The sequence below is a fragment of the Streptomyces sp. CNS606 genome, assembly GCF_000426325.1.
Genome location: NZ_AUFD01000019.1, coordinates 1 through 57,671, shown reverse-complemented (window position 1 = coordinate 57,671; position 57,671 = coordinate 1). Strand labels below are relative to the sequence as shown.

At 72.0% G+C, this 57,671-nt stretch carries 44 protein-coding genes (1 of these 44 running past the window's edge); 15 read left to right on the top strand and 29 right to left on the bottom strand.

The window, feature by feature from the left end; genetic code table 11:
• From K304_RS33375 to acnA, 10 genes are all read right to left on the bottom strand, one after another.
• On the bottom strand, window positions 1–1,225 hold the 5' portion of the coding sequence (locus K304_RS33375) for a hypothetical protein (RefSeq protein WP_027764394.1). The gene continues 5 nt to the left of window position 1, outside the view; 1,225 of the gene's 1,230 nt are visible here — the first part of the coding sequence; its start codon is at window positions 1,223–1,225; its stop codon lies off the left edge, out of view.
• Between the two features lie 321 nt (window positions 1,226–1,546).
• A complete protein-coding gene (gene dxs, locus K304_RS0114865) occupies window positions 1,547–3,463 on the bottom strand; it encodes a 1-deoxy-D-xylulose-5-phosphate synthase (RefSeq protein ID WP_027764393.1) in 1,917 nt (638 codons plus the stop codon).
• Window positions 3,464–3,652: 189 nt separating this feature from the next.
• Window positions 3,653–4,948, bottom strand: coding sequence for an ABC transporter permease subunit (locus K304_RS0114860; protein WP_027764392.1), 1,296 nt, complete (start codon window positions 4,946–4,948; stop codon window positions 3,653–3,655).
• Window positions 4,945–5,724, bottom strand: a complete 780-nt coding sequence (locus K304_RS0114855; RefSeq protein ID WP_037790504.1) for an ATP-binding cassette domain-containing protein — start codon at window positions 5,722–5,724, stop codon at window positions 4,945–4,947. The genes K304_RS0114860 and K304_RS0114855 overlap by 4 nt, the downstream gene beginning before the upstream one ends.
• Window positions 5,725–5,939: 215 nt before the next feature.
• Window positions 5,940–7,034: a sugar ABC transporter substrate-binding protein gene (locus K304_RS0114850; protein WP_027764390.1), complete on the bottom strand. Its 1,095-nt coding sequence runs from the start codon at window positions 7,032–7,034 to the stop codon at window positions 5,940–5,942.
• Window positions 7,035–7,198: 164 nt separating this feature from the next.
• Window positions 7,199–8,407 (bottom strand): ROK family transcriptional regulator, encoded by a 1,209-nt coding sequence (locus tag K304_RS0114845; protein ID WP_027764389.1) that lies wholly within the window; start codon window positions 8,405–8,407, stop codon window positions 7,199–7,201.
• A gap of 249 nt (window positions 8,408–8,656) precedes the next feature.
• Window positions 8,657–9,586, bottom strand: coding sequence for a carbohydrate ABC transporter permease (locus K304_RS0114840; protein WP_027764388.1), 930 nt, complete (start codon window positions 9,584–9,586; stop codon window positions 8,657–8,659).
• Window positions 9,587–9,592: 6 nt separating this feature from the next.
• Window positions 9,593–10,516, bottom strand: a complete 924-nt coding sequence (locus K304_RS0114835) for a carbohydrate ABC transporter permease (RefSeq protein ID WP_027764387.1) — start codon at window positions 10,514–10,516, stop codon at window positions 9,593–9,595.
• Between the two features lie 84 nt (window positions 10,517–10,600).
• Window positions 10,601–12,025 carry an N-acetylglucosamine/diacetylchitobiose ABC transporter substrate-binding protein gene (gene ngcE, locus K304_RS0114830; RefSeq protein WP_027764386.1) on the bottom strand — a complete coding sequence of 475 codons (1,425 nt, stop codon included), beginning with the start codon at window positions 12,023–12,025 and terminating at the stop codon, window positions 10,601–10,603.
• A gap of 295 nt (window positions 12,026–12,320) precedes the next feature.
• Window positions 12,321–15,041, bottom strand: coding sequence for an aconitate hydratase AcnA (acnA, locus tag K304_RS0114825; RefSeq protein ID WP_027764385.1), 2,721 nt, complete (start codon window positions 15,039–15,041; stop codon window positions 12,321–12,323).
• Window positions 15,042–15,302: 261 nt separating this feature from the next.
• Between acnA and K304_RS0114820 the strand changes: the two genes are divergently transcribed.
• Together K304_RS0114820 and K304_RS29130 are read left to right on the top strand one after the other, a co-directional pair.
• Entirely contained in the window at window positions 15,303–16,832 is a 1,530-nt protein-coding gene (locus K304_RS0114820; RefSeq protein ID WP_027764384.1) for a UDP-N-acetylglucosamine 1-carboxyvinyltransferase, read from the top strand.
• A gap of 168 nt (window positions 16,833–17,000) precedes the next feature.
• On the top strand, window positions 17,001–17,510 hold the full coding sequence (locus tag K304_RS29130; protein ID WP_051308471.1) for a hypothetical protein: 510 nt from the start codon (window positions 17,001–17,003) through the stop codon (window positions 17,508–17,510).
• A 222-nt stretch (window positions 17,511–17,732) separates the two neighbouring features.
• Here the strand turns inward: K304_RS29130 and K304_RS0114810 are convergent, their stop codons facing one another.
• The 5 genes from K304_RS0114810 to rpmG form a co-directional block, all read right to left on the bottom strand.
• A complete protein-coding gene (locus K304_RS0114810) occupies window positions 17,733–18,572 on the bottom strand; it encodes an alpha-lytic protease prodomain-containing protein (protein ID WP_051308470.1) in 840 nt (279 codons plus the stop codon).
• A gap of 537 nt (window positions 18,573–19,109) precedes the next feature.
• Window positions 19,110–19,346, bottom strand: a complete 237-nt coding sequence (gene rpsR, locus K304_RS0114805) for a 30S ribosomal protein S18 (protein WP_027764382.1) — start codon at window positions 19,344–19,346, stop codon at window positions 19,110–19,112.
• A 32-nt stretch (window positions 19,347–19,378) separates the two neighbouring features.
• Entirely contained in the window at window positions 19,379–20,554 is a 1,176-nt protein-coding gene (locus tag K304_RS0114800) for a GTP-binding protein (protein ID WP_037790500.1), read from the bottom strand.
• Entirely contained in the window at window positions 20,536–20,793 is a 258-nt protein-coding gene (locus K304_RS0114795; RefSeq protein WP_027764380.1) for a type B 50S ribosomal protein L31, read from the bottom strand. Before K304_RS0114795 ends, K304_RS0114800 begins: the two co-directional genes overlap by 19 nt.
• Before the next feature lie 38 nt (window positions 20,794–20,831).
• Complete coding sequence (gene rpmG / locus K304_RS0114790) at window positions 20,832–20,996, bottom strand: 50S ribosomal protein L33 (RefSeq protein ID WP_027764379.1); 165 nt, start codon at window positions 20,994–20,996, stop codon at window positions 20,832–20,834.
• Between the two features lie 70 nt (window positions 20,997–21,066).
• On the opposite strand from rpmG, the gene rpmB reads away from it, so the two are divergent.
• From rpmB to K304_RS29125, 4 genes are all read left to right on the top strand, one after another.
• A complete protein-coding gene (gene rpmB, locus K304_RS0114785) occupies window positions 21,067–21,303 on the top strand; it encodes a 50S ribosomal protein L28 (RefSeq protein ID WP_027764378.1) in 237 nt (78 codons plus the stop codon).
• Entirely contained in the window at window positions 21,303–21,608 is a 306-nt protein-coding gene (gene rpsN, locus K304_RS0114780) for a 30S ribosomal protein S14 (protein WP_027764377.1), read from the top strand. The genes rpmB and rpsN overlap by 1 nt, the downstream gene beginning before the upstream one ends.
• A 300-nt stretch (window positions 21,609–21,908) precedes the next feature.
• On the top strand, window positions 21,909–22,712 hold the full coding sequence (locus tag K304_RS0114775) for a TauD/TfdA family dioxygenase (protein WP_486591673.1): 804 nt from the start codon (window positions 21,909–21,911) through the stop codon (window positions 22,710–22,712).
• Window positions 22,713–23,291: 579 nt separating this feature from the next.
• Window positions 23,292–24,170, top strand: coding sequence for a cation diffusion facilitator family transporter (locus K304_RS29125; protein ID WP_486591672.1), 879 nt, complete (start codon window positions 23,292–23,294; stop codon window positions 24,168–24,170).
• A gap of 121 nt (window positions 24,171–24,291) precedes the next feature.
• Here K304_RS29125 and K304_RS29120 read toward each other — a convergent pair whose 3' ends face one another.
• The 14 genes from K304_RS29120 to K304_RS29105 form a co-directional block, all read right to left on the bottom strand.
• Window positions 24,292–25,485 carry an MFS transporter gene (locus tag K304_RS29120; RefSeq protein ID WP_037790498.1) on the bottom strand — a complete coding sequence of 398 codons (1,194 nt, stop codon included), beginning with the start codon at window positions 25,483–25,485 and terminating at the stop codon, window positions 24,292–24,294.
• A gap of 149 nt (window positions 25,486–25,634) precedes the next feature.
• Window positions 25,635–26,456 (bottom strand): Rossmann-like domain-containing protein, encoded by an 822-nt coding sequence (locus tag K304_RS0114760; protein WP_027764375.1) that lies wholly within the window; start codon window positions 26,454–26,456, stop codon window positions 25,635–25,637.
• Between the two features lie 178 nt (window positions 26,457–26,634).
• The gene (locus tag K304_RS0114755) at window positions 26,635–27,669 is read right to left on the bottom strand and encodes a pyridoxal-phosphate dependent enzyme (RefSeq protein ID WP_027764374.1); all 1,035 of its coding nucleotides are present in this window, start codon (window positions 27,667–27,669) and stop codon (window positions 26,635–26,637) included.
• Between the two features lie 16 nt (window positions 27,670–27,685).
• A complete protein-coding gene (locus K304_RS0114750) occupies window positions 27,686–28,453 on the bottom strand; it encodes a methyltransferase (protein WP_051308469.1) in 768 nt (255 codons plus the stop codon).
• 45 nt (window positions 28,454–28,498) lie between these two features.
• On the bottom strand, window positions 28,499–30,070 hold the full coding sequence (locus tag K304_RS29115; protein WP_037790495.1) for an ATP-binding cassette domain-containing protein: 1,572 nt from the start codon (window positions 30,068–30,070) through the stop codon (window positions 28,499–28,501).
• Entirely contained in the window at window positions 30,067–30,885 is an 819-nt protein-coding gene (locus K304_RS0114740; protein WP_027764372.1) for an ABC transporter permease subunit, read from the bottom strand. The genes K304_RS29115 and K304_RS0114740 overlap by 4 nt, the downstream gene beginning before the upstream one ends.
• On the bottom strand, window positions 30,882–31,829 hold the full coding sequence (locus K304_RS0114735) for an ABC transporter permease (protein WP_027764371.1): 948 nt from the start codon (window positions 31,827–31,829) through the stop codon (window positions 30,882–30,884). Before K304_RS0114735 ends, K304_RS0114740 begins: the two co-directional genes overlap by 4 nt.
• A 2-nt stretch (window positions 31,830–31,831) precedes the next feature.
• The gene (locus K304_RS0114730) at window positions 31,832–33,388 is read right to left on the bottom strand and encodes an ABC transporter substrate-binding protein (protein WP_027764370.1); all 1,557 of its coding nucleotides are present in this window, start codon (window positions 33,386–33,388) and stop codon (window positions 31,832–31,834) included.
• A gap of 432 nt (window positions 33,389–33,820) precedes the next feature.
• Window positions 33,821–34,663, bottom strand: a complete 843-nt coding sequence (locus tag K304_RS29110) for a DUF234 domain-containing protein (protein WP_486591671.1) — start codon at window positions 34,661–34,663, stop codon at window positions 33,821–33,823.
• Window positions 34,648–34,782, bottom strand: a complete 135-nt coding sequence (locus K304_RS34060) for a hypothetical protein (protein WP_486591670.1) — start codon at window positions 34,780–34,782, stop codon at window positions 34,648–34,650. Before K304_RS34060 ends, K304_RS29110 begins: the two co-directional genes overlap by 16 nt.
• Window positions 34,783–35,347: 565 nt before the next feature.
• On the bottom strand, window positions 35,348–35,899 hold the full coding sequence (locus K304_RS0114715) for a nitrobindin family protein (RefSeq protein WP_027764368.1): 552 nt from the start codon (window positions 35,897–35,899) through the stop codon (window positions 35,348–35,350).
• 141 nt (window positions 35,900–36,040) lie between these two features.
• On the bottom strand, window positions 36,041–38,950 hold the full coding sequence (locus tag K304_RS0114710) for a helix-turn-helix transcriptional regulator (protein WP_027764367.1): 2,910 nt from the start codon (window positions 38,948–38,950) through the stop codon (window positions 36,041–36,043).
• A gap of 138 nt (window positions 38,951–39,088) precedes the next feature.
• Window positions 39,089–39,301 carry a hypothetical protein gene (locus K304_RS0114705; protein WP_027764366.1) on the bottom strand — a complete coding sequence of 71 codons (213 nt, stop codon included), beginning with the start codon at window positions 39,299–39,301 and terminating at the stop codon, window positions 39,089–39,091.
• A 28-nt stretch (window positions 39,302–39,329) separates the two neighbouring features.
• Window positions 39,330–42,656 carry a type 2 lanthipeptide synthetase LanM family protein gene (locus K304_RS29105; protein WP_158687349.1) on the bottom strand — a complete coding sequence of 1,109 codons (3,327 nt, stop codon included), beginning with the start codon at window positions 42,654–42,656 and terminating at the stop codon, window positions 39,330–39,332.
• A gap of 318 nt (window positions 42,657–42,974) precedes the next feature.
• Between K304_RS29105 and K304_RS0114695 the strand changes: the two genes are divergently transcribed.
• The 9 genes from K304_RS0114695 to K304_RS0114655 form a co-directional block, all read left to right on the top strand.
• Window positions 42,975–44,225 (top strand): helix-turn-helix domain-containing protein, encoded by a 1,251-nt coding sequence (locus tag K304_RS0114695; RefSeq protein WP_051308467.1) that lies wholly within the window; start codon window positions 42,975–42,977, stop codon window positions 44,223–44,225.
• A 252-nt stretch (window positions 44,226–44,477) separates the two neighbouring features.
• Window positions 44,478–44,954, top strand: a complete 477-nt coding sequence (locus tag K304_RS0114690; protein ID WP_027764364.1) for a cobalamin-dependent protein — start codon at window positions 44,478–44,480, stop codon at window positions 44,952–44,954.
• Window positions 44,951–46,366 carry a methylaspartate mutase gene (locus K304_RS29100; RefSeq protein ID WP_078529122.1) on the top strand — a complete coding sequence of 472 codons (1,416 nt, stop codon included), beginning with the start codon at window positions 44,951–44,953 and terminating at the stop codon, window positions 46,364–46,366. The genes K304_RS0114690 and K304_RS29100 overlap by 4 nt, the downstream gene beginning before the upstream one ends.
• Complete coding sequence (locus K304_RS0114680; protein ID WP_486591669.1) at window positions 46,350–47,411, top strand: asparagine synthetase A; 1,062 nt, start codon at window positions 46,350–46,352, stop codon at window positions 47,409–47,411. Before K304_RS29100 ends, K304_RS0114680 begins: the two co-directional genes overlap by 17 nt.
• Window positions 47,408–48,745: a glutamate synthase-related protein gene (locus K304_RS0114675; protein ID WP_027764362.1), complete on the top strand. Its 1,338-nt coding sequence runs from the start codon at window positions 47,408–47,410 to the stop codon at window positions 48,743–48,745. The genes K304_RS0114680 and K304_RS0114675 overlap by 4 nt, the downstream gene beginning before the upstream one ends.
• On the top strand, window positions 48,742–50,046 hold the full coding sequence (locus tag K304_RS29095; RefSeq protein ID WP_486591668.1) for an MFS transporter: 1,305 nt from the start codon (window positions 48,742–48,744) through the stop codon (window positions 50,044–50,046). The genes K304_RS0114675 and K304_RS29095 overlap by 4 nt, the downstream gene beginning before the upstream one ends.
• Entirely contained in the window at window positions 50,039–51,511 is a 1,473-nt protein-coding gene (locus tag K304_RS29090; RefSeq protein ID WP_078529120.1) for an amidase family protein, read from the top strand. Before K304_RS29095 ends, K304_RS29090 begins: the two co-directional genes overlap by 8 nt.
• Before the next feature lie 141 nt (window positions 51,512–51,652).
• Window positions 51,653–51,868, top strand: a complete 216-nt coding sequence (locus tag K304_RS0114660; RefSeq protein ID WP_027764361.1) for an MbtH family protein — start codon at window positions 51,653–51,655, stop codon at window positions 51,866–51,868.
• A 107-nt stretch (window positions 51,869–51,975) separates the two neighbouring features.
• A partial coding sequence (locus K304_RS0114655) for a non-ribosomal peptide synthetase (protein ID WP_027764360.1) occupies window positions 51,976–57,671 on the top strand: 5,696 nt, incomplete at its 3' end.

Below are 57,671 nucleotides of genomic sequence, written 5' to 3'. Positions count from 1 at the left end.
GCTGTCCCGCCGCTTCGCCGGCGCACTCCCGCAGGAAGGCGAGCTTGGAGTAGAAGGTCCGCTCCCCCGGGGTGCCGTTCGCCTTCAGGTGGTCCTCGACCCGGCCGGTGAGGTCGGCGATGTCGGCGTCGATGGACGCGGGGTCGAGACCCTCGTGCAGCCGGGAGTGCAGGTACTCGATCTCGAGCTGCCGGAGCACCCGGGGGCCGTCGCCCCCGCTCTCGCCCTCCACCGTCACCTCGTCGATCTCCACTCCGTACGCGTGGCCGGTGCGGGTGGACTCCACATTGACGTCGAACCGGGTCCTCCGGAAATCGGGGAGCCGCCGTACGAGGAGTTCCGGGTATTCCCGGGAGAGGAATTCCTCGAAGGTGGATTCCGTCACCGCCACGCCCCGCTGGAACGTCTCCTCGCGCCGGAGTGCTTCTCGTTCGAAGCGTTTGCGCTTCAGGTTCCACCGGCCGTCCCGGCCCCGGAGAAAGGCGAGATAGCCGCGTTCCCCGGCGGGCTCCAGGACCTCGTAGGTGTGCTGCTCGAAATGCCAGCGGGTGAGTTCGTAGCCGGGCTCCGGAATGAAGTCGCCGAGGAGGCCGCGGTCGGCCCGCGCCCACAGTTCCTTCGTGAGCCGCCATGAGGACGCGCCGGGCCCCAGCGTGATCTTCTGTTCGATCTCGGTGCCGCTCTCGAAGGTGGTGAGCCCGCGCCCCTCGGAGAGGAGGGGGACGGCGTACTCCGACGCCGCCTCCCGGGCGCGCTCGGCCATGGCGACGAGGTCGGCGACCGGGGCGTCCGCCTCGTGCGGGAAGCGCGCCGTCCGCACGAGCAGGATGCCGACCTTGCGCAGCCGGGCGCAGGACAGCACCTCGGTGAAGGGCTGTGCCGCCTGCCGGTGCGTCCGCAGCAGCAGGACGGGGGCCAGGGTGTCCGTGCGCACGTCCGGCGGCAGCACCTCGTCGAGGTGGGCGCCGAAGCCTTCGTCCACGGCGATGCCCGCCCACGTTGCGGCGGGCGCGCCGGACCCGGCGGGCGGGTCGGGCAGGGTGCGGGTCTCCGGCCGCAGGAGGTGGAGGCCGCGCGGCGCCGTGTCGGCCGGTGTGAGGTATTCCGTCGCACGGCCCGCGTCGCCCGGCTCGTCCGCCAGGCGGACCGCGAGCAGCGCCGCACCCGGCGCCGGCCGGACCGGGTACTGCAGCGCGATGTCACCGAGGAGGAGATGCCGGGTCACACGGTGCCGGAATTCCCGACCGGACGTAGGTGACTCCGCCATGCAAGCTCCCAGGGTCGTGTCGAACGGCTCACGACGACCGGTAGGGGAGGCGGAATTCCGCACGGGAACCGGCACGCCACTACCTGTGCGGGAATTGCCGGGAGGGCAACCAGGGCCGGATGGCCTCGAACCGTCGGGCAACGTGAATACAGCGATCGAGTGGCAGCGATCGTTTCAGTGGCATGTCGGGCTGTCAAGGGCCCTTTCCGCGAACCGAGTTGCGGAAAGGGCCCTTGTCGCGAAGTTACCGTTTCGTGTGGACGGAAACCAGGGTGGTCACTAGTGCTGTGGCCGGACCACGGCCGCCTCGTCGTGGAGGCGGCCGTCGAGGCGTGCGACGAGGCCGGTGACCTGACGCGCGATGTCGGGCGCGGTGAGGCCGATGTCGGCCATCACCTGGCCCCGCGAGCCGTGGTCGAGAAACTTCTCCGGAATGCCGAAGTCGCGCAGCGGGACGTCCACCGACGCGTCCCGCAGCGCCTGCGCGATCGCGGAGCCGACGCCGCCGGCACGGCTGTTGTCCTCGACGGTGACCACCACCCGGTGGGCGGCGGCCAGTTCCGGCAGCGCCTTGTCGACGGGCTTGACCCAGCGCGGGTCGACCACCGTGGCGGAGATGCCCTGCCGGTCCAGGTGGTCGGCGATCTCCAGGCACATGGGGGCGAGCGCGCCGACGGAGATCAGCAGCACGTCGGCGGTCTCGGTGTCCGGCCTCCGCAGGACGTCCATGCCGCCGGCGGTGTCGACGGCGGGGACGGCCGGTCCCACGGCGCCCTTGGAGTAGCGGACGACGGTCGGCGCGTCGTCGACGTCCACCGCCTCCCGCAGCTGTGCGCGCAGCTGCTCCGCGTCGCGCGGCGCGGCGAGCCGCAGGCCGGGCACGCACTGGAGCACCGACATGTCCCACATGCCGTTGTGCGACGCGCCGTCCGTGCCGGTGACCCCGGCCCGGTCCAGGACGAAGGTGACGCCGCACTTGTGCAGGGCGACGTCCATCAGCACCTGGTCGAAGGCCCGGTTGAGGAAGGTGGCGTACACCGCGAAGACGGGGTGCAGTCCGCCGGTGGCCAGTCCGGCCGCGGACACCGCGCCGTGCTGCTCGGCGATGCCGACGTCGAAGACCCGTTCGGGGAACTCCTGTGCGAAGTCGTGCAGGCCGACCGGGCGCATCATCGCGGCGGTGATGGCGACGACGTCCTCGCGTTCGCGGCCGAGCTTCACCATCTCCTCGCCGAAGACGGAGGTCCAGTCGGCGCCGGAGGACTTCACCGGCAGGCCGGTGTCGGGATGGATGACGCCCACGGCGTGGAACTGGTCGGCCTCGTCCTGGCGCGCGGGCTGGTAGCCGCGGCCCTTCTCCGTCAGCACGTGCACGATGACCGGCCCGCCGAAGCGCTTGGCGCGCTGCAGCGCCGACTCGACGGCCTCGATGTCGTGCCCGTCGATGGGGCCGACGTACTTCAGGCCCAGGTCCTCGAACATGCCCTGCGGCGCGACGAGGTCCTTGAGCCCCTTCTTCGCGCCGTGCAGCGTCTCGTACAGGGGCTTGCCCACCACCGGGGTGCGGTTGAGGACGTCCTTGCCGCGGGCGAGGAAGCGCTCGTAGCCGTCGGTGGTGCGCAGCGTGGCGAGGTGGTTGGCGAGGCCGCCGATGGTCGGCGCGTAGGAGCGCTCGTTGTCGTTGACGACGATGACCAGCGGGCGGTCCTTGGCGTCGGCGATGTTGTTGAGCGCCTCCCAGGCCATGCCGCCGGTCAGCGCGCCGTCGCCGATGACGGCGGCGACGTGGTCGCCGGTGCGGCGGATCTCGTTGGCCTTGGCGAGGCCGTCGGCCCAGCCGAGGACGGTGGAGGCGTGGCTGTTCTCGATGACGTCGTGCGCGGACTCGGCGCGCGAGGGGTAGCCGGAGAGGCCGCCCTGGGCGCGCAGCTTGGAGAAGTCCTGCCGCCCGGTGAGCAGCTTGTGCACGTAGGACTGGTGTCCGGTGTCGAAGAGGATCTTGTCGCGCGGGGAGTCGTACACCCGGTGCAGCGCGATGGTGAGTTCCACGACGCCGAGGTTGGGGCCGAGGTGACCGCCGGTGCGGGAGACCGAATCGACGAGGAACGTCCGGATCTCCTCGGCCAGCTGCTCCAGCTGCTGCGGGCTGAGCCGGTCCAGATCGCGCGGTCCGGTGATGCGGGTCAGCAGTGCCACCCGTGCCTCCTTGCTTCGAGCTGCTGTCGAGCCGTGCCGATCCGTCGAGTCTAATGTCCCGTTCGCCTGGACGTTCGCCCGCCCGGCCCCGACCGGCCGGTTTCGCGTCACCCGTGCGGACCTGTGACACGCCCGTGCCCGGCCCCTTACGGAGCCGGGCACGGGTGTGCCTGGGGTCGGGACGGCAGGTCAGGTGCGTCCTGCGGTCTTCTGCGTGCGGCGGGAGACGGAGTCGATCACGACGGCGGCCAGCAGCACCGCGCCGGTGATCATGTACTGGATCTCGCTGGCCATGCCGAGCAGGTTCAGCCCCTGCTGGATGGACATGATCACCAGGGCGCCGAGCAGCGCGGAGAGGATCTTGCCGCGGCCGCCGAAGAGGCTGGTGCCGCCGATGACGGCGGCGGCGATCACGTTCATGAGGGTGTTGCCGGCGCCGAGGTTCTTGGTGGCGCCGCCCTGCTGGCTGGCGATGAAGAGACCGCCGAAGGCCGCGAGCATGCCGGCGATGCCGAACACCGTGATGCGGATCTTCTCCACGTTGATGCCCGCCCGCCGGGCGGCCTCCGCGTTGCCGCCGACGGCGAAGATCTGCCGGCCGTAGGTGGTGCGGCGGGAGACGAAGTCCGCGACGAAGAGGACGATCAGGAAGATCAGCAGCGCCAGCGGCAGGCCGCGCGCCCCGGCCGGCTCGTTGAGCTGGTAGGCCGCGCCGAAGGCGATGACGGCGATGACGCCCGCGCGCAGCGCGATCTCGCTGACCGGCCGGTGCGGCAGGCCGGCGGTACGGCGGCGCCGGGTGTCGCGCAGCAGCGCGAAGAGGTAGCCGCCGACGGCGACGAGGGCCAGCGCGTAGGCGGCGGCCTTGTCGCTGAAGTAGTAGCCGGTGATGTCCTGGACGAGGCTGTTCGAGGGCGTGTTGATGCTGCCCTCGTTGCCCATCATCCAGATCTGCAGGCCGCTCCAGCCGAGGAAGCCGGCGAGGGTGACGACGAACGCGGGGACGCCGACCTTGGCGAAGAAGAACCCGTGCAGCAGGCCGATGAGACCACCGGTGGCCAGCGCGATCAGCACGGACAGCAGGTCGTTCAGCTGGTGGGTGACGCTGAGCACCGCCCACATCGCGGCGCCGACGCCGGCCACCGAGCCGACCGACAGGTCGATCTCGCCGAGCAGCAGCACGAACACGATGCCGATGGCCATGATGCCCAGGCCCGCGGTGTAGACGCTGATGTCGCTCAGGCTGCGCGCCGAGAGGAAGGTGGGGTCGAGCGACTGGAAGATGACAGCGATGACGATCAGGCCGATGACGACCGGGATGGAACCGAGTTCACCGCCGCGCACCCGGCGCTTGAAGTCGCTCAGGTAGCCCGCGAAGCCCTGCTGGCGGACCAGCAGCCGCGGGTCGACGGCCTGTTCGGTGGCGGGCTCCGGGGTGCCGTCGGCCTTCTCCTTGGTGACCGTGGACTTGGCGGTGTCGCTCACTTCGCTGCCTCCGTCGTACGTGCCTGGCGACGGGTCACCGCGTTGTCGGTGGCACCGGTGATCGCGGCGATGATCTCTTCGTGGGAGGTGTCCCGGACGGAGAAGACACCGTTGTTGCGGCCGAGCCGGAGTACCGCGACGCGGTCGGCCACGGCCTGGACGTCGGCCATGTTGTGGCTGATGAGGATGACGCCGAGGCCGCGTTCGCGCAGCCGCTCGACGAGGTCGAGCACCTGGGCGGTCTGCTCGACGCCGAGGGCGGCCGTCGGCTCGTCGAGGATGACCACCTGCGGCTCGCCGATCAGCGCGCGGGCGATGGCGACGACCTGCCGCTGACCGCCGGACAGCGAGGCCACCGGGATGCGGACGCTGGGGATGCGGATGGACAGCGTCTTGAGCAGCTCCATGGCGCGCTGCTCCATGGCGACCTCGTCGAGCACGGTGGCGGTGCGGACCTCGCTGCCGAGGAAGAGGTTGGCGACGACGTCGAGGTTGTCGCAGAGCGCAAGGTCCTGGTAGACGGTGGCGATGCCGAGGTCCTGCGCGTCGTGCGGGCGGTGGATCTGGACCGGGCGGCCCTTCCACTCGATGTGGCCGTCGTCGATGGCGTGCACGCCGGCGATGGTCTTGACGAGGGTGGACTTGCCGGCGCCGTTGTCGCCGACGAGGGCGACGACCTCGCCCGGGGATATCTCGAGGTGTACGTCGGTGAGCGCCTGGACGGCACCGAACCGTTTCGACACACCGCGCAGGGCCAGCACGGGTTCGTTCGGCACTGGGTCGACTCCGATCTGTCTGGGAGCGCTTCCGGCGGTGCACGCGTCCCGCCGCCGCGGACGGGCCGGCAGGGGCGGTCGGCGGGGCGGGGAGGCGTACGGGGGCAGGTCGGGGCTCCCGTGAAGGCGGTACGGCGCGGTGCGCCCTGGAGGCGGGCGCACCGCGGGGGCCCGCTCCTCCGGCCCCGGCGGGGGGCGAGGAGCGGGCCGCGGGATCACATCAGGCCGACGGCCTTGCAGGCCTTCTCGACCTGCTTGGTGCAGATCTCCTCGGCCGTGTACACGCCGTCCGCGACGAGGGTGTCCTTGATGTTGTCCTTGGTGACGATCTTCGCGCCGTAGAGCTTGCTGGGGATGCCCTTCTTGCTCTTGCTGTCCACCGTCTCGGGCGCGAACTTCTCGATGCTCTCGCCCTCGAGCAGGGCGACGGCCATCTGAGCGGTCGTCTCGGCCTCGGGCTTGATCGCCTTGTAGATGGTGAAGGCCTGCTCGCCCTTCACGATGCGCTGCAGACCGGCGAGTTCGGCGTCCTGGCCGCCGACGGGGACGTCGGATATTCCGGCCTTGTTCAGGGCGGTGATGATGCCGCCGGCCATGCCGTCGTTGGCGGAGTAGACGGCGTCGAAGCCGTCCTTGCCCAGCGAGGTGATCGCGGCGGACATCTTCTTGTTGGCCTCGTCCGGCGACCAGTCCGGGATGTCCTGCTCGTAGACGATCTTGCCGACCTGCTCGTCGAGGACGGAGTGGGCGCCCTTCTTGAACAGCGCGGCGTTCGGGTCGGTGGGCGAACCGTTGATCATCACGGTGCGGGCGTCCGCGGCGTCGTCGCCCAGCGCCTCCACCATGCCCTCGCCCTGGAGCTTGCCGATGGCCTCGTTGTCGTAGGACACGTAGCCGGAGACGTCGCCCTCGGCCAGGCGGTCGTAGGCGACGACCTCGATGCCCTGCTCGGCGGCCCGGTCGACCCAGGACTTGGTGGCGGTGGCGTCGACGGCATCCAGGATGATGACGTCCGCGCCCTGCGTGACCAGCGCGTCGAACTGCTTCTTCTGCTGCTGGGTGTCCTGCGAGGCGTTGTTGTACTTGACCTCGCAGTCGGAGCACAGCTCCTTGATCTTGTCCGTGATCAGCGGCCGGTCGAAGGCCTCGTACCGCGTCGTCTTGTTCTCCGGCAGCAGCAGACCGATCAGCTTCTTGCCGTCGTCCCCACCGTCACCGCTGTCGCCGCCGGCCTGCCCGCAGGCGGCCAGCGAGACGGACATCGCGATGGCGGCGGTACCGACGAGCACGCGGCGCGTCCTTGCCTTCATCCTTCACAACCTCCCTGACGAGGCCGCATCGGTGCGGCCGAGGTGGCGTGAAGTCAACTCTCCGTGCATCCCGTCGTCAAGAAGTAAATCCTTAACGAGACGGCAACGATGCCATGCGTTACGAGCGTGAACGCAGCGCGCTCACCGCGACATCGGGCGACATCTCACACGGAGACGGACGCGGCGGCAGGCACGGAAGGGACAGAGGAGCCCAGAAGGGAGGAATCGCCCATCTCGCTCAACACCAGGGCGAGCGCCCCCAGTACCTCCGCACGGCCGCCCAACGTGCCCGGGGCCAGCGTGAGCTGGCGGGCGGCGCTGGGAATGGCGTAGCGCGCCACCGAGTCGCGCACCGGGTCCAGCAGGAGGTCGCCGGCCTCCGCGAGGTCGCCGCCCAGCACGATGCGGCTCGGGTTGAGCAGGTTGCACAGGCTCGCGACACCGGAGCCGATGTTCCGGCCGATGTCGGCGACCACCCTGCGGCAGCCCGGGTCGCCGTCCCGGGCGAGCCGCACCACGGCCGGCATGGTGATGTCCGCGCCGTGGCTGGAGTGCAGCAGCGGCAGCACGTGGCGGGCGGCGGTGAAGGTCTCCAGGCAGCCGCGGTTGCCGCAGCGGCAGACCGGACCGGACTCGTCCAGCGTGATGTGGCCGATCTCGCCCGCCGTGCCGCCGGGGCCGCGGTAGATCTGGTTGTTGATCACCAGGCCCGCGCCGACACCGCTGGCGATCTTGATGTAGGCGAGGTCGGTGGCGCCGCGGCCGCTCCCCCAGACCTTCTCCCCCAGCGCGCCGAGGTTGGCGTCGTTGTCGACGTGCACCGGCACGCCCAGGCGCTCGGCCAGCTCCTCGCGCGGATGGGTGCCGGCCCAGCCGGGCAGGATGGCGGTCGAGCCGAGCGCGCCGGTCTCCACGTCGATCGGGCCGGGCACGCCGAGCCCGACGCCGACGACCTTCTCCAGCCGGATGCCGGTGGCTCCCAGCAGCCGGTGCACCAGCGCCTCGGCCCGGTCGAAGCCCTCCTGCGCGGAGGCGTCCACATCGATGGGCTCGGCCTCCTCGGCCAGCACCTGGTGGGCGAGGTTGCCGACGGCCACCCGCAGGTGGGAATGGCCGAAGTCGACGCCCACCACGGTGCCCGCGTCCCCGGAGAGGGAGACGCTGCGGGCCCGCCGCCCTCCGGCCGAGGTCGGGGTGACGTCCACCGTCCCGCCGTCCTTCAGCTCGCGGACGATGTTGGAGACCGTCGCCGCGGACAGGCCGGTGGTGCGGGCGATCTCCGCCTGAGTGAGGGACCCGGCCATCCGGACGGCGCGAACCACCCGTTCCAGGTTCGCCCGGTGCAGTGAGGACTGCGACCCCGGAGTCTCCACGTGACGCTCCACTCCCGCCTCGGCGGGCGGCGCGACCACCGCCCGTAGCCGCACCGACGTGTCCCTGGAGCGGCCTGCTTCCAACATCTGAACTCCAAGCAGAGCGCTGAGGGTTCTCTCCCGTCAAGACCTTGAGTGAGGTCGACGCTCAGATGTGAGCGATCCTACGGGCGTGAGCAGGCACGCCGACCGGCGGGTACGGCCCGTGGGCGGGCCGTACCCGCCGGTCGGCGGAGTGTGACGAGGGCGCTACTTCAGGGCCCCCGCGGTGAGGCCGGAGACCACCTGGCGCTGGAAGACGATGTACGCCGCCAGCACCGGCAGCATCGCCATGACCAGGCCCGCGAAGAGAGCGGACCAGTCGCCCTTGTAGCCCTGGCTCACGGCGAGCTGCACCAGTCCCTGGGAGAGCACCTGTTTGTCCGGGTCGGTGTTGAGCACCGTCGGCAGCATGTACTGGTTCCACTGCCCGAGAAAGTTGAAGATGCCGACGCTGACCAGGCCGGGCTTGGCCATCGGCAGCATGACCTGGAAGAACGTCCGCGCGTGGGACGCGCCGTCGATCATCGCGGCCTCGGCGACCGAGCTGGGCAGCGTGCGGAAGAAGGCGGTGAGGAAGAAGACCGTGAACGGCAGCGAGTAGGCGATGTAGGACAGGATCAGGCCGTGCCGGGTGTTGAGCAGGCCCATGTTGTTCATGACGTAGAACAGCGGCACCAGCGCGAGGATGATCGGGAAGCTCATCCCGCCGATGAAGAGGAAGTACAGGAAGCGCTGTCCGGGGAACTCGAAGCGCGCCAGCACGTACGCCGTCATGGAACCGAGCAGCATGGTGCCGACGAGCGAGCAGCCGACCACGACGACCGTGTTGCCGAAGTAGTCGCTCATGTTCGCCTGGTTCCAGGCGCGCGACCAGTTCTCGAAGTGCAGCTCGGTGGGCAGCGCCCAGGGCGAGGTGAAGATCTCCCGGTCGGTCTTGAACGAGGTCATCACCGCCCAGAGCAGCGGCATGGCCACCATGAAGCCCCACAGCACGAGCACGCCGTGCGAGAAGACGTTGAGGGTGGTGCCCTCCTTCTTCGGCTGCTCGGGAGCGGGGCGGGAGGCGTCGTCCTTGGTGACGGCCGGGCGCGTCGGGTCCGGGCCGGCGCTGGGCAGGGGCTTGTCGGTCGTCTTCATCGGTTCTCAGTACTCCAGTCGCTCGCGCCGGCCGAGCTTCAGCACGATGGCCGCGAAGGTCAGGGTGACGATCAGCAGCGCGACGCCGATGGTGGTCGCGTACGCGGCCTGGGCGTCGGAGAAGGCCGTGGTGTAGACCTCCAACGGCAGCACGGTCGTGGCGTTGGCCGGGCCGCCGGGCCCGACGGTCATGATCTGCACGACGGCGAACGCCTCCGGGCCGAGTGCCAGGATGCCCATGTAGATCCAGCCGGACTGCACGGTGTCCCACAGCAGCGGCAGGGTGATGCGGAAGAACGTGGTGAAGCGGCTGGCGCCGTCCAGCAGCGCGGCCTCGTAGATGTCGTTCGGGATGGAGGACATTCCCGCGGAGAAGAGCACGACGAAGAAGCCCACCGTGCACCAGAACAGCACGAACATCACGCACCACAGCGCGAGGTCCGGGTCGCCGAGCCAGTTCGGCTTCCATGACCCCAGTCCGACACCCTCCAGGCCCGCGTTGAGCGCGCCGTTGCGGGGGTTGTAGACGAACTGGAAGAGCAGCGCGACGATCGCGATCGACAGCACCTGCGGGAAGAAGTAGACGATCTTGTAGGTGGACGAGCCGCGCACGCCGCTGACGGCCGCGCCCTTCCGCTTCCGCCCGCCGACGTTGATCATGAAGGCGAGGAACAGGGCGAAGCCGATCGTGATCACCGGCAGCAGCGCCAGGAACAGCAGGCTGTGGCCCAGCGCGTCCCAGAAGTCGCTGTCACCCAGCATCTTCTGGTAGTTGGCCAACCCGACGAAGGAGAATTCCGGACTCAGCCCGGTCCAGTCCGTGAAGGAGTAGTAGATGGACTGGATGAACGGCCAGACGACGAACATCAGGTAGATCGCCAGGGGTACCGCCAGGAACCCCGCGATGAACCGGTACTTGCCGTGCTGCATGCCTTCTCGGCTCCGATCGGGTAGTGCGGGGGAGGCGGCTGCGCGGCGTCACCGCGGCCGGGGGCCGCGGTGACGCCGCGGGGGTCAGCGCGTGTAGTGCTTGACCGAGTCGTCCTCGCGGGCCTCGTCGGTGAACTGCTGCGCCTTCTTCATGCACTCGGCCGGGGTCATGCGGCCGGCCATCATCTCACCGAGGCAGCCGGTGCCGATCTTGTCCTTGTGCAGCGAGACGTACCAGTTCGGGATGCGCGGGTTGACGATGTTGTCGCCGGCCGCCTCCAGCACGCCGATCGCCGAGTTCAGGCCCGGGGGCAGGTCCAGGCCGTCGGTGCCGCCGTCCAGGGCGGTGAGCGAGGAGACCTGCTTGACGAAGTTCTGGGTGGCCTTCTTGCCCAGCAGGACGCGCATCTGCTCCATGCCGCCGGTCGGGTTCTTCGCCTTGGCCGGCACGATGAACGGCTCGCCGCCGGACGCCCAGGTGGTCTCGAAGGGCATCTTGTCGCCGCTGTCCAGGCTGGACGGCGGAGCGACGCGCATCTCGAAGTCGTCCGGGGTGGTCTTGGCCGTCTCGTTCTCGACCCAGGAGCCGTTCGGGATGAACAGGGCCTCGCCCTCGTTCCAGGCGGTCTGCGACTGGATGTGGGTCAGGCCCGGGGTGCCCTGGAGGATGTAGCCCTTCTTGTGGAGCTCGTAGTACGCCTCCAGCGCCGCCTTGACCGCGGGCTGCTTCCAGGCGTCCGGCTCCAGGTTGTCGATCTTCTTCAGTACCTCGTCGCCGCCGATCTTGGCCATGAACGGGTACAGGGAGAACGGCAGGTAGTAGGGGTACTTGCCGGGGTAGGTCCAGCCGGCGACGCCCTTCTTCTTCGCCTTGGCGCAGACCTTGAGCATGTCGTCCCAGGTCTTGGGGTACTCCTCGCCGATCTTGTCGAGGTTGGTCTGCGAGTACCACACGCCGTACACGGTGTAGGCGTAGTTCAGGACGTAGCACTGCTCCCCGTCGTACTGGCCCATCTCGACGATGCCCGGCCGGAGGGTGTCGCGGACCTTCACGGACGCGTCGTCGATCGAGGGCGCGTCGAGCAGGGGGCTGAGGTCGGCGAGCTGCTTCTGGCCCACCAGGACGCCCATGTCCATCTGCTCGGCACCGGAGTTGTCGATGAGGTCCGGCGGGGTGCCGCCGTTGAAGCGCGGCTGCAGCACGGACTGGATCTTCTGCGTGCTCTTGACGCTGACCTTGGCCTCGGGGAACCGCTGCTCGTAGATCTTCGCCGCGTCCTTGGCGTACTGGGTGCCGAAGCCGCCGTCGAAGATGTAGACCTCGAGCGCCGCGGTGCCGTTGACGGCGAGCGGGTTGTCCTTGCTCTTCTCGCCCTTGTCGACCTGGTTGCTCTCGCCGCCTCCGCTGGCGCAGGAGGTGAGCGCACCCACCGCGGGGACGGCGATCAGACCCGCGGCCGCGGCGCGCTTGATGAGGTCACGGCGGTGGACGTCGAAAGTGGATCCCATTGCTGCCCCTTTGCTGGGTGATCCGCCCTGTGGCTGTAAGACGGCGTCCGCTCTGCGCACGGCCGCTCGGGTGCCGACAGGTATAGTCCACTTCTCGCCAGCGGGGCAAGATCGTACGCGCTTGTTCGTGCCAGTCTTTCCCGAGTTGAGACCTCGCGCGGCGCGCCACGCCGCAGGGCACGCACGACGGCGCCGCACCCCGCCCGTGGGAGGGGTGCGGCGCCGCGTTCACGAGGTGAAAACGTCCGGCCGCGCCGGCGTCACCGCGTGCGGGTGACGTGGGTCACCCGGCCGGTCACTTGGCGATCAGCGACCGCAGCACGTACTGCATGATGCCGCCGTTGCGGTAGTAGTCCGCTTCGCCCGGGGTGTCGATACGGACCGTGGTGTCGAACTCGACGCCGGTGTCCGTGGTGACCTTGACGGTCTCGGGGATGCCGCCGTCGTTGAGCGCGGTGACACCCGCGAAGGAGAAGGTCTCCTCGCCGGACAGCCCCAGTGACTGGGCCGAGGCGCCCTCCGGGAACTGGAGCGGCAGCACGCCCATGCCGATGAGGTTCGAGCGGTGGATGCGCTCGTAGGACTCGGCGATGACGGCCTTCACGCCGAGCAGGGCGGTGCCCTTCGCGGCCCAGTCGCGGGACGAGCCGGAGCCGTACTCCTTGCCGGCCAGGACGACCAGCGGGGTGCCCTGCTTCTGGTAGTTCTGCGAGGCGTCGTAGATCGTGCTGACCGGGTAGCCGTCCTGGGTGAAGTCCCGGGTGAAGCCGCCCTCGGTGTCGGGCGCGATCTGGTTGCGCAGCCGGATGTTGGCGAACGTGCCGCGGATCATGACCTCGTGGTTGCCGCGGCGGGAGCCGTAGCTGTTGAAGTCGCGCCGCTGGACGCCGTGCTCGGTGAGGTAGGTGCCGGCCGGGGAGTCGGCCTTGATCGCACCGGCCGGGGAGATGTGGTCGGTGGTGACCGAGTCGCCCACCTTGACCAGCACGCGGGCGCCGGAGATGTCCTCGACCGGGTCCGGCTGCTCGCCCATGCCCTCGAAGTACGGGGGCTTGCGGACGTAGGTGGACTCCGCGTCCCACTCGAAGGTGTTGCCGGTGGGCACGGGCAGCGCCTGCCACTGGGCGTCGCCGGCGAACACGTCGGAGTAGGACTTGGTGAACATCTCCTGGCCGATGGCCCCGGCCACGACCTCCTCGACCTCCTGCTCGGAGGGCCAGATGTCCTTGAGGAAGACCGGGTTCCCGTCCGAGTCGGTGCCCAGCGCCTCGGTGGTGATGTCCACCTTCATGGAGCCGGCGATGGCGTACGCCACGACCAGGGGCGGGGACGCCAGGTAGTTCATCTTGACGTCGGGGTTGATGCGGCCCTCGAAGTTCCGGTTGCCCGAGAGGACGGAGACCACGGCGAGGTCGTTGTCGTTGACCGCCTGGGAGACCTCCTCCGGCAGCGGGCCGGAGTTGCCGATGCAGGTGGTGCAGCCGTAGCCGACCAGGTGGAAGCCGAGCTTGTCCAGGTACGGGGTGAGGCCGGCCCGGTCGTAGTAGTCCATGACGACCTGCGAGCCGGGCGCGAGAGTGGTCTTGACCCACGGCTTGCGGGTCAGGCCCTTCTCCACGGCCTTCTTCGCGACGAGCGCGGCGCCGACCATCACGTAGGGGTTGGAGGTGTTGGTGCAGGAGGTGATCGCGGCCACCGCGACGGCGCCGTGGTCGATCTCGTACACCTGGCCGTCCGGGCCGGTGACCTGGCTGGGCTTGCTGGGGGCGCCGTTGGAGACGGCGGGGGCGTCGGAGGCCGGGAAGGACTCCTTGCCGGCCTCGTCCAGGTCGGCGTCGGAGACGAAGTTGCGCACGTCCTGGCCGAACTGGTGGGCGGCGTCGGCGAGCGCGATCCGGTCCTGCGGGCGCTTCGGGCCGGCGATGGACGGCACGACCGTGGCGAGGTCGAGCTCCAGGTACTCGGAGTACTCCGGCTCGTCGGCCGCGTCGTGCCAGAGGCCCTGCTCCTTGGCGTACGCCTCGACCAGGGCGAGCTGCTGCTCGTCGCGGCCGGTGAGCTTGAGGTAGTTGATGGTCTCGCCGTCGATCGGGAAGATCGCCGCGGTGGAGCCGAACTCCGGCGACATGTTGCCGATGGTGGCGCGGTTGGCGAGCGGCACCGAGCCGACGCCGTCGCCGTAGAACTCGACGAACTTGCCGACGACACCGTGCTTGCGCAGCATCTCGGTGATGGTGAGCACCAGGTCGGTGGCGGTGGTGCCGGTGGGCAGCTCGCCGGTGAGCTTGAAGCCGACCACGCGCGGGATCAGCATGGAGACCGGCTGGCCGAGCATCGCGGCCTCGGCCTCGATACCGCCGACGCCCCAGCCCAGCACGCCGAGGCCGTTGACCATGGTGGTGTGCGAGTCGGTGCCGACCAGAGTGTCGGGGTAGGCCTGCCCGTTCCGGACCATGACGGTGCGGGCCAGGTGCTCGATGTTGACCTGGTGGACGATGCCGGTGCCGGGCGGGACGACCTTGAACTCGTCGAACGCGGTCTGGCCCCAGCGCAGGAACTGGTAGCGCTCGCGGTTGCGGCCGTACTCCAGCTCGACGTTCTGGGAGAAGGCGTTGGGCGTGCCGAACTTGTCGGCGATCACCGAGTGGTCGATGACCAGCTCGGCGGGCGCGAGGGGGTTGATGCGGTCCGCGTCGCCACCCAGCTCCTTCACGGCCTCGCGCATCGTCGCGAGGTCCACGACGCAGGGCACGCCGGTGAAGTCCTGCATGATCACGCGAGCCGGCGTGAACTGGATCTCCTGACTCGGCTGCGCCTTCGCGTCCCAGCCGCCCAGCGCCCGGATGTGGTCGGCGGTGATGTTGGCGCCGTCCTCGGTACGGAGCAGGTTCTCCAGCAGCACCTTCAGGCTGTACGGGAGGCGGGCGGAGCCCTCGACCTTGTCCAGCTTGAAGATCTCGTACGACTCGTCGCCCACCTGCAGGGTGCTGCGGGCGTCGAAGCTGTTCGCCGACACGACAGTCTCCTTTTGCCTGTGCTTAGGCTAGCCTTGCCTAAGTGGCGCGGCTCCCCGTCACGGTCGCCGGGGTGCGCCTTCCGCCAGATATCTCGATGTCGAGATAACTCTAGTACACGACCGCGGCACGGTCACGCCCCGGCCTGCCGACCGTACCGCTCCCCTGCCCGCGTGCCCGGATTCCGCCTCGTTCACCCGTTCGGACCTGAATCGGCGCGCCAGCGTTCGTCGTTATCTCACATCTGAGATACGGTCCTTGCCATGACGGACGACTACCTCGCACGCATCGGTCAGCTGATCCGCGACGCTCGCCAGCACCGCGGCTGGACACAGTCGCAACTCGCGGAGGCACTGGGCACCAGCCAGAGCGCGGTCAATCGCATCGAACGCGGCAACCAGAACATCAGCCTTGAGATGATCGCCCGCATCTCGGAGGCCCTGGACAGCGAAATCGTCTCCCTCGGCTACTCCGGCCCGATGCACCTGCGCGTCGTCGGCGGGCGCCGCCTCTCCGGCTCCATCGACGTCAAGACGAGCAAGAACGCGTGCGTCGCCCTGCTCTGCGCCTCGCTCCTCAACTCCGGCCGCACCGTGCTGCGTCGGGTCGCCCGCATCGAGGAGGTCTTCCGCCTCCTCGAGGTGCTGGGCTCCGTCGGCGTGCGCACCCGCTGGCTCAACGACGCCGGCGACCTCGAGATCGTGCCGCCCGCCGAACTCGACCTGGACGCGATGGACGCGGACGCCGCCCGCCGCACCCGCAGCATCATCATGTTCCTCGGCCCGCTGCTGCACCGCACCGACGCGTTCCGCCTCCCCTACGCCGGCGGCTGCGACCTCGGCACCCGCACCGTCCAGCCGCACATGATCGCGCTGCGCCGCTTCGGCCTGGACGTCACCGCGACCGAGGGCGTCTACCACGCCGAGGTCGACCGCTCCGTCACCCCCGACCGCCCCATCGTGCTGACCGAACGCGGCGACACGGTCACCGAGAACGCGCTGCTGGCCGCCGCCCGCTACAACGGCGTCACCGTCATCCGCAACGCCTCCTCCAACTACATGGTCCAGGACCTCTGCTTCTTCCTGGAGCAGCTCGGCGTCCGCGTCGAGGGCATCGGCTCCACCACTCTCACCGTGCACGGCGTCGCCCAGATCGACCGCGACGTGGACTACTCCCCCTCCGAGGACCCGGTGGAGGCCATGAGCCTCATCGCCGCCGCCGTCGTCACCGAGTCCGAACTGACGGTGCGCCGGGTGCCGGTGGAGTTCCTGGAGATCGAGCTGGCCGTCCTGGAGGAGATGGGCCTGGACGTCGACCGCAGCGCGGAGTACGCGGCGGACAACGGCCGCACGCGGCTCACCGACCTGACGGTCCGTCCCTCCAAACTGGAGGCGCCGATCGACAAGATCCACCCCATGCCGTTCCCCGGCCTCAACATCGACAACGTCCCCTTCTTCGCGGCCATCGCCGCCTCCGCCCAGGGGCAGAGCCTCATCCACGACTGGGTCTACGACAACCGCGCCATCTACCTCACCGACCTCAACCGCCTCGGCGGACGCCTGCAGTTGCTCGACCCGCACCGGGTCCTGATCGAGGGCCCCACCCGCTGGCGCGCCGCCGAGATGATGTGCCCGCCCGCCCTCCGCCCCGCCGTCGTCGTCCTCCTCGCCATGCTCGCCGCCGAGGGCACGTCCGTGCTGCGCAACGTCTACGTCATCAACCGCGGCTACGAGGACCTCGCCGAACGCCTCAACGAGGTCGGCGCCCAGATCGAGACCTTCCGCGACATCTGAACCGCCGATGCCGCCGCATCCGGCCCGACCGGCGGCTCAGCGGGCCGGGCGGGAGTGCGGCATCAGTCCTCTGTCCGTCCGCCCCGCCGATCCGACGGGGCGCTGCGGCTGACGCACCGTCCGGGACCGGCGGCCGAGCGACGTGTGCATGCCCATAGGCTGGCGGGCATGACACACGACGACGACCACGAACCCGTCTTCGTACGCAGCCGGTGGGGGACGAACCACTACACCTACAACACGAAGAACCCGGTGGGAGTGGTGCTGATCGTGGCCTCTCTCCTCGCTGTCGCGGGTTTCGTGCTCGCCATGCAGAACAAGGCCTCGCTCAGCGAGGACGAACTGCGTGACGCCGTCCACACCGCCGCGGAAGCCCTGGAGCAGGAACCGCACACCAGGGCGTCGTTCGGCGGCTACTCCGGTGCGGTCGAGGACGCCCTCGACGACGCGGTGGCCAGTTCCGACAGCACCGTCGGCCCCAGGGTCGAAGCAGTCGGCGACTCCGACGACTACGAGGTCACGGGCAGCTCCCCCGAGACCGACACGGACGCCGCGTACTGCATGCACATCACGCCGTCCGTGTCGCCGGAGGGCGGCATCGGGATTCCGACGGAAGGCGGCGGCGCGGTACTCGAGGAGCACGACCTGTCGGTGAGCGTCAGCGAGGGACGCTGCTGAGCGTTCCCGTTCCGGCCGGACGGGGCGACTGACGGCGATGACCGGCCGGATGCCGGCCGACCGGGCCCTGCCCGCTCCGGGACACACACGCAGGCCGGTATGTGCGAAACGGGTCGGTGAACGGTCGTGCAGGCCCCGCCCGGTGCACGTCATGCCGCCGGACGCACGGGGGCGGGCCGCCCCGAAGGGGCGGCCCGCCGTGGTGGTGCTGTGGGGTGCGCGTCAGATGATGCTGACGCCGTAGGCGCTGAGCGCCTCGGTGACCGGCTGGAAGAAGGTGGTGCCGCCGGAGGAGCAGTTGCCGCTGCCGCCGGAGGTCAGGCCCAGGGCGGTGCTGCCGGAGAACAGGGCGCCGCCGCTGTCGCCGGGCTCGGCGCAGACGTTGGTCTGGATCATGCCGTACACGACGTCGCCGCCGCCGTAGTTGACGGTCGCGTTGAGGCCGGTGACGGAGCCGCCGTGCAGGCCGGTGGTGGAGCCGCTGCGCTGGACGGACTGGCCGACCGAGGCGTTGCCGGCGCCGGTGATCTCCTGGTAGCCGCCGTTGTACAGGTAGACGCGGCCGTCCGCGGCACCCGGGTTGGAGTGCTGGATGAGGCCGTAGTCGTTGTTCGGGAAGCTGGACCCGACGGTGCTGCCGATCGACCAGGAGCTGCCGATGTTGGTGCAGTGTCCGGCGGTCAGGGCGTACTTGGTGCCCGCACTGTCCTGGACGTTGAAGCCGAGGGAGCAGCGGCTGCCGCCGGTGGTGATGGCCTCGCCGCCGGCGATGTACTTGGTGAACTCGCCCTTGGTGCGGTTGATCTCGAGGGCGGAGTCGGTCTTGACGGTCTGCTTGATCTTGGCGATCTCCGCCTTGCTCACGGTGCTGTCGACGGTGACGACGACCTTGCCGGACTTCGCGTCGGTGTACCAGGCGGTACCCGCGATGTCGGACTTCTGGACGGCGCTGTCGACTGCCTTGAGCTGGGCCACCGTGGCCTTGGGCGCGTCCGCCTCGGCCGCAACGGCGGTGGGGGTGACGAGCGCGCCGACCGCCAGGAGTCCGGTGGCCACTGCCATGGTGCGCGCGCGCCCTGCGAATCTGATGCTCACGGAATTCCTCCGGTGGTGCTGTGGGGGAACGGCCGGTGGGGACGGCCGTTGCCCAGCGCTTACATTGACATGTTTGCGCCAGACGCGGACCAGCATTCCGGACTGCTCGCCGCGACAGCAAGGTGTGTTTCAGGTCACGGCTGCGGACGGCCTCGCTCCCGGACATACGGGGTGAAACCGACCGCATGGACCGGCCGGCGGATCGAGCAGAGCCGCCACCGGGGCGACGGCACGCACGACTTCGGCATGACGTGCGACCACCACCTGCGGACGACCCGTGCGACGGCTGAGCAGGCCGTTCGCCGCGGGACGCAGGCACCGACGCCCGAGACGACGCGGTCCAGCCCCCGCGAACCGGCCACTGCACGCGTCCACAACCGGCCGAATGGCGGAAAAGAAGCGTTTGGAATCAGCCACCGCACCCTCCCTGCGCCGAAGACGCGGCACGCCCCACACGGAGCGCACGGCCCGCACGCTGACACACCGTCCGTGAAGCGGGTCGGCCTACCTGCCGGCGTAGGGCAGCAGTGCCATCTCCCGTGCGTTCTTGATGGCGGTCGCGATCCGGCGCTGCTGCCGGCGGCTGACCCGCGTGACGCGGCGGCTGCGGATCTTGCCACGATCGGAGATGAACTTCCGCAGCAGGTCGGTGTCCTTGTAGTCGACGTACGTGATGCCCGCGGCGTCGAGCGGGTTGGGGCGCGGCTTGAGCGGTTTGCGGGTCTTGCGGCTGTGTGCCATGGCGGTCTCCGGTGTGGTGCGAGGGTCGAACGTCATGTCGGGGAGTCGAGGAGGGAGGCGAACGCGGCGGGGAACTCTGCCCACGCTGCACGCCCCGCGGCGTACTCGGAATCGGTCAGAAGGCATGAGGCAAGGAGTCGGCGCACGCCGTCGCGGTCCAGGTCGGGTGAGGTGAAGACCAGGTGCTGACCGCGGTCCCCGTGTTCGGGGTGCCAGTCCAGTGCCGCGGCTGCACGGCGCATGGGCGGGATCATCTCCCATGCGGCGTCGGGCAGTGAGGCGAGCCAGGGCCCGGCGTTCTCCACGCAGAGGGCGCCTCCGGCGGCGTCCCAGGCGAGGAGCGTGTCCGGGCGATCGGCGAGCCAGAACCGGCCGCGGCTGCGCGCGGCGGCGCAGGTGAGTTCCTCGAGCGCGGCATGGAGCCGCTCGGGGTGGAAGGGGCGATCGCCGCGCCAGACGAGGGTGGCGACGCCCGCCTCGTCGGACTCCTGTGGGAGCAGCGCACAAGCGGGGTGCTGCGCGGCGGCCGCCGCTTCGACGTCGAATCCCGTGAAGGCGAGGGTCGTGACGTCTTCTCGCTGGACGCGCACACGGCGGGCAGTGGGATGGAGTTGGGCGAGGAGGGCGTAGTCCTCCGCGTCGGCGTGCTCGCTCTCGACGAGGGCGTGGACGGGCGGGTACTCCAGCTGTCGGGCCCAGGTGTCGGCGATGGTGCGCTGATCGCTGGCCGCGACGGCGAGTCCGGCTTCGGCCAGGTCGTCGCCGTTGGCGAGACAGGGGAGCACGAGGGCCGGGTCGACAGCGGTGATCACGTTGGTGACTTCGAGGAACTCGCCCCCGTATGTGCTGATGACCTCGGTCATCGCCTTCGGCTCCACGGAGTCCCAGAGTTCGACGACGGCGAGGCGGTGCAGACCGCTCGACGCGAGGCGCTCCAGTTCGGGCACGAGGTCCTCGCGCAGCGCGCAGCAGGCACAGTCGTTGACGAGTGGTGCCGTGCCGGAGGAGATCTCGCCTGCGGCGTCGCGGACGGTGCGCCGTACGGCGCCGTCGGCTGCGGCCCGCGCCAGGTCGTGGTGGAGGGCGATGCTGTGGGGGACGTCGTGCAGCAGCTTGTGCACGACGTGCTGCCGGGCATCACTGTGCAGGCCGGCGACGAGGACGACGGCCAGCCGGGAGGCGACGGAGTTCACTGCGGGGCCTCGCATCGTCCGTAGCGACGTTCGAAGCGCTCCACACGACCGGCCGTGTCCACGACGCGGGCGTTGCCCGTGCAGTAGGGGTGACCGGCGGAGGAGATCTCGACGTCGATGACGGGACAGGTGGTGCCGTCCTCCCATTCGATCGTCTTCTCACTGGTCACCGTGGAACGGGTGAGGAAGGCGAAGTCGGCGGCCTTGTCACGGAAGACGACGGGGGCGTAGCGGGGGTGGATGACGGGCTTCATGGCGGTGTCCTGGGGGTCTCGGGGTCCGGGGCGGCGGCTCAGCGCTGTTCGCGGAACTCGACGTGCTTGCGGGCGACGGGGTCGTACTTGCGCAGGGTCAGGCGGTCCGGGGTGTTCCGCCGGTTCTTTCTCGTGACGTAGGTGAAGCCGGTGCCTGCGGTGGACCGCAGCCTGACGACCGGACGTAGCTCGTTGCGTGCCATACCCCGTACTATATGGCAACGGTTTCCATTTTCATCAAGCGGGGATTCCGCAGAGAGGCGAGGTTCACACATGTCTGCCCACTGCCAACTGACCGGCACCCGGCCGCGCTTCGGCAAGTCGGTCTCGCACTCCCACCGCCGCACCTCCCGGCGCTTCGACCCGAACGTGCAGCACAAGCGCTACTGGCTGCCCAGCGAGAGCCGCCACGTGCGCCTGAGGCTGAGTGCCCGGGGCGTCAAGACGGTCGACGTCATCGGGGTCGAGGCGGCGGTGGCGAGGATCCGCGCACGAGGAGGGAAGGTCTGATGGCCAAGTCGAGCAAGATCGCCAAGAACGAGAAGCGGAAGGCCGTCGTCGCCCGGTACGCGGCTCGGCGTGCAGAGCTGAAGGAGATCATCCGGCGGCCCGCCTCCACCACGGCAGAACGCCAGGCCGCCCAGGAGGAACTGCGGCGCCAGCCGAGGGATGCGAGTGCGACCCGCGTCCGCAACCGGGACAACGTCGACGGACGTCCCCGAGGCCACCTCCGCAAGTTCGGCCTCTCCCGGGTGCGCATGCGCCGGCACGCCCACGCGGGCCACCTGCCAGGGGTGACCAAGTCCTCCTGGTGAAGCGGCGCGTGGTGGGCCGGGCCGTTTCCGGGCCCACCACGGCCGCACGCTCGCCGGGCACAGCCACGCGCGCCCGTGCCCGTGACGGGCGACGACAGGGTCCGTTCCGCCGAGACGGCGCGGGCCCACAGGGGCAATGTCACGCCGCCTACACCGAGAAGGCCCGTGTGGCATGAGGGTGACCCGACTGGTGGCGAGCCCTCCACTTGTTGCAAGCTGTGTGCAAGAGCTTCTGCGCACCGACAGGGAGGCCCTGGCCCACCCGCCGCCGCGCAGGGCGCCGCCCGCCTCGAGCCGGCCGTGCCCTCCGCGGGATCGACGCAGCAGTGCACACCCCTCACTCCGCAGCAAGGAGCGCCGCCCATGGACCTCCCCGCTCGAGTCGGGCCCGAGGACATCCACCACGCGTCCGCGGCACTGGACCGGCGCGGTGCTGTCGTCCTCGCCGGGTACGGCAGCAGCGGCGACGCCCTCACCGTGGCAGCCGCCCAGGTTCTCGGCAGCCGCCTGAGCCGGCTCTTCCCTCAGCGCGTGCGAGCCTCGTACGACGGCGGCCCCGTCCACCTGCACGCGGACAGCCTCGACCTGACCGTCGACATCGGCGGCGTCCGGCACCGGCGCCGTCATCCCGACGAGGACTACGTCCTGATCCAGTGTCTGAAGGCGGCGCCCGCGGGAGGAGACTCCTTCGCCCTCGACGCCTACCGCTTCGCCGACGCATGCCGTACCGCGGACCCGGAGTTGTGGCGGTTCCTCACGACCCAGGACGTCGACCTCTACGGGGCGTGGCCCCACCTGCGCGGCCTCCCGGCGAGCCCTCGCGTCGCCCGGCACATCGAGTACACCCGCACCGGGCGCCGCATCGTCCGTCGCACCGACGGCGCCGTGCCCCTCCACCGGGACCCGGACCTCGAGCACGTCCGCACCATGCTCGACCGGTTCGCGAAGGTCGTGCACGAAGAGGAGCCCCCGCTGCCCCGCTTCCGGCTCGGCGAAGGAGACATCCTCGTCCTGGACAACTACCGCGTCTGGCACGGCCGCGACGCCCACACGGGCGAACGCGCCGTCCGCATCCTCACCGTGTGCAGCAGCGACGCCCGCTGAGGGGGACTCCGAAGGCGCGCCTCCACCGCCGTCCTCCACGGGGCGCGGACCCGGCACCGGACCACGAGGTCGGTGTTCGTCCCCGTGACCGTCGTGGAGGGCGTGGCGGTGACCGTCGTGGACGCAGCCGACGTGGTCGACGTGGTCACCGTGCGGCACCGCGACGTGCCCGCTCCGGGACCGGCGGGAACCGACGGCGGGAGGTCCTCACCTCCCTGCCAGGCGGGTGGCACACCAGCGGTCGCGACGCCCTGCCCCGCGGCGTTCCTTGACCTCGCCGAAGGCGATGTACAGGGTGTCCACGGTGCGCGGCCACGCACCGGCCGAGGCGTCTCCGCGGAAGCGTCGGCCGGGACCCGCCGGCATCCGGGGCGGACGCCCGGTCCAAGGGCGGTGCGCGGGTCGGCACCGAGCCCAACACGGCCTACCAGAAAGGGAGTCGGGCTGGTTGGATAACCCGCGGTTGAAGCCGGGCGAGGTGCGGATCCGCGCGGTTCTGCGCGTTTCGGTCCGTCGAGCGAGGGAGCGACAGTGGGTGCACACGATCACGGACACGGTGGTCACGGGCATGATCACGGCGTGTCGGCGGAGACCGACAGACGCTGGCTGACCCTGGCCCTGGCTCTGCTGGTCGCGTTCATGCTGGTCGAAGCGGTCGCCGCAGTCATGGCCGGCTCGTTGGCGCTGCTGTCGGACGCGGCACACATGCTCACCGACGCGGTCTCCATCGTCCTGGCGCTGGTGGCGCTCCGTCTCTCGTCCCGGCCCCCGAAGGGCGGGTACACCTACGGGCTCAAACGGGTGGAGATCCTCTCCGCACAGGCGAACGGTCTGACGCTGCTCCTCCTGGCCTGCTGGCTCGCGCACGAGGCGGTGCACCGGCTCTTCTCCCCGCCCGACGTGGAGGGCGGGGTGGTCGTGTGGACGGCGCTGGCGGGAATCGTCGTCAACATCGCGTGCGCGTGGTGCATCTCCCGTGCCAACCGGTCCTCGCTCAACGTCGAGGGCGCCTACCAGCACGTCCTCAACGACCTCTTCGCCTTCATCGGCACCGCGGTCGCGGGCGTGATCGTGGTGACGACCGGATTCGTCCGCGCGGACCCCCTCGCCACACTCCTGGTCGTCGCCCTGATGGTGAAGGCCGGCTGGGGCCTGGTGCGTGACGCGACCCGCGTCTTCCTCCAGGCGGCGCCCGACCACCTCGACCCCGACACCATCCGGCGACGGATGGCCCGGCTGCCGGGGGTCGAAGAGGTGGGGAACCTGCACGTCTGGCTGATCACCTCGGGTGAACCCACCCTGTCGGCCCACGTCGTGGTGAGAGGCGACTGCCACGCCGTGAGCCGGGATCTGCGGCGGATACTGGCGAAGGAGTTCGCGCTGTCGCACGTGACACTGCAGACCGAGCACGCGAACGGACGTCTCCCCGCGTCGCCCGCCGCGGCCCTGGAGAGGTAGCGCCCGGCCCGGCACGCAGAGCCCGCGCGAACCCGCCCCGCCAGGACGAAGCCACCGGCGGCTGCGGGAGCCCCCGCAGCAGGTCTTCCCGTGAGGAGCCCGCAGCCGCCCGGCGGTGCGGTCACTTCCCCGCGGTCGCCGCGGAGCGGCCGGCGAGACGCGCGAAGACGAGTGCCACGAGGGTCAGTCCGCCGAGTGCCGCGGCCGTCCCGGGATATCCGCCTGCGGCGAGGCCGATGCCGCCGGCTCCGGCGCCGAGGAACACCCCGAAGCTCATGCCGGCGGCGTTGATGCTCAGGGCTGTCCCGCGCAGGTTCCCGCATCGCCGTACGAGGGAGGTGGTGACGCAGGCGGCGACGGTGGCGTGGCCCACGCCGATCACGGCGGTCAGCGGGAGAGCCACGTAGAGGGATCGGCTCAGGAAGACGCCGACCAGGGCGACCAGGGCGACGACCAGGGCGATCGTCATGAGGCGGTCGGTGGAGGCGGTGTGCCGGTCGGCGCTCAGGAGCCTGCCCGCGAGAAGGTTGCCGACGAAGAACGAGGCTCCGCTGAGCGTCCAGACCAGAGCGAAGGTGCTGGGGGTGAGTCCGAAACGCTCGTCGTAGAACGCCGCCAGGTAGGCGAGATACCCCATGAACGCGGCGGTGCGCAGCATGGCCACGCACAGCAGCGGGATCACCCCGGGGAGCCCGGCCAGCAGCCTGAACGACGCCAGGTAGCCGGGCCGGTCCTGCCGCGTCTCCTCGTCGCCGTGCGGGCCGCCGGGCGCGCGGCGGCCGAGACGGAGGAGGAAGTAGAGGGCGAGCGCGGAGCAGAGGGCCGTGACGGCCCACAGGTCTCCCTGCCACCCCCACACCAGGGCCGGCAGCGCCACCAGCGGTGCCGCGAGGAGCGCGGTGAAGGACTGCGTGGCGGTGATGAGGGTCGCGGCCCGGCCCGCGGCGGCGTCACTGGAGAAGCGGTCCGCGGCGGCGGCCGTGAGCGCCGGGTTGAGAACGGCGGTACCGCCCCCGACGAGCAGGCAGAAGGCCGCCATCAGCAGGAACTCGCCGCCGGCGCCGAGCGCTGCGGACACGGCCAGGATCGCCAGTCCCGCGGCCGCCGCCCGTTCCTTGCGCACACGGTCGATGAAGGGGGCGAGGGCGGTGCCCACCGCGAGCGCGGCGAGGCCGCCGAGGCCGCGCAGTTGTCCCAGCGCCGCGACCGAGCCCTCGGAGACTTCGGCGATGGGGACGAGGAAGGTGCTGTAGATGGTGAAGGGGACGAGCCCCACGGCCGAGGCCAGCATGAAGGGCCACAGCTCCCGGGCCATCCGCCAGTCGTTCGGGACGGCGTCCTTCCCCGGTTCCGTCCCTGGCGCCGATGCCGGTGCCGGTGCCGGAGCCGTCTGCGGTGCGTGGGTGCCCGCCGGGCCCTCCGCGCGGGGTGGCGCACTCTTCCCGAACCGCTCGGCACCGCTGCTCACGGCGTCACCGCCCGGTACCGGTACAGCGCGGTCTCGTCGGCGCTGAACTGGGAGAAGGGGAACGGTTCGGCCGAGAGTGCGGTCACGCCCGCGCCCAGGAACGCCCGCGCGACGGCACCGCCGCTCTGTGCGTAGACGGTGAGGGGTGTTCCGTGCTTGCGGCAGTGGTCGAGGATGTCGTCGAAGCTGCCGTTGACGAGGGTCATACCGGTGGCGATCACCGCGTCCGCCTCGGCGAGCACCTGGTGCATGTCGTCGGTGACGGGATCGCCCCAGTTGGTGGTGCGCAGGTTGAAGTCGCAGGGCAGGGGGACGCCGCCCCGGTCGCGTATCGCCGCGACCAGCGGGTTGACGACGCCGATCAGGGCCACCTTCGCGCCTTCGGGGATGTCGAGAAGGCCGGCGACTGCGGCGTCCCTGGCCCGGGCTCGTGTGTCGGGTGTCCCGGCCGGGAGCGTGACGGTCTCCGCGCCGGGATGCGCGGAGTGCGGCTGGAGGCGGGCCAGATAGGCGTCGAGAGCCGCGACGCCGACGGCGGGCTTCTCGTGCCGGATGAGCTCGTCGAGGGTGTGGCCGGAGGCGTCCGCGCAGAAGTCGGGGTCGAGGTCGCCTGCTTCGAAGGAGCATGCGCCGAAGACGTTCCCGGACCGCAGCAGGAGGTAGTGGTTGCGGTAGGTGACCCGGCTGCCCGCGAGGCGGGTGGTGTGGTGGAGCCAGAACGCGCTGGTCACCGTGAAGTCTGCGGGGGGCTGCCCGTACACGCCGTCGAGGACCGCTTGGCGGAGTGAGGCTGTGGACCGGGGTGGTGGGGCGGGCATGCGGACTCTCTTCTGTCGGGGGGTCGGCGGTCGGGGAAGGCCGGTCGGGGGTTTCGAGGGGTACGGCGTCCCGGTCGGAGGATCGCTCGGCTGAGGAAGCCTCAACCGTCCTTCGTGACGCGGGTGTGCGGAGCGGCCTCGGGCCCGCGCGTGGGGACCCGGGGTGCGGCGCGGAGGCTCATGCCGCTCCGGGGACGAGGACGGACGCGTCGCGCGCGCGTGGGCTCGCGCCGGGCGGCCAGTCCATCACCGACCAGGGATGGCGCAGGTCGTCGTGGGTGGTGACCTCGTGCGGGACCATCGAGCCCAGTCCGAGGGCCTTGCAGTGGTGGGCGTAGGCGGTGTCGACGTAGCGGTGCCCGGTGTCGGCTGCGAGGAAGACGTACGTGGGTGCGTCGTCGCGCGCACGCTCCCAGAGGGTCGCGAGGTACGCCGCTCCGGCCGACAGGCCGGCGAAGATCCCGCTGACGCGGAGGAGTTCGACGGCGCCGGACATGGCGTAGTCGAAGTTCACCCAGTGGATGCGGTCGTAGAGGTGGTGGCGGACGTTGTCGAAGGGGATGGAGCTGCCGATGCCCGCGATGATGATGTCGGGGTCGGAGACGTGCTCGCTGCCGAAGGTGACGCTGCCGAAGGGCTGCACGCCGGTGAGGGTGACCTCACGTCCCGCCTCGCGCAGGTACGTGGAGATCGCTCCTGTGGAGGCTCCGGTGCCGACGCCTCCGACGAGGGTGAGGGGGCCCTCGGGTACGGCGTCCCCGATGAGCGCGGCCACGTCGCGATACCCCAGGTAGTGGATGTCGTCGTGGTACTGCCGCATCCAGTGGTAGTCGGGGTTCTTCTTCAGCAGTTCGCCGATCCGTTCGACGCGGAGGTTCTGGTCCAGCCGCAGGTTCTTGGACGGACGGACCTGTTCGAGAGTGGCGCCGAGCACCTCCAGCTGGACACGGAGCGTGCGGTCGACGGTGGTGGAGCCGACGATGTGGCATCGCAGGCCGTACCGGTGGCAGGCGAGGGCCAGGGCGTGTGCGTAGATGCCGCTGGAGCTGTCGACGAGCGTGTCGCCGGGGGCGACCTGCCCCGTCTCCAGCAGGTGGCGGACGGCGCCGAGCGCCGAGTAGAGCTTCATCGTCTCGAAACGGACGCAGACCGCTCCGGGAGGAATCCTGACCAGGTCGGGTTCCTTGAGTGCTTCGGCTATGTGCTCGTACATGGTGGGTTTCTCCCGCTCAGGCCTGGTGTCCGCGGCGCATCCTGAACAGGTACGCCTGGCAGTTGTCGCCCTCCCAGGTCTGCCGGTGGACGACCTCCGGGGTGAAACCCGCGTCGATCGCGTGAGCGACGATGTTCTTCAGCTCGGAGGTGTTGGAGACGATCAGGTACACCTCGCCGCCGGGCGCGAGGAGATCACGGTCCTCGATCTGGTCGAAGAAGCGCCTCACGATCTCGATGCCCACGCACACGTTGCGGATGACCGTCGGGTCGTCACTGGTCCGGGTGCTGACCGCCGGCGGGTTGAAGGTGATGACGTCGAGACGGGCGGAGTCCGGGAACTCCTCGAACAGATGGGAGACGAGTGGCCGGAGAGTGGTGTCCGGCCGGTGGGGAACGAGACGCTCGTAGCAGGCGCGGGTCGCGGCCACACTGTCCGGGTGGATGTCCGCAGCCCAGATCTCACGGGCATCCATGACTCCGGCGATCACGGCTTCCACGCCGAGACCGACGCCGATCGCCGCGTAGGAACGTCCCGCGAGCGCGATGGTGCCGTCCAGCATGCGGTCGTGGATGATCCGGCTGGTGTCACCGGGCCTGAAGACCCCCGGCGGCAGCTCGAACGACCAGCCGTTGTAGGTGTACGCGCGCTGCGTGTGGATGTCGGACGAGGAGCTGTTGAGGGCCAGGATCTCGTCGCGGGGCAGGGTGTCGGGCAGTTCGTCGAGCAGGGCGCGGACGGCGTCCTGGGAGGGGGGAACGTCCGCTGTGGTCCGGTCGGTCATGTGTCCTCCGTGATCGGGACTGGGGTGAGGGGGGGAAAGGTGCGGTCACGCGCCGTGCGCGGGCGCGGCCACCGCGGGGTCCAGCCGGGTTCTGCTCAGGTCCGACGCGCCGACGAGTTCTCCGGCCTGACGGGTTCGGGGCGCATGGAGGACCTCCTCGGGGGTTCCGTCCTCGACGATGCGTCCGCCGTCGAGGACGACGAGGTGGTGAGCGACGGCGGCGAGCAGTTCCAGGTCGTGGCTCACCCAGAGCAGAGCCGTGCCGTGCCCGCCGCGCAGCCGGGCGAGTTCGTCCAGGACCGCTCGGGTCGCGTCGGGGTCGAGGGCGGTGGTGATCTCGTCGCAGACGAGCACGTCCGGCCGGGCCAGCACGGCACGGGCGAGGGCCGCGCGCTGCAGTTCGCCTCCGGACAGGCCGCCGGGGCGCCGCTCGACGGTGCCGGAGGCGAGCCCGAGACGGGTGAGCAGGTCACGGGCCTCCGCCCGGGCACGGTCCGGCTCCACCTCGCGCAGCCGTACGGCGGTGCGGGCGACCTGTTCCACCACCGGGCGGCGCTCGTCGAACGACGTGCGCACCTCCTGCCACACGTACTGCACGCGCCGCTTCTGCTCCCCGGAGCGGCGGCGCAGTACGGGAAGCGGGGTCCCGTCCAGCAGCACCGCACCGCGGTGGCGCTCGTGGAGGCCGGCGATGCAGCGGGCGAGCGTCGTCTTGCCGCTTCCGGAGACCCCGGCGACGCCGAGGCACGCGCCGGCGGGCAGTTCGAACCCGATGCCGTCCAGCACTCGCCCTCGGCCGCGGCCGTGGAGATGCGCGGTCAGATCGCGTACCTCCAGCACCGGGGGCCGTCCGAAGTCGTCGTGAGGGGTGTGGCGTTCGGCGGTCACGGGCCGTCGAGGGGGAAGTGCCTCCTCCGGTTCCCCCGCCGCGGTCACCCGTCCGCGGTGCAGGACGACGACGTGGTCGGCGAGCGCACGGACCAGATCGTGGTCGTGGCTGAGCAACAGCACTGCCAGGCCGGCACCGGCCAGGCCCGCCAGTTCCTCCGCCAGCCGCATGCGGGTGACCGTGTCGAGGCCGGTGCTCGGTTCGTCGAGGACCAGTGCTCGGGGGCGGCACACGAGGGTCTGCGCGAGCGCCACGCGCTGGCGCTGTCCGCCGGAGAACTGGTGGGGGAAGCGTCGCCGCGTGTCCCGGCCGGTGGGCAGCTGCGCCGCCTGGAGCGCGTTGGTCACCGGTCCCGTGCCGGGCCCGTGGTGCAGCCGCGCCAGTTCGGCCAGCACGGTCCCGGTGCGCCGCGCCGGGTTCAGGGCGCTGCCCGGGTGCTGGGGCATGTAGGCGACGACGCGGCCCGGTATCCCGGCGGCCTCACGGGTCACCCCGTCGCCGTCCACGACGGTGACGGAGCCGGCCGTGACCCTGCCGGTGAGGCTCACCCCCGGGCCGGCCTCGCCCAGCAGGGCCAGGGCCGCCGTGGTCTTGCCGCTGCCGGAGGGTCCGACGAGGGCGGTGACCCGTCCCGGGTGCAGGTCGAAGTCGACCGCGTCGAGGAGCAGGGTCTTCCCCACCCGGGCTGTCAGCCCGCGTGCGGAGACCACGGGCGCCTGCGGGGTCATCGAGCGGCCTCCTGTCGGATACGGCGGGAACGCGCCAGCCTGTGGTCGGCGAGCAGGTTGATGCCCACGGTGAACATGACGAGCAGAACGGCGGGTGCCGCCACGGCCCACGGCTGGAGCAGCAGGCCCTCACGGCTCCGGGCGATGCTCACCGCCCAGTCGGGCGCCGTCGGGCTCAGCCCGAGGCCCAGGAAGTTCGCGGACCCGACCAGGAACACGGCGAAGGTGATGCGGGTGCCGACGTCGGCGGCGACCGGGGCCAGCACCGAACGTGCCACCCAGTCGAGCTGGATCCGCGCCCGGGACTCGCCCTGCAGCCGCAGCGCCTCGGCGACGGGGCTGCAGGCGGCGTCCAGAGCGGCTGCCCGCACCAGTCGCGCGACCTGCGGCACGTTGACGGCGGCCACCGCGACGGTGATGGCGACGGGCGACCCCCGCCATCCCACGGCGACGACGCTGATCACCAGCAGGGTGGGCAGCGGGAGCAGCACGTCCAGCGGACGGATGAGGAGTTCGTCCAGCCAGCGGCTGCGGGCCGACGCCGCCAGCAGGCCGACGAAGCCACCGAGAAGGTAGGCGAGTGCCACGGCACCGAGCGCCATGCCCAGCGCACTGCGGCCACCGTGCAGGAGCAGGGCCAGCACGTCGCGGCCCAGACCGTCCGTGCCGAGCGGGTGCGCGCCGCCGCTGCCGGCATAGGGCAGAGCCGCCCCCGGCGCCGGGACGTCGGCGAACAGCGGGCCGGCCAGCGCGAGTCCCACCGGCAGAACGAGCAGCAGGCCGCCGAGGGACGCCGTCACGCGCTTCGTCTTCACCGGAGCACCTCCGTCCGGGGAACGAGCCGGTGGCAGACCAGGTCCGCTGCGAGGCTGAAGAGGAGCGCGGCGACGGCGAGTACGAGGGCCAGCCCCTGCACCGTCGGCACGTCCCGGGCCTCCACCGCGCCGACCAGGGCGGTGGCCACGCCGGGGATGGCGAAGACGGCCTCGACGATCAGCACGCCGCCCACCAGGTTGTCGCCCACCCGGGCGAGCTCCTGGATGCCGGGGACGGCCGCGTTGGGCAGCACGTGCCGCAGCAGCAGCGTCCGGCGCGGCACGCCCAGGCGGCGCGCCTGGGCCACGTAGCCGGCATGCAGCACCGTCACCATCCCGGCCCGCACCTGCCGGGAGAGCAGGCAGATCATCCGGGCGGCGACCACGGTGACCGGCAGGACCAGCAGCGCCGGCTGCACCAGGAGTTCGGCGGCACCCACCCCGACCCAGGTCGCCGGCAGCCAGCCGAGCCGCAGGGACAGTCCGGCCACCAGCAGCAGGGCGAGGACGAAGTCGGGAACCGAGTTCAGCGTGAGCGTCAGGGAGGTGACGGCACGATCCAGGCGCCCTCCCTCGCGCAGCCCCGAGAGCACCCCGAGCAGCACCGCGAGCGGCACGACCACGGCGAGGGTCACCGCGGCGAGCACCAGGGTGACCGCCGCCGACTCGGCCAGGACGTCCAGGACGGGCCCTCCGCTGACCAGGGAGGTGCCGAGGTCGCCGGTGAGCACGCCGTGCGCCCAGTCCCCGAACCGTTCCAGGGGCGGCCGGTCGAGCTGGAGCTGCTCGCGCAGCGCCTGCACCTGTTCCGGTGTGGCGTCCTCGTTGTTGCGGACGTCCGCGGCGTCGCCGGGAAGCAGGGAGGTCAGCGCGAAGACGAGGACGGCGAGCAGAGCGAGTTGGACGACTCCCAGAGCGAGCCGCTGCAAGGCGTACCCGCGCATCGTCAGGCCAGCCACACCTTGTCGAAGCGGCCCGAGTCCATCGTGTTGGGCGGGGCCTCCTTGACGCCGCCGACCCGGGAGGTGACGGCGTTCAGCCAGTCCGGGTGGCCCCAGACCAGCAGCCCGCCCTCGTCGCGAACGGTGCGCTGGAGCTCGCCGTACAGCCGGGTGCGGGTCGCCTCGTCGGTGGTCGACTGCGCTTCGGCGAAGGTCTTGTCGAAGTCACGGCGGCGCCACGCGGAGGCGTTGAACGGCGACTCCGTCAGCAGCCGGTCGTTGAGGTAGTTGGGGATCGTCATGGCTCCCGAGCGGTGGCTGCCCATCACGCCCTTGGTCAGCTGGTCCTTGAAGTAGGTCTCCGGAGAACCCTGGTCGATCCTGATCCGCACCCCCGCTTCGGCGGCCTGCTCGGCGAACAGCGTGGCCGCCTCGACGAAACCGGCGGCGACGGAGGAGGTGAAGATCGAGAACGTCTTGTTCAGCACCCCGGCCTTCTTCAGCAGCGAGCGGGCCTCGGCGACGTCGCGCCGGCGCTGCGGGACGTCGCCGGGGTAGTACTGGTAGCCCTTGCCGAACATGTCGTTGCCGACCCTCCCCCGGCCCGCCAGCACCACGTCGACCAGCTTCTGCCGGTCGGCCAGGAGCTTGAAGGCGAGCGTGACGTCCGGGTCGTCGAAGGGCTCCTGGTCGCACTTCATGACGATCGCCTGCGCGGTGCTCGCCTTGGCCGTCACGATGCGCACCGAGCCGTCCGCCTCCGCCGTGCGGGCGAAGGTCGGCGTCATCTCGTAGCCGTACTCCGCCTCACCGGCGCGCAGGGCGTTGCCGCGGGCCTCGGCCTCCGCGGAGAGGATGCGCAGTTCGTCGACGTAGGCGCCGCCGTCCCAGTGGTCGTCGAACCGTTCGGCGGTGAACGACCGCCCGGGCCGGAAGGACGTGAGCCGGAAGGCGCCGGTCCCGGCAGGCTTGGAGGGGTCGTCGTAGCGGGAGCTGACGATCGCGGTGCCGAGTGTGCCCAGCAGGGAGGGGAAATCGGCGGACGGCCGGGTGAGCCGGAGTTCGACGGTGTTCTTGCCCATGCTGCGGCTCTTCTTGAGGTCGACGACGGACAACAGCGACTGCGCGAAGTGGGTCGTGGCCTTCGGGTCGAGAATGCGAGCCAGGCTGAACAGCACGTCGTCGGGTACGAGCTTCTTCCCGTCGTGGAACGTCGCGTCCCGCAGGGTGAACCGCCACACGGTCGCCTCGGCGTCGGACTCCCACTTCGTGGCGAGCCGCGGAACCGGTGCCATGGAGGCGTCCAGCTCGACGAGCCGGTCGAACAGGGCCTTGGTGCGGGCCATGTCGATGGCCAGCGCCTCGGCGTGCGGGTCGATGGTCTCCCGCTCTCCTCCCCCGGTGAACAGCGCGCGGAACTGCCCGCCGCGCTGCGGCCGGCCCTTCGCCCCGTCGCTCCCGCGCCCCGTCCCGGCGCCGCAGCCGGTGAGCGCCAGGGCTCCTGCCGTGCTCGCGGTGCCTGCCAGGGCGAGGAAGTTCCTGCGGCTGCGGGGTGTGGACATGCTGCTCCCTCAGTGCGACGACATGGCCCCGGTCCGCGGCAGGCGGTGTCGCGGACCGGGAACGAGAACGGTAGCACTGTAATGAAAACGATTATCGACGTCTACAGGGGGGCACCTCTCGAGGCACGCCGGGGGTTCGCGTCGCCACCGGAACCCGTCACGCGCCGACACCCCCGGACCTGCCCCCGCCCGGCCTCTCCACCGACGCCGCTCACCTCCGGGGCCCTCACCTCGCAGGCTGGAACAGTGAGTTGACGTCGTTGATCGGGGCCGCTCCCCGGACTCGATCGACGGGAGACTTCGTCACCGCGCCGGGGTGAAGCCCGCTTCCGGCGGACCGGCAGAACCGCCGGGCACGGGCCACCCCGCCTGAGCTCCGCGCCGGTACCGGCTGCTGAGCGATCAGCGAGAGCTGGGCGTGCGTCGGTAGCCCTATCCGGGCCGCCGGGCGCGGAGGAGATCCTCCGGCCCCCAGCACGCCGCCAGCGGAACGTCGTCCGCCACACCGGAGCGTGAGACGGCGACCAGCGCGGTCTCGGGAGTGGCGCCGGGAACCGCCGGCACGTGACGGACGAGGGCGTCGTTCTCGTGCCTGCCGAACGGCTGGCGATCGAGCCACTTGATCGACCCGACGAAGTGCACCCGTCGCGCCACCGGCTCACGGTCCGCGCCGACGAGGTCCACCTCGGGATTGTTCCGCCTGTTCCACCGGCCTCCGACCGCCTCGGTTTCGGGCCACTCACCGCTCGGCAGGAGGCGCAGCAGCGACTCCCGGACGAGGGGTTCGACGGCACGACCGCGCCAGGTGGTCCACGAGCGTTCGACCCTCTCGAGCGCCACATCGCCGCGGCCACGCTCGACCAGCGGAATCGCGCGCTGGAGAAAGGCCAGCCAGAACCGCAGGTACGGGTCGGCGATCCGGTACCGCTTGTTCTTGGTGTCCGCCTTCTCCGACAAGGGCAGGTCCGCGGCGATGATGCCCTTGGCCTGCAGCATGGCCAGGAGCGGGGACAGCGTGCCCGACGGCAGCGCCCCGGCACCCCCCGCTTCGGCTGCGATCGCACTGAAGGTGCGTTCACCGCTGCCGACCGCTTCCAGCACGGATCGGGAGCGGGACGCCTCGGGGAACTCGCCCAGCAACGACAGCTCTCCGGCGGCCGGCAACGGCGACAGCGGAGAGGCGAACGACGTCCGCAGGAACTCGGTACGCGTCGTCCCCGGAGTCCACGACTGCACGATCCCGGGAAAGCCGCCGGTGATCAACGTGGCGTCCACTGCACCGGCGGCGCCGAGCCGGTCATGGCCTGCACGTCGGCGAGGTTCAGGGGCTGGACGACCATCTTCGTTCCCTTGCCGAAGAACGGACGACGGTAGGACTGCAACGCCTCCATCACCGACCGGTCGCTATCACCGCACGCCCACGTGTCCCGGAGGACCCGCCCTCCACCGTCCGATACTGCTCGGCCAGCGATTCGAGGTCCCTGACTCGGCCGCGGAACTCCGTGAAACCTCCGCGCAATCCAAGGCAGATGCGTCCTTACGTAGATGCGATCCTACTTTGCAGAGGGTTATGTCGTCATAACCGAGCGTCGCGGTGGCGCGACCCCGCCCCGCTGCCGCCCGTCAGCCGGTGTGGCTGGGCACGACGCATTCGGGCGGCTGGGGACGACTCTCGGGCCAGGCGAGGCCGACGAAGGCCAGTTCCTGGTCGCCGGGGGCGAGTTCGACGACCGCGACGGGCTTGTTGTTGTGGGGGTTGCCGGCGTTGGTGAGGCAGGTCCGTCCGGATGGCCGGGGGCGGCGTACCGGACGGTCACCAGCGGCTCGTCCGACTCGTCGCCGCGCAGGGTCCGCCAGTCCCCCTCGTCCATGCAGCGGGCGAGCGTGGCGGCGCCGGAACCGCTGACGACCGTGTAGTGGCGGTCGCCGCACGGCGCCTCGGCCAGCGGCCCGATCCGGTCAAGGAGCCGGGGTGCGGTGGAGACGGGCCGACAGGTGGTGCTGCATCGGCTGTCCCACGGCCTGCAGGTCGTGGTGGAAGTCGAGGGTGTCCGCGTCGGTGAGGGTGTAGCGGCGGCGGCTGGCGTCGACCTGCTTCGCGGTGGGGGTGAGGGCCACCTGCCCGCTGACCAGGTCGGCCGAGCCGGAGCCGACCCGGCCGGTCAGGAGCTCGGCGACGCCGGTGGGCTGCGTGATCAGCGCTTCCACGTGCCCGTCGGGCTGCAGCCGCCACCAGCCGGTCTCGCGTGCGGAGGGGCGCAGCGGGGTGCCGTCCGCGTCGACGAGCCAGGCACGCGCCTCGTAGTGCAGGAAGGGGCGGCCGTCGTGACTGAAGGTGACCTGCTGCCGGTAGGCGAAGTCGCCGTCGAGCGTTGGGTATGCGCCGTGTCCGCCGCCGGCCCAGGTGCCCAGCAGGCCGGTCACCGGTTCGAGCAGTGCGTGCGGCGCGGGCTCCTCGTCCGGGCTCCACGCGTCGCGGAAGGGTGACTGTCCCGGTACGGGGTCGGCCATGGGCTGTCTCCTGGTTCGGCACCGGCTCCCGAGCCGGGGTCGGAGCCCCGGCCGGGTTCGTACGGGGGCCGACGGTACGCGACGGAGCCGGGCCGCCGCTCCGCGGCACCCCGCGCTCCCCGGCGGCACCGGCGGCGCCGGTCAGGTCTCGGCGGCCACGGCGCAGAGCTGCTCGCGGTCGCGCACCTCCATCTTGGCGATGAGCTGGGCGACATGCTTCTCCACCGTGCGCGGCGAGATGTACAGGCGGGCCGCGATGCCCTTGTTGCTGAGGCGCTCCGCCAGCAGCTGGAACACCTCGTACTCCCGCACGGTCACGCCGCGGGCCCGCAGCGCGGCGGGGATGCGGTCGGTGCCGCTCCGGCGCTGCCGGACCGACACACCGCTGCGGCGCAGCAGGGCCCGGCACGCTCCGGCCACGGCGGGCACGTCCCTGCCGTGGAAGCACTCCTCCGCCTCCCGCAGCCAGGTGACGGGATCGCCCCAGCCGTCGTCGAGGGCCGCCTCCGCCACCAGCCGGAGTCCCAGGTGCCGGGCGACGGGGAAACCCTCGGCGTGCCGTGCCCCTTCGGCGACGGCCTCGGCGGCCTCCTCGCCGCGGCCGTCGCGGCCGAGCAGCACCGCGTGGGCGAGGTCCACGAACTGCCGGTTCCAGCGCATGCGTCCGGCGGAGGTGGCGGACGCCTCGACGTAGCGGTCCCAGTCCGCGTCGCCGGACAGGACGTCCAGCAGGATGCGGAGGCCGTGGCGGCCGCCGAGGTGGAAGCGGGTGGGGCCGTCCTCCTCCCTGCTGCGTACCCGGTCGAGGTCGCGGAGCGCGCGTTCCCGGTCCTCCTCCAGCAGCGCGCAGAAGACGCGGGCGAGGCCGAGCTGCAGGGGCTCCTCGTGGGAGCCCGCGCCCTCCCAGCGGGCGAACTCCTCCTCCGCGCGCTCCATTCCGGCGCGGTCCCCGCGGTGGGCGGCGGCGACCGAGCGGGCCATCAGGAGGTAGCGCGCGACGGGTGCCAGGCGCAGTCGTGTCGCGGTCTCCAGGCAGGCGTCGGCGTGCGCGGCGGCCTGGTCGAGCCGGCCGCGCAGGGTGTCGTGGAGCACGGTGATCGCGTCGATGGTCAGGGTGATCACGACGGCACCCACCCGGGCCGCCTCGGCCCGGGCAGTCTGCAGCACGGAGGTCTCACCGTCCGCGAGCCACTGGCTGCCGCCCAGGTGGACCATGGCGTAGAGCCGGGGGATGGTGAGGCCGTGCTCCTCGGCGGTGCTGCGGGCGCGTTCGAAGCAGTCGGCCGCTTCCGACAGGTCGCGTTCCCGGGCGAGCACCCCGAGGATCTCCCACGCCTGACAGGCGACGTGCGGCAGCGGGGCCTCGGGGAGCGAGGCGGACGCCACCGCGGCGCGCGCCAGCTTCTCGGCGTGCTGGGTGCGGTCCGCTCCGGGGGCGTCCAGTGCCAGGTGAGCGGCCACCACGTCGACGGACGCGGTGTGTTCGCTGCCCGGCGTGGCGGACAGCAGCCTCCGGGCTTCCGCCACCTGCGCCTCGCCGTCCGCGCCGCGGCCGGCGAGGTGGGCTATGCGGGCGAGCCTGGTGTGCAGGTCGGCGAGCCGGGACGCGGCCACCCCGGTGCCCACGGTGTCGTGCAGGGTTTCCGCGAGGCGGAGGGCACGGTCCAGTTCGCCCGCTTCGGCGAGTGCGGGCAGGAGGACCTGCAGCGTGTCCGCGCGGGCCGTGGTGTCCCGGCCGTCGGCGAGCAGTTCGTCGGCCCCTTCGAGCAGGCTGATCGCCGACTGCACCGCACCGCGGTCCAACGCTCTGCGGCCTGCTTCGGTGAAGAGCCGGGCGGCGACGTCCGTCTCCCCCGCGTCACGGCGCAGCGCCGCCACCAGGGCGCACCATTCGCCGTCCAGCGCGGGATTGAGCGACTCCGCGGCGTCGGCGGCGCGGCGGCTGAGGGAGGCGCGTTCGAAGGAGGTGAGCTGGGCGAGGAGCGCCTCCGCGGTGAGGGGGTGGCGGAAGGCGTACCAGTCGGGCGCGGGGTCGTCGGGGACGACGAGTTGGGCGGCGACGCCGGCGTGCAGGTGGCTGAGCAGGCTCCGGTCGTCGATCTCCGTGGTGCGCTGCAGGACGGAGAGGGGGAAGCGGCGCCCGAGCACGGCGGCGGCGGACAGCAGTTCGCGGCCCTGCGGCCCGAGGCGGTCGGTACGCCGGGCTATCCCCTGCACCAGAGTGCTGGGCACGGCGGTCCGCTGGGGCCCGATGGCGCGCCAGCCGTCGGCGCCCTGCACCAGGGAGCCGCTGTTGACGAGTCCGTGTAACAGCTCCTCGACCAGGAACGGGTTTCCCGCGCTGTCCTGCCAGAGTCTCTCGACGACTGCACGTGGCACCTGGTCCGGTTCCGTCTCCAGACTCGACGCGACCATGCTCACGACCTGGTCCTCCGTCAGCGGACGGAGGGCGAGGAGTTCCCCGGAACGCCGCTGTGCCGCAGAGCGCGCCAGGTCGAGGGCGGGACAGGGCTCGGCGCGGGTGGTGACCAGGAGCGCCACGGGGAGTTGGGACAGGTTGTCGATGAGGTACTCGACGACGACGAGGGTCTCGGTGTCGGCGTCGTGCAGGTCCTCGAGGACGAGCATGCAGCCGCCGTCGCGGCCGACGACGGCGAGGAGCCGCAGTACGGCCTCCGCCAGGACGACCAGCGACTCGTCGCCGTGTTCCCCGGTGCTCCAGTCGGGCACCAGCCGGCCCAGCACGGGCCGGTAGGGCCCGAGTCCGGACTCCTCGACCGGGGGCCCGGTGCGGAAGAGCGACATCAGCGCCTCCGTCAGGGGCCGGAAGGGCAGCATCGGCCCGATGGTGCTGCCGCGGCCCGTCATGACGCGCATCCCGGCGCCGACCGCGCGCCCGGTCGCCTCCGCCGCCAGGCGGGACTTGCCGATGCCGCCCTCGCCGACGAGGAAGACCGAGCGGCCGCGGCCGGCACTCCCGGAATGCACCAGCGACTGCAACCGGGCGAGTTCTTCCTCGCGGCCGACCGTCTGGGGAACCTGAGGCTGCATGAGGCGGAATGTACCCGCCATGTGCACGACTCGGTCACATCTGGGAGATGACCAATCGTTCTCCCGGCGGCACGACGGCGGTGGGCCCGGCCGCCCGGGAGGGCTGCCGGGCGGCCGGCGGTGGCCCGCTGCGTCGCGTCAGGAGGGCACGACGGGCACGCTGACGCTGGTGTGCACCTCGTTCAGGACCGGCACCAGGCCCGTGCCCAGGTTGAGTCCGGCGAGGACCTGGGCACGGGCGGAGCGGCCGGCGCGTCCCGTCGGTCTGATCTCGCCGGCCGGTCCTGCGACGAGCGCCGCTCCGTCGCCCTCGCGGGGGGACACGGCCTGGCGTGCGGTGTGCTGACGCATGGGTGGTTCCTTTCGGTGGGTGGGATGGTCACATCACGGTCGGGGTGGGGAAGGGTGTGTGGGAGGTGCGTTCCGGGGCCTCGCAGGCTCCATCGGCCCGGCCGCCACGGGAGTTCGTGCCGCTCCGGGCGGTGCCGTCGTGCCCCGCGAAGCCGGCGGCTCCCGGTTCGGGCCGGGGCGTGGCGTCGAGGAGCAGCACCGACGGCACGTGCCGGTCCGCGCCGAGACGGAGCAGCGCGTAGCCGATTCCGGCGAGCCCGCTCAGCAGCCCGGGAGTGCGGGTGCCCTCGGGCGTGCCGCACCGCGGGCCGCCCTGGTCGAGAGCGCCGAGCACCAGGCCCGAGCGGTGGGCGAGCAGGTCTCCGGCAGCGGTGTTCCCGGAGGTCCGCAGCAGGTGCAGGGCCTCCAGGACGCCGAGTTCGCCGTGGCACAGGCTCAGATCGGAGCGGACCGGGGTGGCGGCCAGCTGAGCGAGCCAGGGGTCGACGTCGGCGGACGACTCCGCGCCCGCCGGGCCGAGTTCGAGGGCCGGGAGCAGCGCGCCGGCCATCCCGGAGCACCAGCTGTCGTCATCGCCGGCTCGGCGGGCCCGCTGGAGCGCCGTCCGGTGCACCGCGCGGGCCACCTCGGCGTACCGCGTGCGGCGGCCGTCCCGGGCCGCATAGCGGGCCAGTGCCCAGCCGACGCCGGCGAGGCCGTCGGCGAAGCCGTGGGGCGAACCGCCGCCGGACGACGGCGGGACGGCGGGCGCGGCGAGGTGCGCCTCGGCCGCCGGCAGGAGGCGTGCGGCGAAGTCGTCGGCCAGCGAGGCGGCGTGCGGGAGACCGGTCTCGCGGTGTACGGCGAGGGCGGCGACCAGTGCTCCGGCGGTGCCGTCGCCGAGACCCGTCGGCCCAGCGTCCTCCTCGGCCGCCGCCGCTCCCGCGGCCGCCCAGGCGGTGAGGGCGTCTGCGAGACCGTCGCCGGCGGTCCCGCCGAGCAGCGTGCCGAGCCGGGCGAGGACGTAGCACAGGCCGCCGAGCCCGTGGAAGCCGCCGATGCCCACCGCGCGGGCCAGCCGGGAGTCGTGGGCCAGGGCGCGGGTGAGGAGCGGCAGGGGACGCGCCGCGTCCGCGGCGAGTTCGGTGTAGCGCGCGACGCCGGTGAGCGCCCCCAGCTGGGCCAGGAACAGGGCCGGGCCGGCGTATCCGTGGGCGAGGCCCGCCCCCATCGGCAGCACTGACCAGTGCGCGCCGTCGACCGGTTCCATGCCGAGCCAGTTGGCGCGATCGTCCCGGTGGACGGCGCGGCCGACGATCTCGTCGGCGATTCCGCAGGCCGCCGCCATCAGCCGCCGCTCCCCGACTGCCGCCGCGGGCGGCGCCGACGGCGAGGGGTTCCCGCTGCGGTGGGCCTGGGGGCCGCTCCGGTGGACGGCCAGCGCCGAGGAGATCAGCCACTCCTGCTGGTGTCGCCCGACTTCGGACAGGTCACGGATCTTCTCGTGGGCGGACTGCAGCCCCGACCGGGCCAGGAGGCCCGTCAGCCGGGTGCCTTCGGACGTCCAGGCGTGCCGGTGCTCCGGGCGGTGCCGGAAGAGCGGCACGTCGCCCTGCCACAGGTCCGCGATCTCGGCCTCCACGAGCCGCTTGCGCAGGTCGTCGCCCTCCGACTCCAGGTGGAGGGCGGCCAGGACGGCGTCCCGGTCCAGCGCGTCCCGGAGCAGTTCGGGGTGGGTGGACTCCTCCAGCAGCGTGCCGTACAGGCGCGTCGGGCGCGCGATCAGCCGCAGCTGCGCCTCCCCGCAGGCGCTCAACGGACCACCGGGGGCGAGGAGTTCGTCCCGGTGCGCGGTGAGCGCGTCGTATCCGGCGCGGAAGCCGGACAGCAGCGCGGCTTCGTAGGCGCCCGGGTCGGCGTCCGCCCCGGCGCGTGCGGGGAGGTTGTCCGCCCCCGCGTAGGGCTGCGGACGGCGCACCAGGCGCATGAGGTCGGTGCAGGGATCGGCCCAGGTCACGCAGTCCGTGGGGTAGGTCCCGCCGCCCGATCCGCCGAGCGCCGACACGTCCAGCGCCCCGTTCTCGCCGAACATCGGCTGCGGGAGGACGCAGGTGCGGTGCACGGAGGCCGCGAAGACGACGGCCGCCGGGTCGGAGCCGGCCGTGGTGGCGGGCGGCACGGAGGGATGCAGCAGCGTCTCCACGTCCACGAGCACCGGCTGGTCCGCGCAGGCGATGAGGTTCTCGCAGTGCATGTCCACCCCCTCCACCGCGTGCAGGAGGGCGAGGAGGGCGCCCTGCCGCCGGTAGAAGCGGTCCACGTCGGCGTCCTCGTCGCACGGTCGCCGCTCCACGTGCTCGACCCATCCGTAGCCCGGCCGGTCCAGCGTCGTCAGGGTCCGCAGCGCCAGGCCGGGCACCTTGCCGTTGAGCCAGTGGATCATCCGGTCCAGCGGGGCGTGCTGCGCCGTGGACCGGGGCTTGTACACCACGCGGGCGCCCGAGGCGAAGCGCAGCTTCGCCACCGACCGTCCCCCGTCGTGGGTGTCGCCCTGCCCGAGGTCCACCTCCACCACCGGGCCCGGGTCGCGTCCGCCGAACAGCGTGGTGCGCAGGGCGTCCCGGTCGGCCCGGTAGCGCCCCAGCACCTCTGCGGTGGCGTCGGCCGTCTGGAGGCAGAGCTGGGCCAGCAGCCGTGCCAGGACGGGATAGTCCGCGAAGAGCCGGCAGAGGGCCTGCCGTCCGCCGGTGCGCCGGACGAAGTCCGCGAAGCGGGTGCGGGGGTCCGCTCCGGCGAGCCTGCCGGCCTCCCGTGCCCGGTGGAGTTCCAGGACCAGGGTGCGGGCCGCGGGTTCGGCGAGTCGCCGTCCCAGTCGTTCGGAGAACTGGGCGCCGACGCGGGCGTCCACGGCCCCGGGGTCCTGCGGCACTCCGGCCTGCAGGCGGAGAGCGGCGGCGCGTACCAGCGGCGCGAAGACCTGGGCGAACGCCGCCCGCCAGTCGCCGTCCGGCCCGGCCCCGGCGGCCGTACCGGTGGCCTCGGGGGCCGCGGCAGGGGCGTCGGCCAGCGCGTCGGCCACGAACCGTGCCCAGGACGGGAGTTCGCTGCGGCCGGCCAGGCGGGCCGCCGGCTCCGAGGCCAGCGCGGCGAGTTGGCCCTCTCCCAGCTGGAGTTCGTCCAGCCGCAGGGCCATGGCCCCGTCCGGGTCGAGCGTCCGGGTACGTCGCCGCCAGTCGTCGAGTTCCGCACCCGTCGCGGCGGTGACCGCCTCGGCGGCGCCGGCGTGGAGCCGGTCGCGCAGGGTGAGCCCACGCGCCCACCAGTACGGGGCGAGGCCTTCTCCCGCGGGGTCGTGGAAGGATCTCGGGTTCGTCACGTCCCCCACGCTGTCAGCGGCCGCGGAGCCACGCATGGGTAACGCGCCCCCATATTCCCCCACGGCCTGCCGGGTGGACGCGCGGCCTGCGGCGGCCCGGTCTCCGGCGCGTGACGGGGGCGCTGGTCCGGGGCCGCGGCCGGCCGGGCGCGGGGGGTCCGCGCAGGCGCCGCGGAATGTGGGGGCGCGCTCCCCATGCGGGGCGCACGGTCCCCTTCCGAAGATGACTACCGCCCGGCAGGCAGCGTCTTCTCGGCGCTGCGGAAGATCCGCGCCGGGCCCGGCACTCGGCCGGACACAGCAACAGGAGAGGGGATCATGAAGGCTGCCACCGCCACCACCCGGCAACCGGCGACGTTCGGTGAGGTGCTGCGCACCCATCGGCGGCGCGCGGGCATGACGCAGCAACAGGTAGCCGACCTGGCCACATTGAGTGTCCGCGCCGTACGCGACCTGGAGAGCGGCCGGGCCCGGCGTCCCCGGCGGGCGACCGTCCAGCTGCTGGGCGACGTGCTGCGGCTCAGCGGCGGGAGCCGCGCCGCGTTCGAGGCGGCCGCCGATCCGCTGCCGCAGCCCGGGCGCGGGGGCGAGGTCGACTGGCTGCCGCCGGTCTCCCCGACTCCGCTGATCGGCAGGGAACGCGAACTCCGCGCCCTGAACGACCTGCTGACGTTCGAACGGCACAGACGGGTGTGCGTCGTCGGCATACCCGGCGTGGGCAAGACCCGCCTGACCCTGGAGGTGGCCACCACCCTGCGCGACCGGGAGGGGTGGTCGGTGCTGTGGCGCGACGCGAGCGACGTCCCCGACGGCGGGAGCCTGGCGGAGTCGGCCGAGTGCGTGCTCGCGGGACGGGGCGGGGAGGACACGCTGCTCGTCGTCGACGGGGCGCGCGGCACCGCGGCAGCCGAGGCGGCCGGGCGCCTGCTGGACCGCTTTCCGCGCCTCCGGGTCGTCACCACTGCGCAGGTGCCGGGGCAGGGGGACGGCGCCCATCTGATGCCGGTCGGTCCGCTCCCCGTTCCGGCCGGGACGGACAACACGGGCGAGGACGCGGCCGGCTGCCCCTCGGTGCGTCTCTTCCGGACGCACCTGCGGCGTCTGCGACCGCACCAGACGCTCGGCGGGGGGACGTCCGCCGCCGTCGCCGCCCTGTGCCGCTGGCTGGACGGGGTACCCGGCCGGCTGGTGGACGCCGCCTCCTGGTGCCTGCTGCAGTCCCCGGAGGAACTTCTGCGCGCCATGACCGAGGCCGGGGACCCGGAGCGCTTCGCCTTCCCCCCGACGGATGCGGACGGCCTGCCGGACCCGCTGGCCCTCGCGCTCGCCGACGTCGGCACCGGGGAGCGGGAACTGCTCGCACGCCTGGCGGCCCTGCCCGGCGGGTGGACGGTGGACGAGGCCGTCCTGCTGTCGGGCACGACCACCCGGCACACCGCCGGCTTGCTGCACGCGCTGCTCCTGCGGGGCCTGTTGCGGACGGCCGACGAGGAGGGGACCGACAGGTTCCGGGTGCTGAACCGCCTGCGCCCGTTGCTGCTCGCAGCCGGGGGCCGGGCAGCGGCGTGAGGCGGCACGCACGTGCCGGCCCTCCCGGAGGGCCGGCTGCCCCGCGTGCGGACGCCCCGGCTTCCGGGCGCTCTCGATCTGCCGGTGACCTGCCGGTGCGACTTCCGATGGCGCCCCCGTCCCGCTCCTACGGTGAATCCGCCGACCGCGCAAGGCGGTTCAGGCCCGGACCCGATCGAACGGCCGCGGACACCCCGCCGCCCGGAACGCCGCGTTCGAGCAGACCCCGACCGCAGGGAATGAGGCCCACAGATGGAAGTCGCCACCAGAGAGGTGTCCGGAACCCGCGCAGCGGGTCTGCACGTGGTGGTGTCCGGCGTCGCGTCCGACGCGCACACGTGGAACCTGGTGTTCCTCCAGCTGCTGCTGGAGGAGCTCGGGCACCGGGTGACGAACCTGGGGCCCTGTGTTCCGGACCGGACCCTGCTCGCCGAGTGCCGGGAGCTGCGGCCCGACCTGCTGGTGCTCAGCAGTGTGAACGGGCACGGCGGCACCGACGGCCGCCGGGTCGCCCGGCTGCTGCGCGAGGACCCGGACTGCGGTCGCCTGCCGATGGTCATCGGCGGGAAGCTGGGGATCTCCGGGCCGGACGGGCAGGAGACCGGCCCGCTGCTCGAAGCGGGATTCGACGCGGTCTTCGAGGACGGCTCCGGCCTCGCCTCGTTCCGCTCCTTCCTGCAGGCCGTCGAGGCCGGACGGCGGGCGATACCCGCGAGCGTCGCCCCGTGAGCGGGGACGCGCGCGGCGCGGCGCTCCGCCCCACCGGCCCGGACGCTACCCGGCCGCCCGCCGCACCGTCGGACGGTTCGTTCGGCGGCTTCGTGGAGGCCGCGCGACGGGCCGGCCGACTCGTGGTCCAGCCGCGAATGGGCATGAGCACGCCCACCGTGATGCGCTCCGGTCTGCTGGCCACGCGGGACGCCCGCGCCTGCACCGTCGGCACCCTCACGGTGGACAGCTACACCCGCGTCGGCGCACTGCAGGCGGCACGCCAGGCCCTCGCCGACGGCGTCGGCCTCAACGGCTACCCCCTCGTGACGCACCCGCGGACGACGACGCGCGCGGTACTGGACGGCGTCGAGGGGCCGCGGTTCCCCGTGCAGGTGCGGCACGGTTCGGCCTGCCCGCAGGACATCATGCGGGCCCTGGTGGCCGCGGGCCTGCACGCCACGGAAGGCGGACCGGTCTCCTACTGCCTGCCCTACAGCCGCACCCCGCTCCGCGAGGCCGTCACGAACTGGGCCCACGCCTGCGACCTGCTGCTGCACGCCCGCGACGGGGGCGTCGAGCCCCATCTGGAGACGTTCGGCGGCTGCATGATGGGCCAGCTCTGTCCCCCCAGTCTGCTCGTGGCCCTCAGCGTGCTCGAAGGACTGTTCTTCGCCCAGCACGGGGTGCGCAGCGTCTCCCTGAGCTACGCCCAGCAGACCCACCCCCAGCAGGACGAGGAGGCGCTGCGGGCACTGGACCGGCTCGCCCGCACGCTCATCCCCGACGTCGAACGGCACCTCGTCCTCTACGCCTACATGGGGGTCTTCCCCCGCACCCCGGAGGGGGCCCGCGGGCTGCTGGAGGACGCCGCCCGGCTGGCCGTCCGCACCGGAGCGGCACGGCTCATCGTGAAGACGACGGCGGAGGCCCACCGCATCCCGACGGTCGAGGAGAACGTGCGGGCCCTGGAGGCCGCCGACCGGGCCGCGAGGGAGGAGGCTGCCGTCGCCCGGCCCGCCGCGCCGGCTCCCGACACCGGGATCCACGCGGAGGCCTCGGCGCTCGTCGGCGCGGTCCTCGACCTCTCCCCCGACCTCACGGTCGCGCTCCCCCGGGCGTTCCAGCGCGGCTACCTGGACGTGCCCTACTGCCTCCACCCGGACAACGCCCAGCGCTCCCGCGGCAGCATCGACGCCGAGGGGCGACTGCGCTGGGCGGCCATCGGCAGCATGCCCCTGGGCGGCCTGGTGGAGATCACCGACGCGCCGCGGATGACCTCCGGGGACCTGCTGCGCGCACTGGCCCACGTCGAACAGCGCTACGACCGGCCGGTCCTCGACCGGAGCCCCACCCCACCCGCCGTGATCGCCGGGTCCGGCATCCCACCCCACCCCATGAAGGACGGTGAACGTCTTGCTTCGCACTCCTGACGCCACGAGGCACCAGTCCGGCCCGCTCCCGCAGCAGTCCGGGACCGCCGCGGCCGATTCCGGGCGGCCCCGGCTGCCCCAGGAACCCCCGGTGCACCTCACCGACCCGGTGACCCGGGCCGTGATCAGAATCCAGGGAACCATGCTGGCCACGGCGCGCGCGCACCTGCGCGAAGCCGGGTTCACCGAGCTCCTGCCGCCCGTCATCGGGCCGGTCACGGACCCCGGCGTGCGCGGCTCCAAGCAGGTCGACGTGGACTACTACGGCCACCGCTACAAGCTGATGAGCAGCGCCATCCTCTACAAGCAGGCGTCGCTGCTCGCGTTCGACAAGATCTTCTGCATCGCCCCCTGCGTGCGGCTCGAACCGCTGGAGACCAGCAACACCAGCCGTCACCTTGCCGAGTTCCACCAGATCGACGTCGAGATCGCCGGCGCCGACCGGGAGGCGGCCATGGGCGTCGGCGAGGACCTCGTACGGGCGGTGGTGCGGGGCGTGCTGGACGCGCACTCCGACGACCTGAAGGAGCTGGGCCGCGACGTCTCCGCTCTCGCACCCCTGCTCGACGGGGTGTTCGGCTCGATGAAGCACGCCGAGGCCGTGTCCGCGCTGCACGCGCTGGGCCACGCGCAGTCCGCCGACGCGGAGATCGACTGGGAGGGAGAGGCGCTGCTGTCGCGGCAGAGCGAGCAGCCGTTCTTCGTCACCGACTACCCCAAGGGCTCGCGCGGCTTCTACGACCGCGAGAGCCGCACCGAGCCGGGCGCGCTGCGCAACTTCGACATCCTCGCGCCCGAGGGCTACGGGGAGCTGTGCAGCGGCAGCGAGCGCGAGCACGACTACGGGCGCATCGTGACCCGGATGCGTGAGACCGGGGAGAACCCGGCCAAGTACGAGTGGTACCTGCGGATGGCGCGTCAGGGCATCCCCGCGAGCGCCGGTTTCGGCATCGGGCTGGAGCGCTTCACCCGCTACGTCGCCGGCCTGGACTCGGTGTGGCAGGCGAGCGCGTTCCCCAAGGTGCCGGGAGAGGTGACGCCGTGAACGGCCCCACGCCCGCACCGGCCGGTCCCGTCGCGGAAGGCTTCCCCGCCGACGCCGTCCGCGACCGCGCCCGCCGCGGCACGGCCGCCGTGTTCCCGCCCCTCGACGCGTACGGTTCGACGCTGTTCGGCGCGGACCCGGCGCGTCCCGCCGTCTTCGCCGACCCCCTCGACGCCTTCCGGCTGGTGCCTCCCATCTTCATGCCGCAACGGCTGGAGAAGCTGGTGGACCTGGCCCGCGAGCCGGTCCACCACGACGTGGAACTGACCACGGCCTTCGGCGGGTTCGCGTCCGCCGCCCCGGTGTACCTGTCCGCGTTCGGCTCCACCCGGATCGCCGGCGGCGACCTGGGCCTGGCGGCGAGCCGCCAGGCGGGCCGGCTGGGCATCCCGATGGTCGTCGGGGAGAACATCGTCCCGGTGGAGGGCTACGGCCGCTCCGACGGCACCGGGGGCGAGGAGGGGGAGAAGGCCGAGCGGATGCTGCTGGCCCGGCTCCACGCCTATCTCGGCGGCGTACCCGACGGCGTCGGGGGCGTCGTGGTGCAGCAGAGCACCGAGGACGCGGACGCCGAGGTCTGGAACCTGGTGCACAGCGACCCGGGCGCCGCGCCGTTGCTGGACACCGGCCGGCTCGCCTTCGAGCTGAAGGTCGGTCAGGGAGCCAAGCCCGGCCTCGGGGGGATGACGGTGCTGCCGCGCGCCCAGGCGGCGCGGGTGTCCGGGCAGTACACCGTGGACGGCTCGCTGGACGCGGACGGCGAGCGCCTGCTGCGCTGCAGCAGTCCGGGAACGTTCACCGACGAGATCCTGCGGCAGCAGATCCGGCTGATGCGCAACAACTTCCCCCGGGTGAAGGTGTGGGTGAAGCTGCCGCCCGGCCGGGACGTCGGAGCAGCGGCCCGCGTGGCCTGGGAGAGCGGCGCGGACGCGGTCACCGTCGACGGCGCCGAGGGCGGCAGCGGATGGGCGCCCACCGCGTTCCTGGACCACGTCGGTCTCCCGCTCGGCGAGTGCCTGCGCCGTGTGGGACGCCCGGAGCACGACCTGCTCGCGTCCGGACGGATGTGGGAGGGAACCCGCGCGGTCAAGGCGCTCGCGCTGGGTGCCCGTGCGGTGGGGCTGGGCCGGGCCGCGTTGGTCGCGGTCGCGGAGGACCCCGAGAACGGCCTGGTGCGCCTGGTCGAGGCGCTGGCGCTGGAACTGCGGCTGCTCGTCAGCGCCGTGGGCAAGTACCGGGTCGGCGATCTGGGCCCGGAGGATCTGTGGTCGCCCGGCGGAGACGGCATACCGATGGAGGCGCCCACGGCCCTCGTGCCGGGAGGGGCGCCGTGAAGCACGTGACGACCGGGCGCCCGGCCGCACCCGTCCGCGCGGGCACCGGCGGACTCTTCACGGCCCGTTACCTGAGCTTCGTCTCCGCCATGGGGCTGTCGTCCCTGGGCGACGCGGCCTGGTACGTCACGCTCGCCTGGACCCTGACCGAGACGACCAGTCCGGGAACGGCGGGAGCGGTCCTCGCTCTGGCTTCGCTGCCGCGGCTGCTCACCCTGCTGGGCGGCGGGGCGATCGCCGACTCCGCCGGACCGCGCCGCGTGATGTTCCGCGCGGACGTGGCCCGGGCCGGGGTGATGGTGCTCGCCGCGGGGGTCGTCGTCGTGACCGGCCCCGACGTGGTGGTCCTGGTGGTCGCGGCCGCGGCTCTCGCCCTGTTCAGCGCGTTCTTCGTGCCGGCCTCCGGCGCGTTCCGGGCGCGGTTGCTGCCCCGGGAGCACCTGGTGCGGGGCAACGCCCTCTACCTCAGCGGGCTGCGCGGCGGCCAGGCCCTGGGCGGGCCGCTGGGCGGTGGGCTGCTGGCGCTGGGCGGCGTTCCCCTCGTCGCCGTGGTCAACGCCGCGACCTTCGGCCTGGCCGCCTTCGCCGTACGCAAGGCGCGCGGCCTGCCCGGCAGTACGGACGACCGGGCGCGGGCCGACGGGGACGCGACGGCGGATGCCGCGAAGGACGCGTCCCCGTCCACCGCCTCCCGTACCTTTCGCCAGCAGATCGGCGACGGGCTGCGGACGGTGTTCCGCCGCCCGCGGCTGCGGTCCGTGCTGCTGGTCATCGGGCTGGTGGAGCTCAGCGCCGCCGGTCCGGTGAACGTCGGCGTCGTGCTGCTGGCCGACACCTACGGTTCGGGGGCCGGCGGGGCCGGTCTGCTCCTCACCCTGTTCACCGTCGGGGCGACCGCCGGGTTCCTGCTGACGCTGGTGTGGCCGGCCCGCCGCCGGGCGGGACGGGTGGTGCTGCTGGGGAGCGTGGTACAGGCGTGCAGCCTGGCCACGCTGGCCACGGTGTCGTCCCTGCACTGGGCCCTCGTGCCCTACTTCCTGATCGGGCTGGTGTCCGGCGTCGGAGGCATCGTGCTGGTGTCCCTCGTGCAGCGCTGGTCTCCCGAGTCGGCCCGGGGGCGGGTGATGTCCGTGCAGGCCCTCCTGGTCTTCGGCGCCGCCCCGCTCGGCAACCTGCTGATCGGTGTGCTGGCCGAAGGCTTCGGCATGCGGACGGCGTTGACGGCGCACGCGGCGCTGGCCGCCTGCGCGGCACTGACCCTTCTTCTGGTGCGACCGCTGCGGGAGGCCCGCCTTGACTGACTCCGACACCGCAGGCACGCGGGCGGGACACGGAACCTCCCGCCCGGGACCGGCGGCGCCTCCCGAGACGCGTTCGGTCGCGGAACTGTCCGTCCTGCTGCGGACCCGGGCCCTGCGGAGCACGGAACTCGTCGCACGCTGCCGGTCCCGGATCGCCGCGGTCGATCACCGCGTGCACGCGGTGCTGGCACTCGACCCGAGCGCCGACGAGCAGGCCCGGGAGTCCGACGCGCGTCACGCGGCGGGCCGGTCGCGGGGGCCGCTGGACGGCATCCCGGTCCTGCTGAAGGACACCATCGACACCGCCGGACTCGCCACCAGCGCCGGTTCCCGGCTGCTGCGCGACGCACCGCCCGTGGCGGACGCGCCGCTGGTGACGCGGCTCCGCGCGGCCGGCGCGATCGTCCTGGGCAAGACGAACCTGTCCGAGTGGGCCAACTTCCGTTCGACGAGCGGCAGTGAGGGCTGGTCCGCGATGGGAGGACAGACGGAGAATCCGCACGCCCCGGGCCGCAGTCCGTGGGGCTCGTCGGCGGGTTCCGCCGCCGCCGTCGCGGCCGGGATGGTCCCGCTGGCGTTCGGCACCGAGACCGACGGCTCCCTGGTGTGTCCGGCGGGCGCGTGCGGCGTCGCGGCGCTGAAGCCGGAACCGGGGGCACTGCCCCTGGAGGGGATCGTGCCGGTCTCCACCGTGCAGGACGCCGCGGGCCCGATGGCCGCACGGCTCGGCGACGTGGCGACCGCGCTCGCCGTGCTGGGCGGGCTGCCGGTCTCCACCGTGCCGGCTCCCGTGTCCCCGGCCGGTCTGCGTCTGGGGCGCTGGCGCGTGCGCCGCATGGAACCGGCCGCGGAGGCCGTCCTCGACCGCGCCGAGGAACGGCTGCGGGCGGCGGGCGTGTCGGTGGTGCCGGTGACGCTGGACCTGCCGGTGGAGATGCTCGTGGAAGGGCTCCGGGCGCTGTACGCCGAGTTCCGCCCCAGCCTGGAGGGCTATCTGCGCACCCGCCCCGGCGCGCCGCGGACGCTGGAGGATCTGATCGCCGGCAACCGTGCCGACGCCGCCGAACTGGCGCTGTTCGGCCAGGATCTCTTCGAGCAGGCCGCGGAGGTCACGCCGGAGCAGCGCGCGCTGGCACCCGGCCGTCGGCGTCGTGCGCGGGGCCTGGCCCGGACCCTGCTCGACGACGCGCTGCGACAGCACGGCGTCGACGCCCTCGTCGCGGCGACCAACGGACCCGCCTGGCCCGTCGACCACCGGGCCGGGGACCCCCGCGTGAAGTCCAGCTGCACGCCCGCCGCCCTGGCCGGCTACCCGAACGCCTCCGTGCCCGTGGGGTTCTCGGGCGGCCTGCCGATCGGCATGTCCGTGTTCGGTCCCGCGGACACCCTCTCTCTGCTGCCGGTGGCCCTCGCCGTCGAGTCCTGTTGCGCCGAGTGGCGGGTCGCAGCCGTCGACGGCTGCTGAAAAAGCCGCGGAGACCATCCGAGTCGGCAGGAATGCAGTCGCGGAACTGCCGGTGAGCTGCCCCCTCTGCTGCCGTTCGGCATCCTTTCGTCTTTCTATTCTCGACGTGTCCGGATTCACCGAAGAAAAGGAACATCCGCCATGACGAATCCCTTCGAGAACGACGATGCGCAGTACCTCGTGCTGACCAATCACGAGAACCAGCATTCGCTGTGGCCCGCCGATCTGGAGGTTCCGGCCGGCTGGGAGACGCAGCACGGCCCCGATGAACGAAAGGCGTGCCTTTCCTACATCGACGAGAACTGGCGCGACATGCGCCCGGCCTCCCTGATCGCCGACATGGCCAAGTCGGGCTGACGTCCCGCCCTTTCCCCGAACCGGCACCGTCTGCCGGCCCTTTTCTGCTCGCTCACGTCATGGAGATGGTGACCGTGTCCTCGTCATCGGTCGAGAACCTTTCGCAGATGCCCCCGTCCGCCACCTGGTCGTGTGTGCACGAGGCTTTCGAGGCCACCGCTGATCGGTATCCGGACCTCACCGCGCTGATCTGTGGCGAACAGAGCTTGTCCTACCGCGAGGTGGACGAGGCCGCCAACCGCCTGGCCCACCACCTGCGCGCCTGCGGGGTGTCCCGCGGGGACACCGTCGCCGTCCTCCTCGACCGCGACCTCCCCCTGGCCACCACCACCCTCGCCGTCCTCAAAGCCGGCGCCGCCTACACCCTCCTCGACCCCGACTTCCCCACCACACGCCTGACCACCATCACCGGCCACTCCCACGCCACCCACCTCATCACCACCACCAGCCACGACACCCACTGGCTGGGCGACACCTCCGGCCAGGACACCGCCCGGTCGAGCGACACGGTCCGACCGGTCCTCCTGGACCGCGACGAGGCGGCCATCGCCGCCCGGCCGGCCACACCACCGAAGGTGACGGTCACACCGGAGGACACCGCCTGCGTGATGTTCACCTCCGGCTCCACCGGCACCCCCAAAGGCGTCGCCACCCCCCACCAAGCGCTCACCACCACCCTCACCCACCAGCACTTCACCACCACCGCACCCGGCGACACCTGGCTCCAGTGCTCCCCCATCCCCTGGGACGCCTACGCCCTCGAACTCTTCACCCCCCTCCTCCACGGCGCCACCTGCATCCTCCAACCCGGAACCCGCCCCGACCCCGACACCATCACCCACCTCATCACCACCCACCAACCCACCCACCTCCACCTCTCCGCCAGCCTCTTCAACCACCTCCTCGACACCCACCCCCACCTCCTCGACCACACCCACCACACCCTCACCGGCGGCGAACCCCTCTCCGTCCCCCACATCACCAAAGCCCTCAACAACCACCCCCACCTCACCCTCACCAACGGCTACTCACCCGTCGAATCCACCATCTTCACCACCACCCACACCATCACCCACGAAGACACCCAACGCCCCACCATCCCCATCGGCACCCCCCTCCCCACCAAAAACACCCTCCTCCTCGACCCCCACCTCAACCCCGTCCCACCCGGCACCATCGGCGAGATCTACATGACCGGCACCGGACTCGCCCACGGCTACACCCACCAACCCGCCCTCACCGCCGAACGCTTCACCGCCAACCCCCACGGCCACCCCGGCGAGCGCATGTACCGCACCGGCGACCTCGCCCGCCAACTCCCCAACGGCACCCTCGAATACCACGGCCGCACCGACCACCAAATCAAAATCCGCGGCTACCGCATCGAACCCACCGAAATACAAACCACCCTCACCAACCACCCCCACATCCGCCACACCGCAGTCCTCCCCCACCAACCCACCCCCGGCACCACCCAACTCGTCGCCTACATCGTCCCCGAGAACGAAGCCGAGATCACGCCGGGCGAACTGCGGCGCTACGTTTCCGGCCGGCTGCCGGAATACATGGTGCCGAGTACGTACGTCTTCCTCGACGCGCTGCCGCTGACGCCCAACGGCAAACTCGACCGCGCCGCCCTCCCCACACCCGACTTCCGGTCGACGGCTGCCGAAGGCCGTGCCCCCGAAACGCCGCTGGAACGACGGCTCTGCACGCTGTACGCCGAAATCCTGGACCTGGCGGAGGTGGGCGCCGACGCCGATTTCCTCCAGCTCGGCGGACACAGCCTGCTCGCCGCCCGGCTCGTCGCCCGCGTACGCTCCGTACTCGACGCCGAGATCGGGGTCGGGGACGTCTTCCGGTCCCCCACCGTGGCAGAACTCGCGTCCGTGGTGGCCGGCGCCCCGAGCGCGCGCCCGGCGCTGACCGCGGGACCGCGTCCGCAGCACGTCCCCCCGGCTCACGCGCAGCAGCGCATCTGGCTCCTGGACCAGGCGGCGGGCCCGTCATCGCTCTACAACGTGCCGTTCACCGTGCGGCTGCACGGTGCACCGGACCAGGGGTGCCTGCGGGACGCCCTGCTGGACGTGCTCACCCGTCACGAAGCGCTGCGGACCGTCTTCCCCGCCCCCGGCGGCGAACCCCGCCAGCACCTCCTCGAGCCCCGTGACGTCACGCTGCGCTGGGGTGTCTCCCGGGTCGCTCCCGAGGACCTGGACGGGGCGGTCCGTGCGGAGGCGGCCCGCCCGTTCGACCTGGCGGAGGAGATCCCCTTCCGCGCCCGGCTGTTCTCCACCGGCGACGGTGCGCACGTGCTGCTGCTGGTGATGCACCACATCGCCGGTGACGGCTGGTCCGTCGGCCCGCTCCTGCGCGACCTGAGTGCGGCCTACACCGCCCGCACCCGCGGCCACGCACCCGACTGGGACGAACTCCCCGTCCAGTACGCCGACTACACGCTCTGGCAGCGCGAACTCCTCGGCGACCCCGACGACCCCGGCAGTCTCCTCGCCAGCCAGCTCGACCACTGGCGCCACACCCTCGCCGGCCTCCCGGAAGAACTCACCCTGCCGGTGCCGGGACGGCGGTCGGACGACAGCGCCCGCGCCGGTGCGGCACTGCCGCTGCGCCTCCCGGCCGAGCTGCACGCCCGTGTGGTGGAGCTCGCGCGGGAGACCGGCACCACCGTCTTCATGGTCCTCCACGCCGCACTCGCCGCCACCCTCACCCGCCTCGGCGCCGGCACCGACATCCCCCTCGGCACCCCCGTCGCCGGACGCAGCGATCAGGCGCTGGAACACCTCATCGGCTTCTTCGTCAACACCCTCGTCCTGCGCACCGACACCAGCGGCAACCCCACCTTCCGCACCCTTCTCGACCGCGTACGCGACACCGACCTGGCCGCCTACGCCCACCAGGACCTCCCCTTCGAAACCCTCGTCGAAGACCTCAACCCGGCCCGCGCCGCCGGACGCAACCCGCTCTTCCAGACCATGCTCGTCCTCCAGAACAACGTCACCGGCACGCTCCGGATGGCGGGAGTGGAGGCGGAGGCGCCGCAGGTCCTGGCGCTCGACTCGGCGAAGTTCGACATCACCGTCGACGTCACGGAACAGCACGACGACGACGGCGAACCGGCCGGGCTGACCGGCACGCTCACGACCGCCACCGACCTCTTCGACCGCCGGGCCGCCGAGGACTTCGCCGAGCGCTGGGCGCGGCTGATCGAGGCGATGACCGCGGACCCCGGTGCGACGATCGGCGATGTCGACATGCTGACAGGCGCCGAACGGGAGGCGCTGCGAAGCGAGCGGCAGGCGGTGCGTCGGGGGCCCGTGACGGAGACCGTGCACGAGACCTTCGCGTCCGCCGCCGACCGCCACCCCGACGTCACCGCACTCGTCTGCGAGCAGGAGCGTCTGACCTACCGCGAACTGGACCAGGCCGCCAACCGCCTCGCCCACCACCTCCGCTCCAGTGGGGTGACCCGCGGCGACACCGTGGCGATCCTTCTCCAGCGCGACGCCCGGCTGGTCGTGGCCCTGCTCGCCGTCCTGAAGGCCGGGGCGGGCTACACGCTGCTCGACCCGCACTTCCCCGCGGCGCGACTTCGTGCCGTCACCGACCAGGCGGGCGTCAGCCATGTACTGAGCACCACCGCCCACGACGCGGGCTGGCGGAACGACGCGACGCGGCTCGTGCTGCTCGACCGGGACGCGGCGGCGATCGGCGACCTGTCGGCCACACCGCCCGTGCTCACGGTCTCGTCCGAGGACATCGCCTGCGTGATGTTCACGTCGGGCTCCACCGGCACTCCCAAGGGCGTCCTCACCCCCCACCGCGCGCTCGTCGGCACGGTCCTCGGCCAGAGCTACGCGGACTTCGGCGCCGGGGAGACGTGGCTCCAGTGCTCGCCGATCTCGTGGGACGCCTTCGCGCTGGAGCTGTTCGGGCCGCTGTTCCACGGTGGGACGTGCGTCCTCCACCCGGGGAACCGGGTCGATCCCGCCAAGGTCGCCGCACTGATCCGGCGGCACCGGGTCACGAGCGCCTACCTGTCCAGTGGCCTGTTCAGTCATCTGCTGGACAACCATCCCGGAGCCTTCGAGGGCGTACGGGTCCTGATGTCCGGCGGGGAACGTCTCTCGCCGCCGCACTTCGCCCGTGCGCTGCGGGAGTATCCGGGGACCCGGTTCGTGAACGGCTACGGCCCGGTCGAGGCCGCCGTCTTCGCCACCACACACGCCATCTCACCGCAGGACCCGGCGTCCGGCTCGATCCCGGTGGGGAGGGCCCTGGCAGGCAAGCCTGTCCACGTCCTCGATGCACGGCTCCGGGAGGTGCCGCCCGGCGTCGTCGGTGAGGTGTACGTGTCCGGCCTCGGCCTCGCCCACGGGTACGCCGGCCTGCCCGGCCCGACCGCCGAGCGCTTCGTGGCGGACCCGTACGGCCCTCCGGGCAGCGTGATGTACCGGACGGGGGACCTGGCTCGCCGCCGGGCCGGCGGCGCGATCGAGCATCACGGCCGCGCCGACGACCAGCTGAAGGTCCGCGGTTTCCGCATCGATCCCGCGGAGGTGGCAGGCGCCCTCACCGGTCATCCGGACGTGCGGCAGGCCGTGGTCACGCCGTACACGTCGGAGGCGACCGGCTCCGTTCAGCTCGTCGCCCATGTCGTCGGCCGCCGGGGCTCCGCCCCGGTCGACACCGCAGCACTGCGCCGGTACGCCGAAGAGCACCTGCCGCCGCACCTGCTGCCCGCGAGTTACGTGCCGCTCGACGCGCTGCCGCTGACGGCCTCGGGCAAGGTCGACCGCCGTGCCCTGCCGGAGCCGCCGCGCGCGAGTGCATCCGAGGGCCCCGAGCCGGCGACTCCGCGGGAACGTGCCCTGTGCGCGCTGTTCTGCGAGGTGCTCGGTCTGAACGCGGTGAGCGTGCGGGACGACTTCTTCCACCTGGGCGGCCACAGCCTGCTGGCGGCGCGGCTGAGCAGCCGCGTCCGGGCGACGCTGGGGGTGGAGACCGGAGTCGCCGACGTGTTCCGCTTCCCCACGGTCTCGGCCCTGGCGGCACGTCTGGAGACGGCCGAGCGGGCGAAGCCGCCGCTCTCCCGGCACACGCGCCCCGACACACTGCCACTGTCGTCGGCCCAGCAGCGGCTGTGGTTCCTCGAGGAGGCGCAGGGGCCGAACGCCTCCTACCACGTCCCGTTCCTGCTCCGCCTGCGCGGTGAACCGGACGTGAGCGCCCTGCGCGAAGCGGTACGGGACGTGGTGCGCCGTCACGAGGCGCTGCGCACCGTCTATCCCGTCACGAACGGCGTACCGCGGCAGCACATCGTGCCCGTTTCGGCCGACTGCGACCTGTGGCAGCAGCGGGAATGCGGCGAGCAGGAAGCGGATGCGCTGATCCAGGAGGCGACGGTTCTCCCCTTCGATCTGTCGTCGGAGGTTCCGTTCCGTGCCCGGCTGTTCCGTTCGGCGCCGGACGAGCATGTGCTGCTGCTGGTGCTGCACCACATCGCCGGTGACGGCTGGTCCGTCGGCCCGCTCCTGCGCGACCTGGGCACCGCCTACACCGCCCGCAGCGAAGGCCGGTCACCGGACTGGGACGAACTCCCCGTCCAGTACGCCGACTACACCCTGTGGCAGCACGAACTCCTCGGCGACCCCCACGACCCCGGCAGCCTCCTCGCCACCCAGCTCGACCACTGGCGCCACACCCTCGCCGGCCTCCCCGAAGAACTCACCCTGCCCACCGACCGGCCACGCCCCGCACGGCCCAGCGGCCACGGCGCCGACGC

What these genes read in the sequence shown, in the direction of transcription:
- K304_RS0114850 (WP_027764390.1), bottom strand. Translation starts at nt 7,034, where the DNA reads ATGAAGGCAAGGACGCGCCGCGTGCTCGTCGGTACCGCCGCCATCGCG.
- K304_RS0114840 (WP_027764388.1), bottom strand. Translation starts at nt 9,586, where the DNA reads ATGAAGACGACCGACAAGCCCCTGCCCAGCGCCGGCCCGGACCCGACG.
- K304_RS0114835 (WP_027764387.1), bottom strand. Translation starts at nt 10,516, where the DNA reads ATGCAGCACGGCAAGTACCGGTTCATCGCGGGGTTCCTGGCGGTACCC.
- ngcE (WP_027764386.1), bottom strand. Translation starts at nt 12,025, where the DNA reads ATGGGATCCACTTTCGACGTCCACCGCCGTGACCTCATCAAGCGCGCC.
- K304_RS0114820 (WP_027764384.1), top strand. Translation starts at nt 15,303, where the DNA reads ATGACGGACGACTACCTCGCACGCATCGGTCAGCTGATCCGCGACGCT.
- K304_RS29130 (WP_051308471.1), top strand. Translation starts at nt 17,001, where the DNA reads ATGACACACGACGACGACCACGAACCCGTCTTCGTACGCAGCCGGTGG.
- K304_RS0114810 (WP_051308470.1), bottom strand. Translation starts at nt 18,572, where the DNA reads ATGGCAGTGGCCACCGGACTCCTGGCGGTCGGCGCGCTCGTCACCCCC.
- rpsR (WP_027764382.1), bottom strand. Translation starts at nt 19,346, where the DNA reads ATGGCACACAGCCGCAAGACCCGCAAACCGCTCAAGCCGCGCCCCAAC.
- K304_RS0114800 (WP_037790500.1), bottom strand. Translation starts at nt 20,554, where the DNA reads ATGCGAGGCCCCGCAGTGAACTCCGTCGCCTCCCGGCTGGCCGTCGTC.
- K304_RS0114795 (WP_027764380.1), bottom strand. Translation starts at nt 20,793, where the DNA reads ATGAAGCCCGTCATCCACCCCCGCTACGCCCCCGTCGTCTTCCGTGAC.
- rpmG (WP_027764379.1), bottom strand. Translation starts at nt 20,996, where the DNA reads ATGGCACGCAACGAGCTACGTCCGGTCGTCAGGCTGCGGTCCACCGCA.
- rpmB (WP_027764378.1), top strand. Translation starts at nt 21,067, where the DNA reads ATGTCTGCCCACTGCCAACTGACCGGCACCCGGCCGCGCTTCGGCAAG.
- rpsN (WP_027764377.1), top strand. Translation starts at nt 21,303, where the DNA reads ATGGCCAAGTCGAGCAAGATCGCCAAGAACGAGAAGCGGAAGGCCGTC.
- K304_RS29120 (WP_037790498.1), bottom strand. Translation starts at nt 25,485, where the DNA reads ATGGCCCGGGAGCTGTGGCCCTTCATGCTGGCCTCGGCCGTGGGGCTC.
- K304_RS0114760 (WP_027764375.1), bottom strand. Translation starts at nt 26,456, where the DNA reads ATGCCCGCCCCACCACCCCGGTCCACAGCCTCACTCCGCCAAGCGGTC.
- K304_RS0114755 (WP_027764374.1), bottom strand. Translation starts at nt 27,669, where the DNA reads ATGTACGAGCACATAGCCGAAGCACTCAAGGAACCCGACCTGGTCAGG.
- K304_RS0114750 (WP_051308469.1), bottom strand. Translation starts at nt 28,453, where the DNA reads ATGACCGACCGGACCACAGCGGACGTTCCCCCCTCCCAGGACGCCGTC.
- K304_RS29115 (WP_037790495.1), bottom strand. Translation starts at nt 30,070, where the DNA reads ATGACCCCGCAGGCGCCCGTGGTCTCCGCACGCGGGCTGACAGCCCGG.
- K304_RS0114735 (WP_027764371.1), bottom strand. Translation starts at nt 31,829, where the DNA reads ATGCGCGGGTACGCCTTGCAGCGGCTCGCTCTGGGAGTCGTCCAACTC.
- K304_RS0114730 (WP_027764370.1), bottom strand. Translation starts at nt 33,388, where the DNA reads ATGTCCACACCCCGCAGCCGCAGGAACTTCCTCGCCCTGGCAGGCACC.
- K304_RS0114715 (WP_027764368.1), bottom strand. Translation starts at nt 35,899, where the DNA reads ATGGCCGACCCCGTACCGGGACAGTCACCCTTCCGCGACGCGTGGAGC.
- K304_RS0114710 (WP_027764367.1), bottom strand. Translation starts at nt 38,950, where the DNA reads ATGCAGCCTCAGGTTCCCCAGACGGTCGGCCGCGAGGAAGAACTCGCC.
- K304_RS0114705 (WP_027764366.1), bottom strand. Translation starts at nt 39,301, where the DNA reads ATGCGTCAGCACACCGCACGCCAGGCCGTGTCCCCCCGCGAGGGCGAC.
- K304_RS0114695 (WP_051308467.1), top strand. Translation starts at nt 42,975, where the DNA reads ATGAAGGCTGCCACCGCCACCACCCGGCAACCGGCGACGTTCGGTGAG.
- K304_RS0114690 (WP_027764364.1), top strand. Translation starts at nt 44,478, where the DNA reads ATGGAAGTCGCCACCAGAGAGGTGTCCGGAACCCGCGCAGCGGGTCTG.
- K304_RS0114660 (WP_027764361.1), top strand. Translation starts at nt 51,653, where the DNA reads ATGACGAATCCCTTCGAGAACGACGATGCGCAGTACCTCGTGCTGACC.